The sequence below is a fragment of the Mycobacterium scrofulaceum genome (assembly GCF_002086735.1).
Classification (GTDB): Bacteria; Actinomycetota; Actinomycetes; order Mycobacteriales; family Mycobacteriaceae; genus Mycobacterium; species Mycobacterium scrofulaceum.
In genome coordinates this window covers 55,931-112,163 of the sequence record NZ_MVIJ01000014.1, presented here as the reverse complement: position 1 = coordinate 112,163, position 56,233 = coordinate 55,931, and the positions used below count along the sequence as shown (strand labels likewise).

General features: G+C 70.8%; 56 protein-coding genes and 1 pseudogene (2 of these 57 cut by a window edge). 32 read left to right on the top strand and 25 right to left on the bottom strand.

Annotated elements, in window-relative coordinates; genetic code table 11:
• On the top strand, positions 1-2,239 hold the 3' portion of the coding sequence (locus BST44_RS11910; RefSeq protein ID WP_083177311.1) for a SpoIIE family protein phosphatase. It extends 1,610 nt beyond the left edge of the window; the window shows 2,239 of its 3,849 coding nt (coding positions 1,611-3,849); its start codon lies off the left edge, out of view; its stop codon occupies positions 2,237-2,239.
• An 18-nt stretch (positions 2,240-2,257) separates the two neighbouring features.
• Here the strand turns inward: BST44_RS11910 and BST44_RS11905 are convergent, their stop codons facing one another.
• The gene (locus tag BST44_RS11905; protein ID WP_007167554.1) at positions 2,258-2,533 is read right to left on the bottom strand and encodes a hypothetical protein; all 276 of its coding nucleotides are present in this window, start codon (positions 2,531-2,533) and stop codon (positions 2,258-2,260) included.
• A 63-nt stretch (positions 2,534-2,596) separates the two neighbouring features.
• Here BST44_RS11905 and BST44_RS31465 point away from each other — a divergent pair.
• A pseudogene (locus tag BST44_RS31465) lies at positions 2,597-2,674 on the top strand (hypothetical protein); the annotation flags it as partial.
• On the opposite strand, the gene BST44_RS31460 reads toward BST44_RS31465, so the two are convergent.
• The 5 genes from BST44_RS31460 to BST44_RS11880 form a co-directional block, all read right to left on the bottom strand.
• Complete coding sequence (locus BST44_RS31460; RefSeq protein WP_083177310.1) at positions 2,640-7,076, bottom strand: cation-translocating P-type ATPase; 4,437 nt, start codon at positions 7,074-7,076, stop codon at positions 2,640-2,642. The pseudogene BST44_RS31465 and the gene BST44_RS31460 overlap by 35 nt on opposite strands.
• 20 nt (positions 7,077-7,096) lie before the next feature.
• Positions 7,097-7,537: a hypothetical protein gene (locus tag BST44_RS11895; protein ID WP_083177309.1), complete on the bottom strand. Its 441-nt coding sequence runs from the start codon at positions 7,535-7,537 to the stop codon at positions 7,097-7,099.
• Positions 7,538-7,748: 211 nt separating this feature from the next.
• Positions 7,749-8,555, bottom strand: coding sequence for an exodeoxyribonuclease III (locus BST44_RS11890; RefSeq protein WP_083177333.1), 807 nt, complete (start codon positions 8,553-8,555; stop codon positions 7,749-7,751).
• A gap of 164 nt (positions 8,556-8,719) precedes the next feature.
• The gene (locus BST44_RS11885; RefSeq protein WP_083177308.1) at positions 8,720-9,448 is read right to left on the bottom strand and encodes a GNAT family N-acetyltransferase, cg3035/Rv0428c family; all 729 of its coding nucleotides are present in this window, start codon (positions 9,446-9,448) and stop codon (positions 8,720-8,722) included.
• Complete coding sequence (locus BST44_RS11880) at positions 9,448-10,041, bottom strand: peptide deformylase (protein ID WP_083177307.1); 594 nt, start codon at positions 10,039-10,041, stop codon at positions 9,448-9,450. The genes BST44_RS11885 and BST44_RS11880 overlap by 1 nt, the downstream gene beginning before the upstream one ends.
• Before the next feature lie 202 nt (positions 10,042-10,243).
• Between BST44_RS11880 and napA the strand changes: the two genes are divergently transcribed.
• Genes napA through BST44_RS11845 form a run of 7 tightly spaced genes read left to right on the top strand, consistent with a single transcriptional unit; the run spans position 10,244 to position 15,390 of the window.
• Positions 10,244-10,552 (top strand): nucleoid-associated protein NapA, encoded by a 309-nt coding sequence (napA, locus tag BST44_RS11875; RefSeq protein ID WP_007167558.1) that lies wholly within the window; start codon positions 10,244-10,246, stop codon positions 10,550-10,552.
• 18 nt (positions 10,553-10,570) lie between these two features.
• A complete protein-coding gene (locus tag BST44_RS11870) occupies positions 10,571-11,047 on the top strand; it encodes a LytR C-terminal domain-containing protein (protein ID WP_083177306.1) in 477 nt (158 codons plus the stop codon).
• Positions 11,048-11,071: 24 nt separating this feature from the next.
• On the top strand, positions 11,072-11,791 hold the full coding sequence (gene sodC, locus BST44_RS11865; protein ID WP_083177305.1) for a superoxide dismutase[Cu-Zn]: 720 nt from the start codon (positions 11,072-11,074) through the stop codon (positions 11,789-11,791).
• Positions 11,781-12,911, top strand: coding sequence for a glutamate--cysteine ligase (locus tag BST44_RS11860; protein ID WP_083177304.1), 1,131 nt, complete (start codon positions 11,781-11,783; stop codon positions 12,909-12,911). Before sodC ends, BST44_RS11860 begins: the two co-directional genes overlap by 11 nt.
• Positions 12,911-13,537 (top strand): LON peptidase substrate-binding domain-containing protein, encoded by a 627-nt coding sequence (locus BST44_RS11855; RefSeq protein ID WP_083177303.1) that lies wholly within the window; start codon positions 12,911-12,913, stop codon positions 13,535-13,537. Before BST44_RS11860 ends, BST44_RS11855 begins: the two co-directional genes overlap by 1 nt.
• A gap of 21 nt (positions 13,538-13,558) precedes the next feature.
• Positions 13,559-14,581 carry a TIGR03617 family F420-dependent LLM class oxidoreductase gene (locus tag BST44_RS11850; protein ID WP_083177302.1) on the top strand — a complete coding sequence of 341 codons (1,023 nt, stop codon included), beginning with the start codon at positions 13,559-13,561 and terminating at the stop codon, positions 14,579-14,581.
• Positions 14,578-15,390, top strand: a complete 813-nt coding sequence (locus BST44_RS11845; RefSeq protein ID WP_083177301.1) for an enoyl-CoA hydratase/isomerase family protein — start codon at positions 14,578-14,580, stop codon at positions 15,388-15,390. The genes BST44_RS11850 and BST44_RS11845 overlap by 4 nt, the downstream gene beginning before the upstream one ends.
• A gap of 102 nt (positions 15,391-15,492) precedes the next feature.
• Here the strand turns inward: BST44_RS11845 and BST44_RS11840 are convergent, their stop codons facing one another.
• Complete coding sequence (locus BST44_RS11840) at positions 15,493-16,389, bottom strand: SDR family NAD(P)-dependent oxidoreductase (protein WP_083177300.1); 897 nt, start codon at positions 16,387-16,389, stop codon at positions 15,493-15,495.
• Complete coding sequence (locus BST44_RS11835; RefSeq protein WP_083177299.1) at positions 16,386-17,171, bottom strand: DUF2867 domain-containing protein; 786 nt, start codon at positions 17,169-17,171, stop codon at positions 16,386-16,388. Before BST44_RS11835 ends, BST44_RS11840 begins: the two co-directional genes overlap by 4 nt.
• A gap of 21 nt (positions 17,172-17,192) precedes the next feature.
• Here BST44_RS11835 and BST44_RS11830 point away from each other — a divergent pair, with 21 nt between their 5' ends.
• A complete protein-coding gene (locus BST44_RS11830) occupies positions 17,193-17,789 on the top strand; it encodes a TetR/AcrR family transcriptional regulator (RefSeq protein WP_083177298.1) in 597 nt (198 codons plus the stop codon).
• Here the strand turns inward: BST44_RS11830 and BST44_RS11825 are convergent.
• Genes BST44_RS11825 through BST44_RS11815 form a run of 3 tightly spaced genes read right to left on the bottom strand, consistent with a single transcriptional unit; the run spans position 17,763 to position 21,519 of the window.
• Positions 17,763-19,940 carry an AAA family ATPase gene (locus BST44_RS11825; protein ID WP_083177297.1) on the bottom strand — a complete coding sequence of 726 codons (2,178 nt, stop codon included), beginning with the start codon at positions 19,938-19,940 and terminating at the stop codon, positions 17,763-17,765. The two genes, BST44_RS11830 and BST44_RS11825, sit on opposite strands and share 27 nt — an antisense overlap.
• Complete coding sequence (gene pssA / locus BST44_RS11820) at positions 19,937-20,800, bottom strand: CDP-diacylglycerol--serine O-phosphatidyltransferase (protein ID WP_083177296.1); 864 nt, start codon at positions 20,798-20,800, stop codon at positions 19,937-19,939. The genes BST44_RS11825 and pssA overlap by 4 nt, the downstream gene beginning before the upstream one ends.
• The gene (locus tag BST44_RS11815; protein WP_083177295.1) at positions 20,797-21,519 is read right to left on the bottom strand and encodes a phosphatidylserine decarboxylase; all 723 of its coding nucleotides are present in this window, start codon (positions 21,517-21,519) and stop codon (positions 20,797-20,799) included. The genes pssA and BST44_RS11815 overlap by 4 nt, the downstream gene beginning before the upstream one ends.
• Before the next feature lie 65 nt (positions 21,520-21,584).
• Between BST44_RS11815 and BST44_RS11810 the strand changes: the two genes are divergently transcribed.
• On the top strand, positions 21,585-22,784 hold the full coding sequence (locus BST44_RS11810) for an MFS transporter (protein ID WP_083177294.1): 1,200 nt from the start codon (positions 21,585-21,587) through the stop codon (positions 22,782-22,784).
• Here the strand turns inward: BST44_RS11810 and moeA are convergent.
• Positions 22,781-23,986: a molybdopterin molybdotransferase MoeA gene (gene moeA, locus BST44_RS11805; protein WP_083177293.1), complete on the bottom strand. Its 1,206-nt coding sequence runs from the start codon at positions 23,984-23,986 to the stop codon at positions 22,781-22,783. The genes BST44_RS11810 and moeA overlap by 4 nt on opposite strands.
• Before the next feature lie 73 nt (positions 23,987-24,059).
• Here moeA and BST44_RS11800 point away from each other — a divergent pair, with 73 nt between their 5' ends.
• The 3 genes from BST44_RS11800 to BST44_RS30090 are packed head-to-tail and all read left to right on the top strand — an operon-like array spanning position 24,060 to position 26,134.
• Positions 24,060-24,536 (top strand): VOC family protein, encoded by a 477-nt coding sequence (locus BST44_RS11800; RefSeq protein WP_083177292.1) that lies wholly within the window; start codon positions 24,060-24,062, stop codon positions 24,534-24,536.
• Positions 24,537-25,979, top strand: a complete 1,443-nt coding sequence (locus tag BST44_RS11795) for a flavin-containing monooxygenase (RefSeq protein WP_083177291.1) — start codon at positions 24,537-24,539, stop codon at positions 25,977-25,979.
• Positions 25,976-26,134: a hypothetical protein gene (locus tag BST44_RS30090; RefSeq protein ID WP_158086651.1), complete on the top strand. Its 159-nt coding sequence runs from the start codon at positions 25,976-25,978 to the stop codon at positions 26,132-26,134. The genes BST44_RS11795 and BST44_RS30090 overlap by 4 nt, the downstream gene beginning before the upstream one ends.
• On the opposite strand, the gene BST44_RS11790 is transcribed toward BST44_RS30090, so the two are convergent.
• Positions 26,135-26,629, bottom strand: coding sequence for a cupin domain-containing protein (locus BST44_RS11790; protein ID WP_083177290.1), 495 nt, complete (start codon positions 26,627-26,629; stop codon positions 26,135-26,137).
• 30 nt (positions 26,630-26,659) lie between these two features.
• On the opposite strand from BST44_RS11790, the gene BST44_RS11785 reads away from it, so the two are divergent.
• Positions 26,660-27,355: a M24 family metallopeptidase gene (locus BST44_RS11785; RefSeq protein WP_083177289.1), complete on the top strand. Its 696-nt coding sequence runs from the start codon at positions 26,660-26,662 to the stop codon at positions 27,353-27,355.
• A 54-nt stretch (positions 27,356-27,409) separates the two neighbouring features.
• Here BST44_RS11785 and BST44_RS11780 read toward each other — a convergent pair whose 3' ends face one another.
• Positions 27,410-28,324, bottom strand: a complete 915-nt coding sequence (locus tag BST44_RS11780; RefSeq protein ID WP_083177288.1) for an SDR family NAD(P)-dependent oxidoreductase — start codon at positions 28,322-28,324, stop codon at positions 27,410-27,412.
• A 103-nt stretch (positions 28,325-28,427) separates the two neighbouring features.
• Between BST44_RS11780 and BST44_RS11775 the strand changes: the two genes are divergently transcribed.
• The 3 genes from BST44_RS11775 to BST44_RS11765 all read left to right on the top strand — a co-directional run bounded on the left by BST44_RS11775 (position 28,428) and on the right by BST44_RS11765 (position 31,791).
• The gene (locus tag BST44_RS11775) at positions 28,428-28,994 is read left to right on the top strand and encodes a TetR/AcrR family transcriptional regulator (RefSeq protein ID WP_083177287.1); all 567 of its coding nucleotides are present in this window, start codon (positions 28,428-28,430) and stop codon (positions 28,992-28,994) included.
• Between the two features lie 203 nt (positions 28,995-29,197).
• Positions 29,198-30,823 (top strand): chaperonin GroEL, encoded by a 1,626-nt coding sequence (groL, locus tag BST44_RS11770; RefSeq protein WP_083177286.1) that lies wholly within the window; start codon positions 29,198-29,200, stop codon positions 30,821-30,823.
• Between the two features lie 143 nt (positions 30,824-30,966).
• The gene (locus BST44_RS11765) at positions 30,967-31,791 is read left to right on the top strand and encodes an SDR family NAD(P)-dependent oxidoreductase (RefSeq protein ID WP_083177285.1); all 825 of its coding nucleotides are present in this window, start codon (positions 30,967-30,969) and stop codon (positions 31,789-31,791) included.
• Here BST44_RS11765 and BST44_RS11760 read toward each other — a convergent pair.
• The 4 genes from BST44_RS11760 to BST44_RS11745 are packed head-to-tail and all read right to left on the bottom strand — an operon-like array spanning position 31,780 to position 35,173.
• Positions 31,780-32,355 carry a carboxymuconolactone decarboxylase family protein gene (locus BST44_RS11760; RefSeq protein ID WP_083177284.1) on the bottom strand — a complete coding sequence of 192 codons (576 nt, stop codon included), beginning with the start codon at positions 32,353-32,355 and terminating at the stop codon, positions 31,780-31,782. The genes BST44_RS11765 and BST44_RS11760 overlap by 12 nt on opposite strands.
• Entirely contained in the window at positions 32,352-32,753 is a 402-nt protein-coding gene (locus BST44_RS11755; RefSeq protein ID WP_083177283.1) for a hypothetical protein, read from the bottom strand. Before BST44_RS11755 ends, BST44_RS11760 begins: the two co-directional genes overlap by 4 nt.
• 30 nt (positions 32,754-32,783) lie before the next feature.
• Positions 32,784-33,389 (bottom strand): PPE family protein, encoded by a 606-nt coding sequence (locus BST44_RS11750; protein WP_083177282.1) that lies wholly within the window; start codon positions 33,387-33,389, stop codon positions 32,784-32,786.
• Between the two features lie 38 nt (positions 33,390-33,427).
• Entirely contained in the window at positions 33,428-35,173 is a 1,746-nt protein-coding gene (locus BST44_RS11745; protein ID WP_083177281.1) for an N-acyl-D-amino-acid deacylase family protein, read from the bottom strand.
• A gap of 54 nt (positions 35,174-35,227) precedes the next feature.
• On the opposite strand from BST44_RS11745, the gene BST44_RS11740 reads away from it, so the two are divergent.
• Positions 35,228-35,752, top strand: a complete 525-nt coding sequence (locus tag BST44_RS11740) for a mycothiol transferase (RefSeq protein WP_083177280.1) — start codon at positions 35,228-35,230, stop codon at positions 35,750-35,752.
• An 11-nt stretch (positions 35,753-35,763) separates the two neighbouring features.
• Positions 35,764-36,630, top strand: a complete 867-nt coding sequence (locus BST44_RS11735; protein WP_083177279.1) for a hypothetical protein — start codon at positions 35,764-35,766, stop codon at positions 36,628-36,630.
• Here the strand turns inward: BST44_RS11735 and BST44_RS11730 are convergent.
• Entirely contained in the window at positions 36,617-38,347 is a 1,731-nt protein-coding gene (locus BST44_RS11730; RefSeq protein WP_083177278.1) for a cytochrome c biogenesis protein DipZ, read from the bottom strand. The genes BST44_RS11735 and BST44_RS11730 overlap by 14 nt on opposite strands.
• Before the next feature lie 84 nt (positions 38,348-38,431).
• Here BST44_RS11730 and BST44_RS11725 point away from each other — a divergent pair, with 84 nt between their 5' ends.
• The 3 genes from BST44_RS11725 to BST44_RS11715 all read left to right on the top strand — a co-directional run bounded on the left by BST44_RS11725 (position 38,432) and on the right by BST44_RS11715 (position 42,664).
• Positions 38,432-39,118, top strand: coding sequence for a TetR/AcrR family transcriptional regulator (locus BST44_RS11725; RefSeq protein ID WP_142274467.1), 687 nt, complete (start codon positions 38,432-38,434; stop codon positions 39,116-39,118).
• 70 nt (positions 39,119-39,188) lie between these two features.
• A complete protein-coding gene (locus tag BST44_RS11720) occupies positions 39,189-39,737 on the top strand; it encodes an MmpS family transport accessory protein (protein WP_083177276.1) in 549 nt (182 codons plus the stop codon).
• Positions 39,734-42,664 (top strand): MMPL/RND family transporter, encoded by a 2,931-nt coding sequence (locus tag BST44_RS11715; RefSeq protein ID WP_083177275.1) that lies wholly within the window; start codon positions 39,734-39,736, stop codon positions 42,662-42,664. The genes BST44_RS11720 and BST44_RS11715 overlap by 4 nt, the downstream gene beginning before the upstream one ends.
• 70 nt (positions 42,665-42,734) lie before the next feature.
• Here BST44_RS11715 and BST44_RS11710 read toward each other — a convergent pair whose 3' ends face one another.
• From BST44_RS11710 to BST44_RS11695, 4 genes are read right to left on the bottom strand one after another with little or no spacing between them, the layout of a single operon-like run.
• Positions 42,735-43,181: a DUF5078 domain-containing protein gene (locus tag BST44_RS11710; protein ID WP_083177274.1), complete on the bottom strand. Its 447-nt coding sequence runs from the start codon at positions 43,179-43,181 to the stop codon at positions 42,735-42,737.
• A 52-nt stretch (positions 43,182-43,233) separates the two neighbouring features.
• Positions 43,234-44,151: a crotonase/enoyl-CoA hydratase family protein gene (locus BST44_RS11705; protein WP_083177273.1), complete on the bottom strand. Its 918-nt coding sequence runs from the start codon at positions 44,149-44,151 to the stop codon at positions 43,234-43,236.
• Between the two features lie 7 nt (positions 44,152-44,158).
• The gene (locus BST44_RS11700; protein WP_007167597.1) at positions 44,159-44,470 is read right to left on the bottom strand and encodes a hypothetical protein; all 312 of its coding nucleotides are present in this window, start codon (positions 44,468-44,470) and stop codon (positions 44,159-44,161) included.
• A gap of 10 nt (positions 44,471-44,480) precedes the next feature.
• Positions 44,481-46,526 carry a prolyl oligopeptidase family serine peptidase gene (locus BST44_RS11695; protein WP_083177332.1) on the bottom strand — a complete coding sequence of 682 codons (2,046 nt, stop codon included), beginning with the start codon at positions 46,524-46,526 and terminating at the stop codon, positions 44,481-44,483.
• 66 nt (positions 46,527-46,592) lie between these two features.
• Between BST44_RS11695 and exaC the strand changes: the two genes are divergently transcribed.
• From exaC to BST44_RS11665, 6 genes are read left to right on the top strand one after another with little or no spacing between them, the layout of a single operon-like run.
• Complete coding sequence (gene exaC, locus BST44_RS11690) at positions 46,593-48,116, top strand: acetaldehyde dehydrogenase ExaC (RefSeq protein WP_083177329.1); 1,524 nt, start codon at positions 46,593-46,595, stop codon at positions 48,114-48,116.
• A complete protein-coding gene (locus BST44_RS11685) occupies positions 48,113-48,583 on the top strand; it encodes a DUF779 domain-containing protein (RefSeq protein ID WP_083177330.1) in 471 nt (156 codons plus the stop codon). The genes exaC and BST44_RS11685 overlap by 4 nt, the downstream gene beginning before the upstream one ends.
• 19 nt (positions 48,584-48,602) lie before the next feature.
• Complete coding sequence (locus tag BST44_RS11680; RefSeq protein ID WP_208619778.1) at positions 48,603-48,881, top strand: putative holin; 279 nt, start codon at positions 48,603-48,605, stop codon at positions 48,879-48,881.
• A 2-nt stretch (positions 48,882-48,883) separates the two neighbouring features.
• Positions 48,884-49,459, top strand: coding sequence for a hypothetical protein (locus BST44_RS11675; protein ID WP_083177272.1), 576 nt, complete (start codon positions 48,884-48,886; stop codon positions 49,457-49,459).
• A gap of 33 nt (positions 49,460-49,492) precedes the next feature.
• Positions 49,493-50,887, top strand: coding sequence for a dihydrolipoyl dehydrogenase (lpdA, locus tag BST44_RS11670; protein WP_083177271.1), 1,395 nt, complete (start codon positions 49,493-49,495; stop codon positions 50,885-50,887).
• 6 nt (positions 50,888-50,893) lie between these two features.
• A complete protein-coding gene (locus BST44_RS11665; RefSeq protein WP_083177270.1) occupies positions 50,894-51,166 on the top strand; it encodes a hypothetical protein in 273 nt (90 codons plus the stop codon).
• Here the strand turns inward: BST44_RS11665 and BST44_RS11660 are convergent, their stop codons facing one another.
• A complete protein-coding gene (locus BST44_RS11660; RefSeq protein WP_083177269.1) occupies positions 51,167-51,727 on the bottom strand; it encodes a carboxymuconolactone decarboxylase family protein in 561 nt (186 codons plus the stop codon).
• Positions 51,724-53,139: an acetate metabolism transcriptional regulator RamB gene (gene ramB, locus BST44_RS11655; RefSeq protein WP_065442574.1), complete on the bottom strand. Its 1,416-nt coding sequence runs from the start codon at positions 53,137-53,139 to the stop codon at positions 51,724-51,726. Before ramB ends, BST44_RS11660 begins: the two co-directional genes overlap by 4 nt.
• 163 nt (positions 53,140-53,302) lie before the next feature.
• Between ramB and BST44_RS11650 the strand changes: the two genes are divergently transcribed.
• From BST44_RS11650 to BST44_RS11640, 3 genes are all read left to right on the top strand, one after another.
• Complete coding sequence (locus BST44_RS11650; RefSeq protein WP_083177328.1) at positions 53,303-54,097, top strand: acyl-[acyl-carrier-protein] thioesterase; 795 nt, start codon at positions 53,303-53,305, stop codon at positions 54,095-54,097.
• 268 nt (positions 54,098-54,365) lie between these two features.
• The gene (aceA, locus tag BST44_RS11645; RefSeq protein WP_065497835.1) at positions 54,366-55,652 is read left to right on the top strand and encodes an isocitrate lyase; all 1,287 of its coding nucleotides are present in this window, start codon (positions 54,366-54,368) and stop codon (positions 55,650-55,652) included.
• A 265-nt stretch (positions 55,653-55,917) separates the two neighbouring features.
• A protein-coding gene (locus tag BST44_RS11640; protein WP_142274465.1) for a 3-hydroxybutyryl-CoA dehydrogenase crosses the window boundary here: on the top strand, positions 55,918-56,233 show its 5' portion. Its footprint extends 548 nt past the window's final position; only the first 316 of its 864 coding nucleotides appear in the window; it begins with the start codon at positions 55,918-55,920; the stop codon falls past the right edge of the window.

The window sequence follows — 56,233 nt, the reverse complement described above, 5'->3', positions numbered from 1 at the left end:
GCACAGCGGCACGGTGGAGGTCGACAGCGAGGTGGACCGCGGGACGACGGTGACCATCCGGCTGCCGCGCTCGGCCGCCGGCACGGCGGCCGATCAGGCGCCCGTCGGCGCCCTGGACGAGACCAACCCGTATGTGGCGGAGGCCCGTCAGTGGCTGACGCCCGCGTCGCAACCCCACGGGCCGACGGCCGCGCCCGAGCGGTCGCGCCCTCTGGTGCTGATCGCCGACGACAACGCCGACATGCGCCACCATCTGGACCGGGTGCTCTCGGCGCACTGGGAGACCGTCGTGGCCGCGGACGGCGAGTCGGCGCTGGCGGCGGCCCGAAATCTGCGCCCGGATGCGATCGTCACCGACGTCATGATGCCCGGCATCGACGGCTTCGAGCTGGTGTCGGCCGTCCGCGCGGACCCGGAACTGGCGGCCACACCGGTCCTCATGCTGTCCGCCCGGGCCGGCGCGGAGGCGGTCGACGAGGGCTACGCCGGCGGCGCCGACGACTACCTGCCCAAGCCGTTCCGGTCCCGGGAGCTGGTCGACCGGGTGCGGTCGCGGCTGTCGACGGTCGCCCGCGAGCGCGACCGGCAGCGCCGCGCCGCGGCCTCCGATCTGGTGCAACTCGACTCCGCGCTGCAGGCCACCGATTCGGTCGCCGGGATTTTGGACGCGCTGCTGGAATCCTCGTTCGGCTCGGCCGACGCCGCCACCGTCACCATCGGCGTCCTCGACGGCGACCGGCACATCCGGTTCGACTACGCCGGCCACCTGCCCGGCGAGCTGCGCGACCGCTACCACGTGACCGAACTCGACTCCCCGGTGGTGGGGGCCGACGTCGTGCGCACCGGCGAGTCGATGGTCATCACCGACACGTTCGACCTGCCCCCGCGCTATCGGCACGCGGTGCAGGACACCGCCGGCAGCGTTCGCGCCTGCGTCGCCCATCCGTTGCGGGATCACACGGGCCGCGTCATCGGCGTGCTGGGCCTGCTGTGGTCCGCTCCGCGCCGGTTCGACGCCGCCGAACTGGACACGTTCGCCCGGATGGCCGACCTGACGTCCTCGGCCCTGGACCGCGTCCGGGTCATGGCGCGCGAACACCGGATCGCCGTCGAATTCCAGGAGCAGCTGCTGGACCTGGACCGCGGCTCGACGGCGGCGGTCGTGGCCGCGGTGTACCAACCGGCCGGGGAGGCGATGCGCGTCGGCGGCGACTGGTATTCGGTCACCCCGCTGGGCCGCGGCGGCCGGGTGGCGATCTCGGTGGGCGACGTCGTCGGGCACGGGTTGGCCGCCGCGATCGTGATGAGCCGGCTGCGCGCCGCGGTGGCCGCCTCGGCCCTCACCGCGGGTGAACCCGGCTCGGTGCTGGGGGCGCTCGACCGCTACGGCGCCAGCGTGGCGGGTGCGCGCTGCGCGACCGTGGCCTACGCCCTCGTCGACCCGGAACCGGACACCGGTAGCGCGACCCTCAGCTACAGCTGCGCCGGCCACCCCTACCCGCTGCTGGTCTTCCCGGACCACCGCGCGGCGTTCCTGACCTCCGGCCGCCGCCTGCCGGTCGCCATCAAGGAACACCATGCCGACACTTACCCGGCCGACGCCACCGCGACGGCCAACCTGCCGCCGGGCGGCCTGATCCTGCTCTACACCGACGGGCTCATCGAGCGCGCCGGCGAGACGCTCGACGACGGCCTCGACCGCCTCAAGGCCGCGGCCGCGGAATGCGCCGACCTCCCGGTCGAGTCGGTCTGCGCCGAGCTGCTCTCCCGGCTGGCACCGCCCGCCGGTTACCGCGACGACGTCGTCGTGCTGGCGCTGCGGCCGAGCCACGAAACCCCGCGCAGCTTCGCCACCGTGGTGACGGCCGTGCCCGATCAGATTCCCGTCGCGCGCGAGCGGCTGCGCGACTGGCTGACCGGCGTCGCCGTGGCCCCGAAGCAGGAGCTGGACATCCTGCTGGCGACCGGTGAGGCCGTGACCAACGCGATCGAGCACGGCAGCGACGGCGAGGCGCGCCGAACGGTCTCGGTGGAGGCCTTCCTGCGTCAGCGGACGGTCGCGGTCACCGTCAGCGACACCGGGCGGTGGGTGGGCGATTCGTCGGCCAGCCTGCGCAGCCGGCGCCGCGGCCGCGGCCTGACCCTGATCGGTGGGCTGGCCGACCACGTCGACACGCTGCGCACCCCCGGGGGCACTCGGGTCACGTTGCGGTTCGACCGTGCCCTCGGCGCCGGTTAGGAATCTGCTAGGCGTCCGCTAGGCGTCTTCCATGGCCTCGCCGAGCTCCTCGAGCAGCTTGTTGTGGTGGTTGCTGGCCAGGAAGTGTCCGGCGGCGATCACCACCGCCACCGGCCAGTCGATGAGCTCGAAGGCCGCCAGCGCGGCCAGGCCCCCGAAATAGGCCAACTGCTCGGGCCGGGGAATCTCCATCTGGCCGAGCACCGGGAGGTTCACGTGGAACGTTTCGCCCTCGCGGATCTTTTCCACCGCCTCGCGCTGCGACGTCCCCCTGCGCGACTTCTTTTCCGCCATGATTTGCCTTTCGGTAACGAAGGGTTTGCCGACTCGCCGGGTCGTGCGGCCACCGTCGGACTTATGTCGACGATGACCGACACCGGGGGCGATCCGCTGGTCTCATCTATCGCTCGGGTGCTGAAGGTGCCGTTACTGGAACTCTATGCGCTGCTGTGGCGCGCCGGGGTCGTCGAGGTTCACGCACCTCAAGGCGGTCGTCGGCCGGTTTGTCCCGACCCGTCAGCGCACGATTCGCCACGCCGATCGCGACCGTCGCCGCGGCGGCGGATCCCAGCCCCTGCGCCCAGCCGACCGGACCCAGCGGTGTGCAGCCGAGCAACTGGCTGACCACCGGGATGCTGATCAGCGTCCCCATTGCCACCAGTGAGCCCGCCGCGGTGAACACCACCAGCGGGGCGTGCGAATCCAGCAGCGTCTGACCCAGCTCCGCGCCCACCAGGGCGACCAGCGCGACGGTGGACGCCCGCTGCGGACGGCCGGTGACGCTGCCCATCGCCCACGCCGCCGTCGTGGCCGCCGCGGTCGTGACGCCGCGGATGGCGACCGCGCGCCACAACGCGGGCTGGTCCGGGCCCCGGACGCCCGGGTCGATCGGGCCGCTGGGCTTGCTCACCGCCAGCGCCGCCGCCGGCAGCGCGTCGGTCATCATGTTCACCAGCAGCAACTGCCGCGTGTTCAGCGGTGACGTCCCGGTGATCGCGCTGCCCACGATCGCGAACAACACCTCGCCGGCGTTGCCGCCCAGCAGCACGGACACGGCCGCCTGCACCCGTTGCCAGAGTTGGCGCCCCTCTTCGATGGCGTGCCGCAGACCCTCGATGCGGGCGTCGACCAGCACCACGTCGGCCGCCATGTGCGCCGGGTCGCTGCCGCCGGCGACGACGCCGATGCCGACGGTGGCCGCCCGGATGGCGGCGGCGTCGTTGGCCCCGTCGCCGACCATCGCGGTGCGCACGCCCGCGCTCTCCAGGGTCTGGACGACCTGCACCTTGTTCTCCGGGGTCATCCGGGCGAAGATCACCCGCTCGGTCACGACGCGCTCCTGGTCCTTGCGCGACAACGCATCCCATTCGGCGCCGCTGATCACCTGCCCCGCGGTCACGCTCAGCCCGAGCTCCTCGGCGATGGCCCGGGCGGTGATCGGGTGGTCGCCGGTGATCAGCTTGACGCCCACCGAGAGCCGGCGCAGGTCCGCGAGCAGGCCGGCGGCCTCGGCGCGCGGCGTATCGGACAGGCCCAGGAACCCGGTCAGGGTCAGCCCGTCCCGGGCGAGATCGGCGATGTCGTCGGGTTCCTGCCGGATCGCCCGCGCCTCGGCGGCGCTCAGCTGCCGGCGCGCCACCGCGATCACCCGCAGGCCGCTGCCGGCCATCCGGGCGACCGTCTCCGCCATCGCGCCGCTCACCTGCCCGCAGGCGGCGAGCACCACTTCCGGCGCGCCCTTGACGGCCAGCTCGGTGTCGGTGACGGAGGCGGAGAACGACCGGCCGGAGCGGAACGGCAGGTGCGCGACGGGCGCGGTCGGGTGGTGGCCGTTCGCGGCCGCCGATGTGGCCGAGGCGGCCTCCACGATGGCGACGTCGGTGGCGTGCACGTGCGGGTTGCCGTTGGTGGGCGGCGCGGCGCGCGCGGCGCAGCGCAGCACCTCGTCGCGCGACGTTCCCGGCGCGGCGACGACCTCGGCCACCCGCAGCCGGTTCTGGCTGAGCGTCCCGGTCTTGTCGAAGCAGACGACGTCGATGCGGCCGAGCGCCTCCACCGAACGCGGAACGCGGACCAGCGCGCCGAACTTCGTCAGCCGTCGCGCCGACGCCGCCTGCGCCAGGGTGGCCACCAGGGGCATCCCCTCGGGAACGGCCGCGACGGCGATCGCGATGCCGCTGGCGACCGCCTGGCGCAGGACCGATCCCCGCAGCAGGCCCAGCGCGCTGACCAGCGCGCCGCCGGTCATGCTGACCGGGAAGGCCCGGTTGGTGAGCTGGCTGAGCTGGTGCTGCAGCCCGATGTCCGACGACATCTCGGCCGACACCAGTTCGGCGGCGCGGCGCTCCTGGGTGTCGGCCCCGACCGCGGTCACCACCGCCACCGCGGTGCCGGCCACCACGGTCGTCCCGGCGTACAGCATGCAGCGGCGTTCGGCGAGGGCGGCGCCGGGCGTCGGCTCGACCTGCTTCTCCACCGACAGCGACTCACCGGTCAGCGTCGACTCGTCGACCTCGACGTCGACCTCCTCGACGATCCGCGCGTCGGCAGGCACCACCTCGTGGGTGCGGACCTCGATGACGTCGCCGGGCTGCAGCTGCGCCGCGATGACGTCCGCGTACGCCCGATCCCCGTCCGGGCCGGACACCACCTTGCGGGCAGGCGGGATCTGTTGCGCCAGAAGGTGATTCAGCCGATTCTCGGCTCGCAGCCGCTGGCTGGCCGCGAGCATGGAGTTGCCGGCCAACACCGAGAAGACCAGGACGGCGTCGACCGGCGAGCCCAGCACCGCGCTGGCCGCCGAGCCGAGCGCCAGCACCGGCGTCAGCGGGTCGGTCAACTCGGCGCGGACGGCGGCCAGGAACTGCAGAAACGCGTGCCCAGGCGTCTCGGGCTGGGCGGCGCCGAGCGAGGCCAGCGCGAGCCGGCGCGGGTCACCGGCCGGCTCGGAATCGGGCGGCGGCAACGCCCTGCGGACGTGCTCGACCGCCATCGCGTGCCATTCCCGCACGGGCGCCGCGCGCGGCGCGTCCGCATTGATGACGCCGCGCGCCAACAGGTAGCCCGACATCAGACCGGCCGCCGCGCCGCTGGTCACCGGCCCGCGCCCGATGCCGCGGACACCGGGGATCATCAGTAGCGAGCCCATCGCCGTCGCGCCCGCCGAGATCCCCACGCCGCGCTGCGCCGCGGCCCGGGCCGCCGGCACCGCGTGCAGTACCCGCCAGGCGGCCCCCAGGTCCGGCAGCAGCAGGTCGGCGTACCACGGCGGCGGCCCGGCTTCGGGCCCGGGCAGCATGCCCAGCGCCACGTCGGCCGACCAAATCGCCTGCGCCCCGGGCGATGACAGCACCGCGACAGTGCGGCCCGCCTCCCGCAGATCCGCCACGGCGCCCGCCAGGGCGCCGTCGATGGAACCCCGCGCCAGCGGCCTGATCTCGTCGAAGGCCGGGCGCAGCTCGCCCAGCGAATCGTCCTCGACCGAAACCAACTCCGATCCCGTCCGGTGCGCCTCGGCGACGACGGCCGACGCCAACGGGTCGTGGGTGAAGCAGAGCAGCGCCTCCACTTCGCCATTCGGCTCATTGGCCGATATCCCGGGCACCGGGTGCCAGCCGGGACGCAGACGCTGGTTTTCCAGCATCAGCGTGGCGCGCGACCACGCCGCGGGCAGTTCGGCCTCCCGGGCGCCCCGGATGAGCGACACCCGCAGGCTCGTGCTGCACAGCACCCGGGGATCGATGACGATGGCGTCCACCCGGTCCAGCCGGCGCAGCGCCTCCGGACGCAGCGCCAGCACGGCGTGCCGGTCGGCCAGCCCCCGGCCGAGCGCGGCGGCGAAGGCCTCCGGGGTGGTGCGGTTGGCCGCCGGGGTGGTGACCAGGACCGCCAGCGCCGCCTGGTGCAGGTTGCGGGTGGTGGCGCCGACGACCCCGGCGCTGATCGCCTGGACGAGCGCGAACCGGCCGGCGTGGTGGTCGGCCGGCCGGCCGCGCGGCGGCTTGGCGCCCGCCGACGGGTCGGTGCGCGGGTGATCGGCGTGGGCGGCCAGCCGGGGCTCGTGCTCGACCCAGGCGCGCGCCTCCGCGCGGCATTCGGCGGCCTTCAGCGACTGCATCAGCAGGCCCACCGACAACGACGCGGGGGACAGCGTGACGGTTTCCGCGGCCGTCACCGCCAGCGTCAGCACGGTGTCGGTGGCGGGCCGGCCGATCCGGTCTTCGAGCAGGCGGCGCAGCCACGGCTGGTAGTCGACGGCCACCACGGCCGCCAGGACGCCGACGGGCATGCGCGGCCAGCGCAGCGCCCGGCCGGTCAGCGCGATGCCGAGCCCGGCGGCGCCGGCCGCCGCGGTGGCGGCCCGGGTCGCCAGCACCACGCCGTCGCCGGGCAGACTCGTCGGGGGTGCCGGCCGGATTGCGACGGGTGTTGCAGCACAACGCCTCTCGGCGTCGTCGACGAGGCGGCACAGGTCGCGCAGCGACGTGTCCGCGGCGTCGAGGGTGACGACCACCCGCGACAGCGGGTAGTTCAGGGCGGCCGACGCGACCCCGGGGTAAGACAGCACGGCGTCGAGCACCGAGCGCCCGAGCGCCCCGTCCGGGGCGCCGTCCAGCCCGCGCACCTCGATCCAGGCGCGCTCCGCGCCGCGCCAACAGCGTCGGCTCAGGGGCGCCCGGATGTCCTGGGGCAGCTCGACCGAGATCGCCCGGGCACCCTCGCGCAGCGGAATCGCGGCGATGGTGATGCCGGCCTCGACGAGGGAGGTGGTCGCCTGCACGCCCGCCGCGACGGCGCGCAACGGAGTCGAACGTCGTATCGCGGTCGCAATGCTCAAAGCGTCTTCGGAAAGTCCCGTTAGTTGGTGCTACGCAACTCGGCGGCGCCGGCCCGGCGCCCCGCGGCCTTCTTGGCCGTCGACTTGGCGGCCTTCTGCGGCGCGGCCTTCTGCGGCGCCGGTTCCACGGGCACCGCCTTGAGGTTCGCCTTGGCCGCGTTGGGCGGTTCCTGCTTGCGGCTCAGCCGCTGCAGCAACAGCGCGCTGCCGCCGACCGCCAGCAGCACCGGCCACTCGACCAGTCCCGCGACGCCCAGCGCGCCGAACGCCACCGCGGCGGCCGGCGCCGAGTGGCTGCCGCTGCTCATGCCCTTTTTGATGCCCTCGGCGGCGCCGGTGACGCCGCCGATGACCCCGTTGACCGCCGCGCCACCCACCGCGCCGGCGGCCGCGGTCGTCGTGGTCGCCGCGCGACTCACCGCCTGACCTACGCCCCGGACCGCTCCGCCGATGACACTCATGCTGACTCCCTGGCTTTCTGCCCTTGCCGCGAAACCCGCGTCACCAGCGGGGCGCACCCGCTGAACGCATCGTTAACAGCAAAAAAACATTGTATCTGCTTCTAACAATCAAAGCCTGCCACCTCGCAAACGCGCAGACAACGAGCAGCCGCATTTAATTTGCGTGAGCTTAACCTGGTCGCCTGCGCCGCGTCGGGGCGATAAGCGCGATTCAGCCCCGCCTTATGTCGATCTGCACCGGCGCGTGATCGCTGGCGGCCTTGCCCTTGCGCTCCTCGCGGACGATCTGGGCGTCGGTCACGCGGTCGGCCAACGCGGGCGAGGCGAGGATGAAGTCGATGCGCATGCCCTGCCGTTTCGGGAACCGCAGCTGGGTGTAGTCCCAGTACGTGTACACGCCCGGGCCTGGCGCGAAAGGCCTTACCACGTCGGTGAATTGGGCGTCGACGATGGCGGCGAACGCGCGGCGCTCGGGCTCGGAGACGTGGGTGGCACCGGCATAGAAGTCGGTGCTCCAGACGTCGTCGTCGGTGGGCGCGATGTTCCAGTCACCGGCCAGCGCGATCTGCGCCGCCGGATCGTCGCGCAACCAGCCGGCCGCCGTATCACGGAGCGCGGCAAGCCATTCCAGCTTGTAGGTGTAGTGCGGATCGCCCAGCGCCCGGCCGTTGGGCACGTAGAGGCTCCAGACCCGGACGCCGGCGCAGGTGGCGCCGAGCGCGCGGGCCTCGGCCGTCGCGGCCACCTCCGGCTTGCTGCTCCAGCTGGGCTGGCCGTCGAAACCGACCTGCACGTCGTCGAGGCCGACCCGCGAGGCGATCGCCACGCCGTTCCACTGGTTGAACCCCACATGCGCCACCTCGTAGCCGAGTTCGAAGAAGGGCAGGGTGGGGAATTGGCCGTCGGAGCATTTGGTCTCCTGCATGGCCAGCACGTCGACGTCGGCGCGCGCCAGCCAGTCGACGACGCGCGGCAGGCGGCTGCGGATCGAATTCACGTTCCAGGTGGCCAGCCGCAGCGGCGATCGCGAGCGCGGCGAAGCCGGGCGTTGCGGGTCGCCGCCGTCGGTCAGCGGCGATCGCGAGCGCGGCGAAGCCGGGCGTTGCGGGTCGCCGCCGTCGGTCAGCGGGGATCGCGAGCGCGGCGAAGCCGGGCTTTGCGGGTCGCCGCCAACAGTCATGGCTAGACCGTATCCCAGCCGGGGGAGCGGGCCGGAAAATAGCGGCGGCGGTGGTGTTCCCGGAAGCCGAGCGCGCCGGCGACCGCCGTCGCGGTGTCGCCCGGAACGACCAGATAGGCGCGGTTCGCGCCGCACGCCGCGGCGCGGTCCAGCAGCTCTTCGCAGGCCGCCGTGACGGTTTCGTCGTCGCCGGTGGCCGAGCGGCCCACCCAGCGCGCGCCGTCGGGACCGGGTTCGCCCGATGCCGAAGCGGAGACGCCGCGCACCAGCACGCGCTCGGTGTATTGCGCGTCGCGCCCGGGCGGCAGCGCCAGCAGTCGATCCGGAACGCACAGCCGCGCCTGCAGGCCGCGCCGCTCGTACCACGCCGCGATCGCGGGGCCAGCGCCAGGGCTGGCCGAAACATCCAGCGGCACAGCGATATCCACGCCGTTTCCCGCGCGCAGCAGCCAGCCCTCGAGCCAGGCCTCTTCGGCGCCGGGCGACGCCGCGGCGGCCGCACGCTCGAGCGCCCGGATGTCGGAGGTGCGCACCGGAGCGTCGGTCAGCACCCGCAGCGCGACCACGTCGTCGGGGCCGACCTCGACGACCGCGCCGGACTTGGTCCGGACGCGCACCACCGGATCGACCGACAACAGGTGTCCCACCGCGTCGGTCAGCGGCGGGACCGAGCCTTCCGGGCGCCGGTACCGAAGCGTCACCCGGGTGCCCGGGTCCGGCCACGAGAACATCAGTGCCCGAAGGGGTCCGGCCCCTCACCGGGCAGCCATGACAGGCCGGGCACTCCCCAGCCGTGCGCCTTGACGGCGCGCTTCGCGCTGCGGGCGTGCCGGCCGATCAGACGGTCCAGGTACAGGAAGCCGTCCAGGTGGCCGGTCTCGTGCTGCAGCATGCGCGCGAACAGGCCGCTGCCCTCGATCTCGACCGGCTTGCCTTCGGCGTCCAGGCCGGTGACCCGCGCCCAGGTGGCGCGGCCGGTCGGGAACGACTCGCCGGGGACCGACAGGCACCCCTCGTCGTCGTTGTCGGGATCCGGCATGGTCTCCGGGATCTGGGAGGTTTCCAGCACCGGGTTGACCACCACGCCGCGGCGCCGGTCGGTCCGGCCGCGGTCGTCGGCGCAGTCGTAGACGAAGACCCGCACGCCGACACCGATCTGGTTGGCGGCCAGGCCGACTCCGTGCGCGGCGTCCATGGTGTCGTACATGTCGGCGATCAACGCCGCCAGGTCCGCCGGCAGCGACCCGTCGGCGCCGACGGGCACCGGATGCGTCGGGGTGTGCAAGACCGGATCGCCGACGATCCGGATCGGTACGACTGCCATGGTCGGCTAAGCTACCGCACGCCCGGGCGCGTCGGAGCCGGCGATCTTTCCGCGGGCGATCTGAGCCAATCGGCCGACTCGCGGGTCTGGATCACGGCTTGAGGGTTTGCGCCGTGGTTCAATATTCGCCGAAACACGCCCTCAGGTAAGTCAAGTCATTAGAGCAGCCGAGAATTCGCCGGAAGGGTCCAGGGGAAGCTATATGGACAGCGCCATGGCGCGGGCAAATCGATCGGGGGACGATGCCGAGATCGCAGATGGCCTCACCCGCCGCGAACACGACATCCTCGCCTTCGAACGTCAGTGGTGGAAATTCGCGGGCGTAAAAGAAGAAGCAATCAAAGAGTTGTTCTCCATGTCGGCGACGCGCTACTACCAGGTGCTCAACGCGCTCGTCGACCGGCCCGAGGCGCTGGCCGCCGACCCGATGCTGGTGAAGCGGTTGCGGCGGCTGCGTGCCAGCCGCCAGAAGGCGCGGGCGGCGCGGCGCCTCGGCTTCGAGGTGACCTGACTCGCTACAGTGGGCTCGATGAAAGAGCGAGTCCCCGACTCCACGGGGCTTCCCCTACGGGCGATGGTGATGGTGCTGTTGTTCCTGGGGGTCATTTTCCTGCTGCTCGGCTGGCAGGCGCTGGGGTCGTCCGGCAGCTCGGATGACGACTCGGCGTCGGCCGCCTCCACGGCGACGGCCACCAGCTCGTCGGCCACGCCGACGAGCGCCAAGCCCGCGGCGAACCAGTCCGAGGTGCAGGTCTACAACATCTCCTCGAAAGAGGGCGTGGCCGCCAAGACCAAGGATCAGCTGACGTCCGCCGGTTTCAAGGTCACCAAGGTCGACAACCTGACCGTGCCGGAGGTGTCGGCGACGACGGTGTACTACACCGATGCCGACGACGAGCACGCGACCGCCGACGCGGTGGGCAAGAACCTGGGCGCGCCGGTCGAACCCCGCATCCCCGCGCTGGCCGGCCAGCCACCCGGGGTCATCGTCCTCGTTACGGGCTGACCCCGCAGCGACTAGGCTTCCGCTATGCCTCAGCTCGCCGGTCACCGCACTGCCGCCGTCACCGTTTCCGCGCTTTCCGCCGCCGCTTGCGTCGCAGTGCTGGGCGCGTGTTCGTCGCCCCAGCACGCCTCGTCCTCGCCGGGCACCACGCCGGCGGTGTGGACCGGTTCGCCGGCGCCGGCGGAGGCCGGCACCCCGGAGGGCGGGCCCGTCGCCGCACCGTCGGGGCCGAGCGTCGTCACGCATTTGAAGGCGCCCGACGGCACCCAGGTCGCGACCGCCACGTTCCAGTTCAACAACGGCTACGCCACCGTCACCATCGAGACGACCGCCAACGGGGTGCTGACGCCCGGCTTCCACGGGGTGCACATCCACAAGGTCGGCAAGTGCGAGCCCAACTCGGTCGCCCCGACCGGCGGCGCGCCGGGCGACTTCCTGTCCGCCGGCGGGCACTTCCAGGCGCCCGGGCACGCCGCCGAGCCCGCCAGCGGTGACCTGACCTCGCTGCAGGTGCGCAAGGACGGGTCGGGGATGCTGATGACCACCACGGACGCCTTCGCCATGGACGACCTGCTCACCGGCGAGAAGACCGCGATCATCATCCACGCCGGCGCCGACAACTTCGCCAACATCCCGCCGGAGCGCTACAGCCAGAGCAACGGAACGCCGGGGCCCGACCAGACGACGATGAGCACGGGTGACGCCGGCAAGCGGGTGGCGTGCGGTGTGATCGGTGCCGGCTAACAGGCATAACGCGCGCATCGATTTCGCCCGTTCGCCGCGGCCGACCCTCGGCGTGGAGTGGGAGTTCGCGCTCGTGGACGCGCAGACGCGCGACCTGAGCAACGAGGCCACGGCGGTGATCGCCGAGATCGGCGAGAACCCGCGCGTGCACAAGGAGTTGCTGCGCAACACCGTCGAGGTCGTCAGCGGCGTGTGCAGATCCGCCGGGGAGGCGATGGGAGATCTGCGCGAGACCCTGGGCCCCACCCACCGGATCGTCCGCGACCGGGGAATGGAGCTGTTCAGCGCCGGCGCCCACCCGTTCGCGCAGTGGTCCACCCAGAAACTCACCGACGCACCGCGGTACGCCGAACTGATCAAGCGCACCCAGTGGTGGGGGCGGCAGATGCTGATCTGGGGCGTGCACGTGCACGTCGGGATCTCCTCGGCGCACAAGGTGATGCCGATCATGACGTCGTTGTTGAAGTACTACCCGCACCTGTTGGCGCTGTCGGCGTCCTCGCCGTGGTGGACGGGCGTGGACACCGGCTACGCCAGCAACCGCGCGATGATGTTCCAGCAGTTGCCTACCGCCGGCCTGCCGTTCCAGTTCCAGACCTGGGCGGAGTTCGAGGGGTTCGTCTACGACCAGAAGAAGACCGGGATCATCGACCATGTCGACGAAGTCCGTTGGGACATCCGGCCTTCGCCGCACCTGGGCACCATCGAGGTGCGGGTCTGCGACGGCGTCTCCAACCTGCGCGAGCTGGGCGCGTTGGTGGCCCTCACGCACTGCCTGGTGGTCGACCTGGACCGCCGGCTGGAGGCCGACGAGACGTTGCCGACCATGCCGCCGTGGCACAACCAGGAGAACAAGTGGCGCGCCGCCCGGTACGGGCTGGACGCGATCATCATCCAGGACGCCGACAGCAACGAGCGCCTCGTCACCGAGGACCTCGACGAGGTGCTGAACCGGCTCGAGCCCGTCGCCGAATCGCTGCATTGCGCCGACGAGCTGGCCGCGGTGGCCGAGATCCCCCGGCGCGGCGCCTCGTATCAGCGGCAGCGCCGCGTCGCCGAGGAACACGACGGCGACCTGCGGGCCGTCGTCGACGCGCTGGTGGGCGAGTTGGAGATCTGATGGAGCTGGCGATGTTTCCGCTGGAGTCGGCGCTGCTGCCCGACCAGGACCTGCCGCTGCGGATCTTCGAGCCCCGCTACGCCGCGCTGGTGCGGCACTGCCTGGACACCGGCGATCCGTTCGGCGTGGTGCTGATCTCGCGCGGACGCGAGGTCGGCGGCGGCGACTCCCGTTGCGAGGTCGGCGTTCTGGCCGCCGTCACCGAATGCGTCGACCACGGTGCGGGCCGGTACTCCGTCCTCTGCCGGACCGGGGAGCGGATCCGGGTGTCGGCGTGGCTGCCCGACGACCCCTACCCGCGGGCGGCGGTGACGCCGTGGCCCGACGAGCCGGGCGAGCCGGTCACCGCGGCCCAGCTGCTCGACGTCGAGGACCGGGCGATGGCCCTGTTCGCGCGGATCGCCGAGGCGCGGGGCGTGCCGCTGCCCGACCGCGCGGCGCTGCTGGGCGAGGACACCGCCGGCGACCCCGGACGGCGCCTGTACGCACTGGCCGTCCGCATCCCGATCGGCACGGCCGACCGGTACACGGTGCTCTCGGCGGCCTCGGCCGCCGAGCGGGCGGCGGCGCTGCGCGAGGCCGTCGACGCGGTCGCCGAGGTGGTGGAGTTCCAGCTCTCCGAATAAAACTGTCCGACAGGGGATTCGATGAAGGTACAGCTGCAGGTCGACGGCTCGCCGGTGCGCGCGGCTGCCAGCGCCGCCGAGATCGCGGCGACGGGCGCCGACGGCCTGTTCACCTTCGAGGGCCAGCACGACGTGTTCTTCCCGCTGGTACTCGCGGCCGGCGCGACCGGGCTCGACCTGATGACCAACGTGGCGATCGCCCCGCCGCGCAGCCCGCTGCACCTGGCCCACGCCGCCTATGACCTGCAGCTCTACAGCGCAGGCCGGTTCCGGCTGGGCCTGGGCTCGCAGGTTAAGGCGCACATCGAAAAGCGTTACGGCAGTAGGTGGGAGAGCCCGGCCGCACTGATGGCCGAAACCGTGGGCGCGATCAAGGCGATCTTCGCGGCCTGGGAAGGGCGGGGCCGCCTGGACTTTCGCGGCGAATTCTTCACCCACACCATCATGGCGCCTAACTTCAACCCGGGCCCCAACCCGTTCGGGCCGCCGCCGGTGCTGCTGGGCGCGCTGGGGCCGGTGATGACGCGCACGGCCGCGGAGGTGGCCGACGGCCTGCTGGTGATGCCGTTCAACAGCGCCCGCCACTTCGCCGAGCGCACCGTCCCCGCGATCGCCGAGGGGCTGCGCCGCGCGGGGCGGACGGCCGACGGTTTCCAGATCATCGCCCAGGCCATGGTCGCCGTCGGCCGCGACGACGCCGACCTGTCCGCCGCGATCGACGGTGTGGCGGCGCTGATTTCGTTCTACGGCTCGACGCCCGCCTATCTGCCCGTCCTCGAGGCCGAGGGGTGGGCCGACGCGCAGCCCGAGCTCAACGCGCTGTCCAAACAGGGCCGGTTCGCCGAGATGCGCCGCCTCATCGGCGACGAGGTGGTGGCCCGGATCGGGATCGTCGGCACCCCGGAGGAATGCGCGCGCCAGATCGCCGACCGGTTCTCCGGACACGCCGGCGAGGTGTGCTGCTACTTCCCTGGTTACACGCCGGCGGCCGCGGACCTCGCCGACCTGATCGGCGCCCTGCACCGCACCCCGGCCCTGCGATGAGCCCGGATCTGACGGTCGCCGTCGAGGCGGGCGTGGCGGTACTCACGCTGAACAGACCCGAGCGGCTCAACGCCTACACCGCCGAGATGGGCGCGCTGCTCAGCCGGGCGTACGCCGACTGCGACGGCGACGACGACGTCCGGGCCATCGTCGTCACCGGCGCGGGCGGCGCCTTCTGCGCCGGGGCCGACTTCTCCGGCGGCACAAGCCCGTTCGACGCCGCCGGCGACGGGTTCTCGGCCTCGCCGATCACCCCGGCGGCGTTCGAACTGCGCAAGCCGGTGATCGCCGCCGTCAACGGCCACGCGATCGGCATCGGACTGACCATCGCCCTGCAGGCCGACCTGCGCGTCGTCGCCGACGACGCCAAATACGCGGTGGTGCAGGTCCGCCGGGGCGTGATCCCCGACTGCATGGCGCACTGGACGCTGGCCCAGCTGACCACGCTGGGCGTCGCGGCGGACATCCTGCTCACCGGGCGAACCTTCGGCGGGGCCGAGGCCGTGCGGCTCGGCATCGCCAGCCGGGCCCTGCCCGCCGGCCAGGTGCTCGACCACGCGGTCGCGGTGGCCCGCGACATCGCCGTCAACGTGGCGCCGATGTCGGCGGCCCTGACCAAGCGGCTGCTGTGGGACACCGCGATCAACGGCTACCCCCCGCGCCAGGTCGCCGCGCTGGAATCGCAGCTGCACCACCGGGTGATGGGCACCGCCGACGCGCGTGAAGGGGTCGCCGCGTTCCTGGAGCACCGGCCGCCGTCGTTCACCTCCCGGCTGTCCCGCGAGTGGACGCCGTTGCCGGGGACGTAAGTTTCGAGCGTGCGCTGGCGCACTCGAGTGTGCGTCCAGAGCGGGAATCCGCCGCCAACACCGCCCCACGCTCACCCGCGAATTCGTGGCCGCACACTCGTTTCACGTGCTGTCGCAACACCGCTCGGAGAGCTCCCACCACCGGGCCGCGCGCGCCGCGTCGCGGGCGTAGGGCGCGGGTTCGCCGACCCGGCAGTCTTCGAGATACAAGCCGCCCCGGCCGGCCAGCTCCGGGCCGACAGCCGCCCACACCTGGGTGGCCGCGCCGCGATCGGGCGCGACGACGTCCAGGGGCCCGGCGGCCAACTCGCGCAGCCGCGCGAAGTCGGCCCTGGACATGTGGCGCGCCAACGAAGTGCCGACGGTGCCGGGATGGACGGCGTAGGCGCGGATGCCGCGGTCGCGCAGGCGGCGGTCGGCCTCCACGGCGTGCAGGATGTTCGCCGTCTTCGACGCGCCGTAGGCGACGAACTTGTCGTAGTCGCGCCGCTCCCAATGCGGATCGTCGAAGTCGACGTCGCCCAGGGCGTGACCGCCCGACGACAGGTTGACGATCCGGGCCTCACCGGCGGCGGCGAGCTGCGGGACGAGCAGCCGGGTGAGCTCGAAATGCCCGAAATGATTGGTGCCCGTCTGCATCTCGAAGCCGTCGCGCGTCCTGCCGAACGGCGTGAACATCACGCCGGCGTTGTTCATCAGCACGTCGACGGCCGGGGCGATGTCGTGGATCGCGCGAGCCGCCGCCCGCACGCCGGCCAGCGCGGTGAGGTCGAGCTCGACGGTCGAGGTGCGCGCGCCCGGCACCTCGGCGGCGATCCACCCGGCCGTCTCGGCCAGGGCCGCGAGGTTGCGCGCGGCCAGGACGACGCGCGCGCCAGCGGCGGCCAGCGCCCGGGCCGACTCGCGCCCCAGCCCGGAGGACGCGCCGGTGACCACACAGACCCTGCCGGACAGGTCGATTCCGTCGACGACATCGCGCGCGGTCGGGTGCCCGGTCATGCCGCTATAGGCTGCCATACCGCGGCGCGGGCCATCAGCCGCGGCGCCACGGCCCGATGCAGCGGGCCGACGACGGCCCAGACGGTTCGGGCGGTGAGCTTGCGGCGGTAATGCACGCGGGTGGTGAGGCCGGCGCGCCGGTCGTCGCGGCGCCGCAGTGTCAGCTCGCCGGCCATCAGCGGCCCGCTCGCGGTCAGCACGAGCTCGTCGGGATCCGAGCGGGCGATCGTCCAGCCGATCAGGTGATCGGGCGACGAAGGTGGCCCGAGGGCGAACCGCAGGACGTGGCGGTGGATCCACAAGACGGCGCCCCCACCGGATCCACGCCCCACCGCATCGCGGAACGTCTCCTCGGCGGTGCGCGAATCACCTTGGGGGAGAGGGACTTCGAAGATGTCGGTGTAGTCGGCCCGCTCGGCGGCACGCGCGATCCGGTTCAGCGTCCACCGGACGGCGACGCGGTGCCCACCCGTGCCGATGACGAGTGCCCGGTAGGCCCTGCCGTGCGGGCCGGGAAAGGCCGCCCAGGTGGCCGCGCGCACCAGGGTGCGCGTGCCCGTCAGGGGCTCCAATTCGAACACCCATCGGTACACCGCGAACGGGTGCCGGCCCTTCAGCGCGAACCGCGCGGGCGGTCGCGCCTCGTCCAGCACGAAGCCGGCCGGCACGGTCGCCGGGTCGCCCGGGTCCCGGCACAGCACCCGCAGCAGCGCGGCCCACGTGTCCGCGCGCCCGGCGGCGACGGTTATGGCATGCTCATCGATATAGGGTAATCGTTCCATATAGAAGGAATGTACTAGATCGTGGCGCCTCCGCGGAAGCACGAAACCGATGTGATCCTCGACGCCGCGCGGGCGCTGGTGCTCGACGGCGGACCCCGGGCGGCCAGCGTCGCCGCCATCGCCAAGGCCAGCGGCGCCCCCGCCGGCACCCTGTATCACCGGTTCGGCAACCGCGACGGCATCCTGACGGCGGCGTGGCTGCGGGCGCTCGAACGCTTCCAGGCGCGGGCGCTGGCCGCGCACGGCGAGACACCCACGGACACCGCCGTCGCGATGGCCGTGGCCGCCGTCAGCTTCGCGCGCGAGCTGCCCGGGGACGCCCGGCTGTTGTTGACGATCCGGCCCGGCGACCTGCTCGACGAGGAACCCGACGCGGCGTTCCGGGAGACGCTGGCCGCGATGAACGCGCCGCTGACCGAGCGGATCGCGGTGCTGGCCCGCCGGCTGTACGGGAACGACAAGCCGCGCTCGGTCGACGCGGTCGCGCGGGCGGTGGCGGACCTGCCCTACGCGGTGGTGCGCCGGCACGCCCACGACGACCCGATGCCCGCCTGGCTGGAAGACGACGTCGCGGCGTCGGCGCTGGCCGTGCTACGGAGCTTCGGCGAAGGCCCGTAGCGCCTCCAGCTGCGCGGGATCCAGTGAGGGGCGCACGACCTGGCGCGCGGCCGCGATGTCGGCGGCCGTCACGTCGGTGGCGTCGATGGAGCGCCGCATCGCGGTCAGCGCCGCCTCGCGCAGCAGCGCCACGCAGTCGGCGGCGCTGTAGCCGGCCAGCCCGGCGGCGACCTCGTCGAGGTCGACGTCGTCGCTGAGCGGGACGGATTTGCCCGCGGTGCGCAGGATTTCGCGGCGGGCGGCGGCGTCGGGCGGTTCGACGAACACCCGGCGCTCCAGCCGGCCCGGGCGCAGCAGCGCCGGGTCGATCAGGTCCGGCCGGTTGGTGGCGCCCAGCACGACGACGTCGCGCAGCGGGTTGACGCCGTCGAGCTCGGTGAGCAGCGCAGCGACCACCCGGTCGCTCACGCCCGAGTCGAAGCTCTGCCCGCGCCGGGGCGCCAGCGCGTCGATCTCGTCGAGGAACACCAGCGACGGGGCGGAGTCGCGGGCGCGCCGAAACAGTTCGCGGACGGCCTTTTCCGAGCTGCCCACCCACTTGTCCATCAGCTCGGAACCCTTGACGGCGTGCACCGACAGCTGCCCGGTGCTGGCCAGCGCGCGCACCACGAAGGTCTTGCCGCAGCCTGGCGGCCCGTACAGCAGCACCCCGCGCGGCGGTTCGACGCCCAGCCGGGCGAAGGTGTCGGGGTGCTGCAGCGGCCACAGCACGGCCTCGGTCAGCGCCTGCCTGGCCTCGGCCATGTCGCCGACGTCGTCGAGGGTCACGTTGCCGACGGTCACCTCCTCGCTGGCCGAGCGGGACAGCGGCCGGATGACCGTCAGCGCGCCGAGCAGGTCCTCCTGGCTCAGCTCGGGCGGCCGGCCGTCGGTGCTGGCCCGCGACGCCGCCCGCAGCGCCGCCTCCCGCAGCAGCGCGGCCAGGTCGGCGACCACGAAACCCGGTGTGCGCGCGGCGATCTCGTTCAGGTCGAGCGCACCGGCCGGCACCTGTTTGAGCAGCGACTCCAGCAGCGCCTTGCGGGTGCCGGCGTCGGGTAGCGGCAGGCTCAGCTCCCGGTCGCACAGGTCCGGCGCGCGCAGCCGGGCGTCGAGCTGGTCGGGCCGGGCGGAGGTGGCGATCAGCGCGACGCCCTCGGTGGCCACCGCGGTGCGCAGCTCGCCCAGGATCAGGGCGGCCACCGGCTCGGGGGTGGCCGGCAGCAGCGCGTCGACGTCGGTGATCAACAGCACGCCGCCGCCGTCGCGGACGGCCCGCACCGCCGAACCGACGGTCTTGAGCCGGTCGTCGGGCGCCAGCGCCCCCACCTCCGGGCCGTCCAGTTTGACCAGCCTGCGGCCGTCGCACACCGCGCGCACCAGCGTCACCTTGCCGACCCCGGCCGGGCCAGACACCAGCACGCCGAGGTTGGCGCCGGCGCCCAGCGTCTTGAGCAGGTGCGGCTCGTCGAGCGCGAGCTTGAGCCATTCGGCGAGCTTGGCCGCCTGCGGCTGCGATCCCTTCAGCTCCTCGACGACGGTCTCCGGGCTGGCGACGTCGACGAACTCCCGCGACAGCGCGGCCCCGGACGGCACCGCGCTGCCCCAGGTGACCAGCGAGTTGGGCTGCACGCTGACCGGCCCCCGCGGGTCGACCCCGGTGACGGTCAGCAGCTCCGAGGTCCAGCTGATGCCGACCGAGGCGGCCAGCGCGCGGGTGGCGGCCGACGTTGAGGTTCCCGGGCCGAGATCGCGGGGCAGCAGCGACACGGCGTCGCCGACGGTCAGCACCTTGCCCAGCAGCGCCTGCCGCAGGGTGACCGGCGAGATCGACTGGCTGGCCAGCGACGAGCCGGACAGCGTCACCGAGCGGGCGCCGTAGACGGTGACCGCGCCGACGATCACCGCGGTGCCCTCGCGCAGCCCGGCGTTGGACAACGTCACGTCGTCGAGCAGCGCCGTGCCGACCGGGGTATCCGGCCCGGCCAGCCCCACCACCGCCGCGGTGGTCCGCGAGCCCGTCAGCGCCACCGCGTCCCACTCCCGGATGCCCAGCGCGGCGACCGCGCTCGGATGCAAGCGGACGACGCCGCGCCGCGAGTCGACGGCGGAGGTGTTCAACCGCGCGGTGAGCGTGAGCTGACGGGCCGCTTCGTCGCCCGGCAGGCTCATGGCAGGCGCCCACCCGGCTTGCGCAGCCCCAGCCGCGCCATCGACCGGCGGTGCGGCTGCGCCCGGCGGATCGCCCGGCGGGCGGCGCGCCGCTGCCTGGGTTCGTCGGCCCACGCCTCGGGGTGCGCCGCCAGCCAGCGCTGGTTGCGCACGGCGAACGGCACGTGGCACAGGTAGGCGACGATGATGACCCAGATCAACAGGTAGGGCGCCAGCACCGCGGCGGCCGCGCAGATCGCCAGCAGCGCCAGCAGCGGGGCGGCCCAGCTGGGCGGCACGGCGGCGGCGTGCATCTTGCGCATCGGGATCTTGCTGATCATCAGCATCGACGTCCCCGTGATCCAGATGCACAGGAACGCCGTCGACGTCCACCAGCCCTCGCCGAACTGCAGCTTGAGCCCGACCAGGCCGATCATCGAGATCGCGCCCGCCGGCGCCGGCATGCCGACGAAGAACTCGTGGGTGTACGCCGGCTGGCTGCCGTCGGCCTGCAGCGCGTTGTAGCGGGCCAGCCGCAACACGACGCACACCGCGTACAGCAGGATCACCACCCAGCCGGCCGGGGACCTGCCGAGCAGGGTCACGTAGAGCACGATCGCCGGGGTCACCCCGAAGTTCACCGCGTCGGCCAGCGAGTCGATCTCCTCGCCCATTCGCGACTGGGCGTCCAGGATGCGGGCCACCCGGCCGTCCAGCCCGTCCAGGATGGCGGCCGCCGCGATCAGCGCCATCGCCGCCTTGGGCTGGTGTTCGAGGGCGAACCTGATCGCGGTCAGCCCCGCGCAGATCGACAGCACGGTCATCGCGCTGGGCAGGATCTGCAGGTTGACCGACCGCCTGCCGCGCGGCTTGCTGATCATGGCAGCTCGGCCAGCACGGTCTCGCCGGCGATCGCGCGCTGGCCCTCCCGGACCAACGGTTCGGCGCCCGCCGGCAGGTAGGTGTCGAGCCGGGAGCCGAACCGGATCAGGCCGTAGGTGTCGCCGACCGTCAGCTTGTCCCCGACCCGCGCGTCGCAGATGATGCGCCGCGCCAACAGCCCGGCCACCTGCACCGCCACCACCTCGGCGCCGGTGGGGGTGCGGATCCGCAGGCTGGTGCGTTCGTTCTCGGTGCTGGCGGCGGCCAGGTCGGCCGACCCGAAACGCCCGGGCCGGTGCTGCATGGCGACCACCTCACCGCTCACCGGCGCGCGCTGGACGTGGGCGTCCAGCAGCGAAAGGAAGATGCTGACCCGCGGCAGCGGCGCGTCGCCCATGCCGAGTTCGGCGGGCGGGGCGGCGGCGTCGATCACGCACACCACCCCGTCGGCCGGCGCGACGATCGCGCCGGGGCGGGTCGGCGGCACCCGCGGCGGATGGCGGAAGAACCCCGCGCAGGCGCCCGCCGCCAGCAGGCCGGTCCGCCGTATCCACCGGTGTTTGCGGCCGGCCAGCGCCACCGCCAGGCCGGCGGCGATGAACGGGCGGCCGGCCGGATGCACCGGCGGGACGGTCGAGCGCACCAACTCCAACGCGTGCTGGGGGCTGAACGTCGGATCCTCGGCCGTGGGGCCGATAGGGCGGGGGCGTCGTGCCACGCGGCCATCTTACGAAAGGAGCGGCCGGTTGGTTCCCGCCCGCACGGGGAACGCCCACCTTCGATATGGATCCGATCGATCAGGTGTCGCCGCGGCTGCGCCGCGCCAAGATCGCCGTCACCGCGGTGTTCGTGGCCCACGCCATGGCGTTCTCCTCGTGGGCCGCCCACATCCCCCAGGTCAAGGCCGACCTCGGCCTGTCCGACGCGGCGTTGGGGACGGCGCTGTTCGGGGCGCCGCTCGGGTCGGTGATCGCCACGCTGGGCAGCCACTGGGCGCTGCCGCGCTGGGGCAGCCACCGGCTGGTTCCCGTGACGGCCGCCGGCTACGCGCTGGCGGGGACCAGCGTGGGGCTGGCCCGGTCCGGGGCGTGGCTGTTCGCGGCGCTGGCGGTGTGGGGGATGTTCCAGGGCGGGCTGGACGTCGCGATGAACACCCAGGCGGGCACGGTCGAGCGCCGGGCGCACGCGCCCATCATGGCCCGCTTCCACGGCATGTGGAGCCTGGGCGCGTTGCTGGGCGCGCTGATCGGCGCCGGGTGCGTCGGCGCGGGCGTCGGCCTGACACCGCAGTTGGCGGGGGTCGGGCTGCTGGTGCTGATCGTGGTGGCGGCGACGGCGCGCGGGCTGATCCCGGACCCCGCGGCCGCGGCGCCGCCCCCGCCGGGGTCCGGGCGGGCCTGGCTGACGTCGGCCGTCGCGATCCTCGCCGCGGTCGCCTTCGTGTCGTTCCTGTGCGAGGGCGCCGCCACCGACTGGTCGGCCAATTACCTGCGCAACGTCGTCGGCGCCGGTTCCGGGGTCGCCGCGTTGAGCTACGCGGCCTACACGTTGACGATGGTCGTCACCCGGTTGGGCGCGGTTCGCCTGCACGCGCGGCTGTCGGCCCGCCGGTTGCTGCCGGCGCTCGCGCTGTTCGCCGCGGCGGGCATGAGCGTGACGCTGGCGACGGCGAATCCCGCTGTCAGCGTTGCCGGTTTCGCGTGCCTGGGGGTCGGGGTGGCGCTGCTGGTGCCGACCGCGTTCAGCGCCGCCTACGGCGCGGGCGGGGCGGGCTCGGCGATCGCGCTCGTCGCCGCGACGGGCTGGCTGGGCTACCTGCTCGGGCCGCCGCTGATCGGCCATCTGGCCGACCGGGTCGGGCTGTCGGCGGCCCTGGCGACGATCCCGGTGCTGATGACGGTCGTCGCCGTCGCGATCCGATGCGCCGCCGCGTTCGACCGGGCGGACGAATTCCACCGGCAGGTGGCCACCCCCGCGGGTTAGGTCAGGTCCCAGACCTGCAGCTCGGTTCCCTCCGACACCTCCACCACGTCCTCGGGGATGTCGAGCAGCGCGTTCGCCGACGCCAGCCAGCGCAGGTGATGCGAGGCCGGCGGGCCGTAACTGATCACGGTGCCCGCGTCGCGGTCCAGCACCGCCCGGCGGAATTGCCGCTTGCCGCGCGGCGAGGTGAGCGACTCGGTGAGCACGGCGGCCCGGTGCGGCCGGTCCGGGTCGGGCAGGCCCATCGCGGTGCGCAGCGCGGGCCGGATGAACACCTCGAAGGACACCAGCGCGCTGACCGGGTTGCCGGGCAGGGTGACGATCGTCGTGCCACGTACCCGGCCGATGCCTTGCGGCATGCCCGGCTGCATCGCCACCTTGACGAACTCCACACCCTGGTCGCCGTCGCGGCCGAACGCGTCCTTGACCACCTCGTAGGCGCCGGCGCTGACCCCGCCGCTGGTGATGATCAGGTCGGCCTGGCCGGCATGCCGGTCGATGAGCGAGCCGAACTGCGCGACATCGTCTTCGGCGGTCGCCACCTCGATCACGTCGGCGCCGGCGTCGCGGACGGCCGCGGCCAGCATGATCGAGTTGGACTCGTAGATCTGCCCCGGCCGCAGCGAGCCGCCCGGCGGCACCAGCTCGGAGCCGGTCGATATCACCAGCACCCGCTGGCGCGGCAGCACCGGCAGCCCGGCCATACCCAGCGCCGCGGCCAGGCCGAGCACGGCGGGGGTGACCACCTGGCCGCGCCGCAGCACCGTGGTGCCGGGAGCGACGTCCTCGCCCGCGCGCCGGATGTGCTTGCCGGGCTCGCGCGGCGCGCGGATGGACACGACGTCCACGCCGCCGTCGGTGTCCTCGACCGGCACGACGGCCGTCGCGCCGGCGGGCAGCGGCGCGCCGGTCATGATGCGGTGCGCGGTACCGGGTCGCAGCGTCAGCTCGTCGGTGCGCCCGGCGGGGATGTCCTCGGCGACCTCGAGCACCACCGGGTGCTCGGGGGAGGCGCCCGAGGTGTCCTCGGCGCGCACCGCGTACCCGTCCATCGCGGAGTTGTCGAAGACCGGCAGCGCCAGCGTCGCGACCACGTCGTCGGCCAGCACCAGCCCCTGCGCCTCGGCGAGCGCGGCGGTGGCCGCCGGCCGGGGACGGATCAGTTCGGATACGACGCGCTGATGTTCTTCGACCGACCGCACCCGCCCATTATCGGCGGCCGGAATCCGCGAGCTGACCCCGGTGACGCCGGGCGGCCGACGTAAGGTTGAGAACGTGATTACCGGGTTGGCCCACACCGGGGTGTGCGTTCCCGACTGCGAGGCCGCGGTGGCGTTCTACCGCGATGTATTGGGCCTGCGTGTGCTCTCGCCGCCCTACGTCATGACCGGTAATGCCATTCGCGACGACATGGGCGAGCTGGTCTCCGACCCGAGCATGAAGGCGGCCATCGTCGGGTTCGGCGACGACGGTGACCGGGTGCTCGAGGTGATCGAATACCTCGACGTCGACGGCGCCGGGGGCGCCGCACGGGCCCTCACCGATCATGGGCTGTCCCACGTCGGGCTGATGTGTGCCGACCTCGACGCCACCCGGGCGGAACTCGAGAGCAAGGGCGTGCGCTTCCTGGTCAGCGGGATCGCGGAGGTCGCGCGGGTCCGCACCGCCTGGTTCGCCGACCCGTGGGGCGTGGTGTTCATCCTGGTGGAGAAGAGCCGCCCGCAGCGACCGTACTTCGCGCAATGGGACTAGATGGGTAGGCAGCCGCGAGTCGGGATCATCGGCGCGGGCGCCGGCGGCATCGCCATGGGCATCCAGCTGGCCCAGGGCGGCTACGAGTTCGCCATCTTCGACCGGGCCCACGGATTCGGCGGGACCTGGCGCCACAACACTTTTCCGGGGGCGGCCTGCGACGTCCCGTCGCACCTGTACTCGTATTCCTTTGCGCCCAACCCGCGGTGGAGCAAGACCTACGCCAACCAGCCCGAGATCCTGGCCTACCTGGAGAAGGTCGCCGCCGACCATCGGCTGGGGCCGCGCCTGCGGGCGAACACCGCGGTGGCTTCCGCGCGCTGGTCGGACACCGGGCGGTGCTGGACGCTGACCGACACCGACGGCCGTGAGCACCGGTTCGACGTGGTGGTCAGCGCCGTCGGGATGCTCGACGTGCCCCACGTCCCGGACATCCCGGGGGCGCAGCGCTTCCGAGGCCGCCGATTCCATTCGGCGCGGTGGGACCACAGCAGGTCGACGGCCGGGGAGCGGGTGGCCTCCATCGGCACCGGCGCCAGCGCCATCCAGTACGTGCCCGCGATCGCGCGGGAGACCGCGCACCTGACCGTGTTTCAGCGGACCCCGATCTGGATCGCGCCCCGCTTCGACTTCCCGTTCACGCCCGAGCAGCACGAGCTGTTCGAGCGCGACCCGGCCCTGGCGCGCAAGCTGCGCGACGAGGCCTTCGACGCCTACGAGTCGGCCACCTTCGACGTCGACGCCGCGCAGACCCGCGAGGCGACCGAGCTGGCCCGCAGTTACCTGATGCGCAAGGTCGCCGACCCCGCGCTGCGCGCCAAGCTGACACCGGACTACCCCGCCGGCTGCAAGCGGCCGCTGATGTCACGCGACTGGTACCCCACGTTCGCGTTGCCCAACGTCAGCCTGGAGACCACCGCGATCGCCGAGCTGACCGAACGCGGGGTGCGCACGGTCGACGGCATGGAGCACCGGGTGGACACCATCATCTACGGCACGGGGTTCAAGGCCGCCGATTATCTCGCCAGCATCGACGTGTACGGGACCGGCGGCCGCCGCCTCGCCGACGACTGGAGCGACGGCGCCGAGGCGTACCTGGGCACGCTGGTGGCGGGCTACCCGAACTTCTTCACGCTGTACGGCCCCAACACCAACGGGGTCAACTCGATCATCTACATCCACGAGGCGCAGACGACGTTCGTCCGCCACATCCTCGACGCGATGACGGGGCGCGGCGCGCGCACCGTGGAGGTGACGCCCGGCGCGCAGCGCCGCTACAACGACGAGATCCAGGCCGCCATGACCGGCAAGGTATGGCTGGCGTGCAGCAACTACTTCCGGCATCCCAGCGGCAAGGTGGTCACCCAATTGCCGTACAGCGGGCGCACTTTCTTCGAGCGCACCCGCGAGCTGGTCGACGCGGATTACCGCTGGGGCGGGTGACCCCCCCGACCCGCGAGGTGATCCGCAGCGGCGACCGCGACCGCTTGATCCGGGCCGCGGCCCGCACCGGCGCGCTCATCGCCGCATCGAGTTTCTGCCGCGCCGATGCCGCCGCCCGGTTCGACGGCTTCTTTGCCCGCACAGCGACACCCTAGCTACTGCACCCAGTAGTTGTCGTGGCGAACGAACCACTCCCTGCGCTCGTCGTCGGTCATGTCGGCCAGCGCCCCGAAGCCCTCGAAATAGGCCTCCCGCGGCGCGCCCGGGGCGAAGAGCATGAGGATGGACGCCGGTTCGTCGGCCTGGTTGCGGAAGCCGTGCACCCCGCCGGGCGGGACATAGAGGAAGTCGCCCTGGTGGCCGTCGGCCCACCGGGTGCCGTCGTAGAGCGTCATCGTCCCGGACAGCACGAAGAAGGCCTCCGACATCGCCCGGTGAAAGTGCGGGCCGGGGCCCCCGCCGGCCGGCGGGAGGTCGACCCGGTACAGCCCGTAGTCGCCGTCGGTCGCCCGCTGGTCGGCCAGGTAGTGGTACTTGACGCCCCCGGTCTCGTAGTCGGGTGGCGAGTCGGCGCGCTTGAGCCAGGCGCTGACCTCCGGCTCGTCTGCGGTGTAGCGGGGCGGGGGATAGGGCGGCACGACGAGGGACATCTGCCCAGCGTGCCAGCTAGCATCGCCGGGGTGCAGGGGGCAGACGAACAGCTACGGGCGGACCGGCTGCTGGACGCCCAGGCCAGGGCCGCGCGGCTGTTCGACGAGATCGAGCGGCGCGCCATGATCCGCCCCGGCGTCACCGAGAAGCAGTTGTCCGACGAGATTAACCGGCTCGCCGCGCAAATGCTCGGGGTCACCCGGCATTGGCATCGGCGGATCGTGCGGGCCGGCGAGAACACGCTGCAGCCCTTCAGCGAGCGCCCGCCGGACCGGGTGGTGGCCGACGGCGACATCGTCTTCCTGGATCTCGGGCCGATCTTCGCGGAGTGGGAGGCCGACTTCGGGCGAACGTTCGTGCTGAGCGACGACCCGCACAAGGCCGCCGTCCGCGATGCCCTGCCCCGGGTGTGGCAGGCCGGGCGCGAGTATTTCGACGGGCACCCGGACGTCACCGGCGCCGAGCTCTACGACTTCGTCGTCGGGGTGGCGCACGCCGAGGGCTTCGCGTTCGCCAGTCCGATCGCCGGGCACCTGGTCGGGGAGTTTCCGCACCGCAAGATCGCCGGGCCCGGCGTCGAGTGGTACATCATGCCCGGGTCGAACAAGCCGATGCGGCGCACCGACCCGGCCGGCCGCGCCTGCCACTGGATCCTGGAGATCCATCTGGCCGACCGGGCCCGCGGCTTCGGCGGCTTCTACGAGCAGCTGCTCGACCTGCCTTAGTGCCGATCGCAAGCGCGGCGCATGCGCCGGGCGCCGCGGGTCGGCACCGTGGGCTTAACCCAGGGGATACCGGACGCCGGTGAGCTCCTCCGAGACCGCCCACAGCCGGCGCTGCCGCTCCGGGTCGTGGGACTTGGCGCTCGACGAGACGACCTTCGGGTAGCCCCGGGTCTCGGCGAAGCCGTCGGGCCCGTAGTACTGCCCGCCGAGCACGGCGGGGTCGGTGGCGGCGCGCAGCGTCGGCAGGGCGCCCATCGCGGCGTCCTGTGCGATCACCGAGAAGAACACATTGACGAGCGGCCGGACCGCCCTCGGCGTGTAGCGGCCCAGCTCGGTGTTCGACCCGCCGGGGTGGGCGGCGACCGCGGCCGTGGTGCCGTGCGGTGCGAGCCTGCGCTGCAGTTCGTAGGTGAACAACAGGTTGGCCAGCTTGGCCTGGCCGTACGCCGCGACCCGGTTGTAGCGGCGTTCCCACTGCAGGTCGTCGAAGTGGATGTCGGCGAGGATGCGGTGGCCCATGCTGCTCACCGTCACCACCCGTGAGCCCGTGACCGGCAGCAGCCGGTCCAGCAGCAGCCCGGTCAGGGCGAAGTGGCCGAGGTGGTTCGTCCCGAACTGCATCTCGAAGCCGTCTTTGGTGGTTTCCTTCGGCGTGTACATGACGCCGGCGTTGTTGATCAGCAGGTCGATGCGGTCGTGGTCGGACCGCAGCTGGTCGGCCGCGGTGCGGACGGAGTCCAGCGACGTCAGGTCGAGCTCTTGCAGCGCGACGTCGGCGTGCGGGCTCTTGGCGCTGATCCGGGCGGCGGCGTCCTTGCCCTTGTCCAGGTTGCGCACCGCCAGCACGACGCGCGCGCCGTGGTCGGCGAGCGCGGCCGCGGTCTGGTAGCCGAGGCCGGTGTTGGCCCCGGTGATGACGGCGACCCGCCCGGTCTGGTCGGGAATGTCCGCGGCGGTCCAGTTGGCCATGGGTTTCTCCTCTAACGCCTAGACTAAACGGGGCGAGCGCTCCGGTTGATCTGAACTATACGGAACGCACGCCCCGCTTTGTCAACCTGAAGGTGGTGAACACATGGCGCAGCCCGCACGGCCGTTGCGTGCCGACGCGGCGCGAAACCGGGCGCGCGTGCTGGACGTCGCCTACGCGACCTTCGCCGCCGAGGGCCTGTCGGTGCCGATCGACGAGGTCGCCCGGCGCGCCGGCGTCGGCGCCGGCACCGTCTACCGGCACTTTCCGACCAAGGAGGCGCTGTTCGCGGCGGTCATCGAGAACCGCATGCAGCGGCTCGTCGACGACGGCCACGCCCTGCTGGAAACCGAGGGCCCCGGCGAGGCGCTGTTCGCCTTTCTGCGCTCGATGGTGCTGCAGTGGGGGGCCGCGGACCGCGGCCTGGTCGACGCGCTGGCCGGATATGGCATCGACATCGAATGCGCCGCGCCCGAGGCCGAGGACGCCTTCAAGGCCATGATGGGCGAGCTGCTGCGCGCGGCCCAGCGGGCGGGCACCGCGCGGCGCGACATCGACATGCGGGACCTGAAGGCGATCCTCGTCGGCTGCCAGGCGATGCAGGCCTACGACTCGGGGCTGGCCGAGCGGGCGACCGACGTCGTCATCGACGGTTTACGCCCGCCGCGATAAGCGCGGACTGTTCTTGCACTCGGCATAGGCGAGTGCTAAGAATGACGTTGGCACTCGCGACTGGCGAGTGCTAGGTCGGGACGGTGAGACCAGCAGACACCTGGGGTCGTCCGTCGCGGGCACTGCACCCGGCCAGCGTAAGTAATGGGGTGGCCACACGTGGTCACCCGGTGTCATTCCCGATCCGGAGGAATCACTTCGCAATGGCCAAGACAATTGCGTACGACGAAGAGGCCCGTCGCGGCCTCGAGCGGGGGCTCAACGCCCTCGCCGACGCGGTAAAGGTGACGCTGGGCCCCAAGGGCCGCAACGTCGTCCTGGAGAAGAAGTGGGGCGCCCCCACGATCACCAACGATGGTGTGTCCATCGCCAAGGAGATCGAGCTGGAGGACCCGTACGAGAAGATCGGCGCCGAGCTGGTCAAGGAAGTCGCCAAGAAGACCGACGACGTCGCCGGTGACGGCACGACGACGGCCACGGTGCTGGCCCAGGCGCTGGTCAAGGAGGGCCTGCGCAACGTCGCGGCGGGCGCCAACCCGCTGAGCCTCAAGCGCGGCATCGAGAAGGCGGTCGAGAAGGTCACCGAGACCCTGCTCAAGTCGGCCAAGGAGGTCGAGACCAAGGACCAGATCGCCGCCACCGCGGCGATTTCGGCGGGCGACCAGTCGATCGGCGACCTGATCGCCGAGGCGATGGACAAGGTCGGCAACGAGGGCGTCATCACCGTCGAGGAGTCCAACACCTTCGGCCTGCAGCTCGAGCTCACCGAGGGCATGCGGTTCGACAAGGGCTACATCTCGGGCTACTTCGTCACCGACGCCGAGCGGCAGGAAGCGGTCCTGGAGGACCCCTACATCCTGCTGGTCAGCTCGAAGGTGTCGACGGTCAAGGACCTGCTGCCGCTGTTGGAGAAGGTCATCCAGGCCGGCAAGCCGCTGCTGATCATCGCCGAGGACGTCGAGGGCGAGGCGCTTTCCACCCTGGTCGTCAACAAGATCCGCGGCACCTTCAAGTCGGTGGCGGTCAAGGCCCCCGGCTTCGGTGACCGCCGCAAGGCGATGCTGCAGGACATGGCGATCCTCACCGGTGGCCAGGTCATCAGCGAGGAGGTCGGCCTGTCGCTGGAGAGCGCCGACGTCGCGCTGCTCGGCAAGGCCCGCAAGGTCGTCGTCACCAAGGACGAGACCACCATCGTCGAGGGCGCCGGTGACACCGACGCCATCGCCGGGCGCGTGGCCCAGATCCGCCAGGAGATCGAGAACAGCGACTCCGACTATGACCGCGAGAAGCTGCAGGAGCGCCTGGCCAAGCTGGCCGGCGGTGTTGCGGTGATCAAGGCCGGCGCCGCCACCGAGGTGGAGCTCAAGGAGCGCAAGCACCGCATCGAGGACGCGGTCCGCAACGCCAAGGCGGCCGTCGAGGAGGGCATCGTCGCCGGTGGTGGCGTGGCCCTGCTGCACGCGGCCCCGGCACTGGACGAGCTGAAGCTGTCCGGCGACGAGGCGACCGGCGTCAACATCGTGCGCGTGGCGCTCGAGGCTCCGCTGAAGCAGATCGCCTTCAATGGTGGCCTGGAACCCGGAGTGGTGGCCGAGAAGGTCCGCAACTCGCCCGCCGGCACCGGCCTGAACGCCGCCACCGGTGAGTACGAGGACCTGCTCAAGGCCGGCGTTGCCGACCCGGTGAAGGTGACCCGCTCGGCGCTGCAGAACGCGGCGTCCATCGCGGCGCTGTTCCTGACCACCGAGGCCGTCGTCGCCGACAAGCCGGAGAAGGCGGCCGCTCCCGCGGGCGACCCGACCGGCGGCATGGGCGGCATGGACTTCTAGTCCCCAGCACGAAAAAGCCCGGTCCCCTTGGGGGCCGGGCTTTTTCGTGTGCCGAGCGCCCCGCCGGCCGGGCGCGCGCCGCCCGGCGCCCGGCCGGCCGGGCCCGCGGCGAGCATTCGGGGGCGACCGGTAGGTTCGACGGCGTGGCCCTTCCGACTCCCGCACCCACCGGCACCGCCGTCGTGACCGGCGCGTCGAGCGGCATCGGCGCCGACATCGCGCGCGAACTGGCCGACCGGGGACACGGCGTCACACTCGTCGCCCGCCGCGAGGACCGGCTGCGCGAGCTGGCCGACCAACTCTCGAAAAGCGTGCGCGTCGAGGTGATCACCTGCGACGTCGCCGACGCGACGGCCCGTGCCGGCCTGCTGGACGAGGTGGATCGCCGCGGGCTGACCACGGACATCCTGGTGAACAACGCCGGCGTCGGCACCATCGGGTCGGTGACGAAGACGCGTGTCGCCGACGAGATCGCCCAGGTACGCGTCAACGTCGAGGCGGTCATCGACCTGACCACCCGCGCGGTCCAGCAGATGGTGCCGCGGGGGCGCGGCGCCATCCTCAACGTCGGATCCACGGCCGGCTACCACCCGTTCCCGGGGCAGGCCGGCTACGCCGCCACCAAGGCGTTCGTGAAGACCTACACCGAGGGCGTGCGCGGCGAACTCGCCGGCACCGGCGTCACCGTCGCGCTGCTGTGCCCGGGGCCGGTGCGCACCGAATTCCTGAAGAACGCGGGCATGGACGAGCGCACATTCGCCAACGCCTTCCCGAAGTTCATGTGGATGCCGTCCCGGCAGGTGGCGCGCGCCGGGGTCGACGCGCTCGAGCACGACCGCGGCACCGTGATCGCGGGGCTGCCGAGCCGACTGTCCACCCGGCTGTTCCAGTTCATGCCGCGACGGCTGCTGCTGCCGCTGCTGAAGAACCAGCATCCCGGCCTGAAAAGGGACCGGTCAGCCCGCTGAGCGGCCACCGGAGTCGGGCCAGGGCCGCATCCAGCCCTCCACCGGGAGCGCGAGCGCGTTGCACAGCGTGCAGATGGTCCGGTACCAGCCGACGGCCGTGAGCAATTCGATCCGCTGCTCGTCGGAAAGGAAGCGCCCCAGCGCCGTCCAGGTGGCTTCCGACCACGAGCCGGCGTGCTCCAATTCGTCCACCGCCGCGACCAGCGTCCGCTCCGCCGGGCTCCACCGCGGGTCGTCGGGGCCGCCGGTCACCAGCGCGTCGCACTCGTCGTCGCTGACACCCGCGATCGGGCCCCAGAACGCCGCCTGCCCGCCCCACTCGTACGCGCAGCCGACCAGCGCGCAGGTGCGCAGGATCGCGATCGTCCGGGTCCGGGCCGGCAAAAGGGCTGCCACATAAAGGGATTCGCCGAGCTTGCGCAGCCGGGTGGCCAGCGCCGGATGGCGCTGCAGGCAGCGCACCAGCAGCAGCGGTTCATAGGTGCGGTCCGGGTGGCCCCAGCTATTGATGCCCGCGGCGTCCTCCTCGCTCCACGGCGGGGCGAGCGGGGCGACGCGGCTCACCGGGAGAACACCACGCAGTCGTGCAGACAGCCCTTGGCCGCGCCGGGGGAGTCGGGGTCGGCCTCGCGATGCAACAGCGCGCGGGTGGGCAGCACGCTCAGGCGGACGGCATCCCCGGCTTGGCTTTCCGGGGTCACCTCCGCCGTGCCGTCGACGATCAGCGAATAGCCGCCGGGCTCGGTCGGGGGCCACAGCAGGGTGACGTCGCGGCGCCGGGCCAGATTCTGCCGGGTGCGGCCGCCGATCAGGCCGACGTCGAGGGTCGCCTTGCGCAGCCGCGGCTCGACCGTGACGGTGTGCGCGCGGTAGTCGTCGTCGACGGTGATCAGGTACGCGTACGGGTAGTCGCCAAGGGCGGCGGCGAGCCGCTCGATGTCCACCTGCTTCTTGGTGCGCATGACGCTCCAGGATAGGCGCGGGCCGGGCCGTTACAGCGTGCGCGGAACCCGCGCCGCCGGCAGGCCGAACGTCAGCTGACCGCTGCTGCTGAAGTGGAAGCCCAGGTTCTGCAGGACCTGCTGCCAGGGCGCCAGCTTCTCCACGGCCGCCGACGCGTCGGCGTGGTAGCCGTACATCGCTTCCACGTCCGACGCCCACATCTGGTCGTAGGCGGCCTCGATGTCGGCGATCGCGGGGGTGTTCTGGGCCAGCGAGTTGTTGGCCGACAACGCGTGCGCCAGCGCGCGGTTGGCCGCCACCACCGCCGGCTGCACCGTGGCCGCCAGGGCCCCCTCGAACGCGGCCGCGACGGCCGAGGCCTGGCTGGACACGGCCTGGGCCTGGGCCGCCGCCGCGCTCAGCCAGCTCACGTAGTGCGTGGCAAGGGCCATCATCGCCGCCGAGGATGGCCCCTGCCAGGAGCCGCTGGCGAGGTTTGACGTGACCGAAGAAAACGACGAGGCCGACGATGCCAAGTCCTCGGCCAGCCCATCCCAGGCTTCCGCGGCAGCAAGCAGCGGCCCGGCTCCGGGACCCGAGAAGATTCGTGCCGAGTTGACTTCTGGCGGCAACCACGCAAAATGCGGGCTCGTCACCGGCTTAACTTACCCGGGATTCGGCGGCTTTGGTGGCGTTATTGCGCGGGTACCGGGCGGCGTTGCCGCCCGCGGACCAACTTGCCCGGGCGCGCGTCGGTGGGCACGCCGTTCTCCGCGATCACCTCGCCGGCCACGATCGTCGCGACGTACCCGTCGGCGGTCTGATCCAGGCGCCGGCCCCCGGCCGGCAGATCGTAGGTGATCACCGGCTTGTGCAGCCGCAACGCCGCGTGGTCGATGACGTTGAGGTCGGCCTTGTACCCGACCGCGATGCGCCCGCGGTCGCCCAGCCCGGCGACGCGGGCCGGCACCGACGTGAGCTCGCGGACGGCCTCCGGCACGGTGAACCGCCCCGACTCGCGGTCGCGCGCCCAGTGCGCCAGGAAGTAGGTCGAGTAGCTGGCGTCGCAGATCATCCCGTAGTGCGCCCCCCCGTCGCCGAGGCCCAGCACCACGTCGTCGCGGTGCAGCAACTCCCCGACGGTGTCCAGCGAGTTCCCCTGCAGGTTGCTGGTCGCCACCAGCAGCATGGCGCGGCCGTCGTCGTCGAGCAGCCGGTCGTAGGCCTCCTCCATGGGGTCCACGCCGCGGGCCCTGGCCCGGGCCCCGATGCTGGTCGACGGGTCGGGCTCGTAGTCCGGGGTGTCGGTCAGCGGGAAGATCCAGTCCCACATCTGCGCCACGTACAGGATCGGGTGGCCGACGCCGGGCTTGTCGGCCAGGATGCGGGCGCGCACCTCCGGCTTGCGCATCTCGGCGACCCGCTCGGCCAGTGGCAGGTGCGCGATCTCCCGGTAGCTGGGGTAGAGCACGAACGGGTTGGCGGACAGCTGCAGCCCGATGATCAACCCGATCGGGCGCGGCAGCAGCTGCGCGGTGATCTGGGGGTCGCCGGCGCCGGCCCGGGAATTCGCCTTCTCGATCATCGTGATGGCGTCGGGCCAGGTGGGGTCGCCGGCGTTCGCGACGACCAACGTGAACGTGAGCGGCAGGCCCACCTCCTCGGCCACGTCGAACACCGTCTGCAGCACCGGCTCGTAGCCGCCGGCCGGGATGTCCGGCACGAACTGCAGCAGCCCGCCGCCGCCGTCGACGACACCGCGGGCGATCTCCTCGATCTCCTCGCGGGCGGCGTCGTAGCTCGGGATGGGCGAACCGCTCTCGGTCTTGTGGATGGTCAGCCGTGACGACGCGAAACCCAGCGCTCCCGCCTCGACCGCCTCCTTGGCCAGCGCCCGCATCTTGGCCAGGTCCTCTGCGGTCGCCGGTTCGCGGTCGGCGCCGCGCTGGCCCATCACATAGACGCGCAGCGGGGAGTGCGGCAGATAGGCGGCCACGTCGATGTCGCGGCGGCCGGCCTCCAAGGCGTCCATGTACTCGGGGAACGTCTCCCACGTCCACGGCAGCCCGTCGGTCATGACGACGCCGGGGATGTCCTCGACCCCGGCCATCACGTCGACGAGCACGTCGTGGTCTTCCTGGCGGCACGGCGCGAAGCCGACGCCGCAGTTGCCCATCACCACCGTGGTCACCCCGTGCGCCGACGACGGCGTCAGGCGTTCCGACCAGATGGACTGCCCGTCGTAGTGGGTGTGCAGGTCGACGAAGCCCGGGGTGACCAACAGCCCGGTGGCGTCGATCTCCCGCGCGGCGGCCTTCCCGTTGACGTGACCCACCGCCGCGATCACGCCACCCGCCGCCACCGCGACGTCGCCGACATACGGCTCACCCCCCAGCCCGTCGACGATCGTGCCGTTGCGGATGATCAGGTCGTAAGTCATCCAAACAATCTACGACCGTGCCGGCGGGTCGTGCCAGGCTCTAGTGTCGCTGGTATGGCCAACAACTCCAGCCCCGACGCCGCCGTCCAGGAACTGCTCCGCGACGCCTTCACCCGGTTGATCGAACACGTCGACGAGATCGCCGACGGCTTGACCGACGCGGTCGCCGACTATCGCGTGACCCCGGACGCCAACAGCATCGCCTGGTTGATCTGGCACAGCGCGCGGGTGCAGGACATCCAGCTGGCCGACGTGGCCGGCGTCGAGCAGGTGTGGTTGCGCGACGGCTGGGTGGACCGCTTCGGGCTGGACCTGCCGCGCAACGACACCGGCTACGGGCACGGCCCCGAGCAGGTCGCGAAGGTCAAGGCCCCCGCGGACCTGCTGTCCGGTTACTACCACGCGGTGCACAAGCTGACGCTCTCCTACGTCGCCGGCGTGACCGCCGCCGAGCTGGAGCGGGTGGTGGACACCAACTGGGACCCGCCGGTGACGGCCAGCGCGCGGCTGGTGAGCATCATCGATGACTGCGCCCAGCACCTCGGGCAGGCCGCCTACGTGCGCGGAATCGCGCCGTAGGTTCTCCGGCCGTGCGATTCGCGGCCGCGGTCCTGCGGGCGGTGCTGTGGCTGGCCACGACCGTCGCGCTGGCCGTGGCGATCCCGGCGGCCTGGCTGCAGTGCAACGTCGTCAGCGAGGGCGGCTACGCCGCGCTGGCCCGGCGCGCCGCGGCCGACCCGGCGCTGCAGTCCGCCGCCGCCGACGAGCTGACCAACCGCGCGGCGGCGCTCGTCGCGGCCCACAACGGGGGGCAACCGGTCGACAGCGCGGAGCTGCACGAGGCGGCGAGCGCCTTCACGGCCGGGCCGGCGTTTCCGGCGTCGTTCGCCGAGGCGAACCGCGCCGCGCACCGCTGGCTGTTCACCGCGGCCGGTGCCGGCGGATCCTGGGCGGTCGACGTGGCGCCGATGCTCAGGGACGCCTCGATGCAACCGATACTGCGCCGCCACAACGTGAAAGTCCCTGCGGCGCTGACCGTTCCGCTGACGGCATCGGCGCCCAAGACGCTGCGGCGGGGCCGGCTCCGCCCGCTGGCCACCTGGGGGCCGTGGGTCAGCGCCGGCGCGGCCGCCCTCAGCGCCGTCTGCGCCGTGCTGACGCTGGCCGCCGCCCGCCGGCGCGGCAAGGCGCTCACCAGCCTCGGAGTCTGCGCGCTGCTGGTCGGCGCCGGCGGCTGGGCGGGCATCGAGATCGCCGGCCGCTACGTCAACGACGCGCTCAACCACACCACCGGCGACATCCGCCGCATCGCCGAGGTGATGGTCGGCCACGCCGAGGCGGGCATGCACCGATGGCTCGACGCGACGCTGCTCGCCGGCGCCGGGTTGGTGCTCGCGGGCGTGCTGTTGGCGCTTCTGGGTGGGCTCCGGAATCGGCCGCAACTCAGCCGAAGGTGAACGAGAACACCTGCAGCCCAGGGCTTACCCTCATGTCGAGCTGATCGGCGTGTGCGTCGGTGTCGGCGACGATCTGGTGCAGCGTGGGGGGGCCACCGATCGGCGTCGTGGTCGTCTTGCCGCCGCGGGTCACGGTGAGGGCGCCCGTGCCGCCGACCACGACGTAGACGTCCTTGGCCGTGTAATTCAGCCGAACGGCGGCGTCTTCGCTGTCGGCGGTGGCGCCTTGGTCGTCGAGCTTCCACCGCCCGTGCAGCGCGAACTTGTCACCGGGCAACGACGCCGGGTAGTCGAACGTCGCGGTGCCCGCCTTGTACTCGCCTGTGCCACCGTAGTTTCCGGCCCGCTCGACGCCCAGATAGGTCTCGGGGGTGAGGCGGGTCTGCGGGGTGGTGTCGGCGGCCCTCGTCGCCGCGGGCAGTTCGCTGCCGGGGCGGGCGTCGACCAACAGGTCGCGGATGAGCTTTTCGGTCCCGTCATAGTCGCCCTCCCCGAACTTGGTGTGCCGGACCGTTCCGCTGGCGTCGATCAGGTACTCGGCCGGCCAGTACAGGTTCGAAAAGTTGTTCCAGGTCGTGTAGTCGTTGTCGAGGGCGACGGGGTAGGTGATGTGCAGCGCGGCGGCGCCGCTGGCCACGTTGGCCGGTACCCGTTCGAACGCGTACTCCGGGGTGTGCACCCCGATCACCAGCAACCCGGCGTCGCGGTACCGGTCGTACCAATCGACGACGTGCGGGATGGCGCGTTGGCAGTTGATGCACGAGTACGCCCAGAAGTCGACGAGGACCACCTTGCCGCGCACCGCCGCCCGGTCGAGCGGTTTGCCGTCCGGGGTGTTGAGCCACTCGGAGATACCGGCGATGGCTGGGGCCGGGCCGCACTGCTGCAACCGGGTGGCGCCGTCCATGCAGTCGGCCAGCGCGCCGGCGCCGCTCGCCCCGGCCGGGCTCAGCCGCAAGCCGCCGGATCCCGGCGGCGGCGTCGCCGGGGCGGGGTTGAGCGTGCGCCGGAGGTCGTCGGCGCCGATTTCGTGCTGCATGGCCGTGGTGTAGTCGGGGATGGCGCGCTGCAGCATCGCCGGCAGGTTGAAGACCAGCGCCACGGCCAGCACCACCATCGTGATGCCGCCGGCGACCTGGATCGCGCGCTGGTGGCGGCGGAACGCGGCGACGCGTTCGGCGACGCGCCGCCCGGCGAGCGCGAACGCCAGCAGCGGCAGCGCATTGCCCAGCGCGAACGTCGCAGTCAACACCAGCGCGCCGGGCCCGATCGATTGCGTGCCACCGGCGACCACGATCGCCGCGAGCACCGGGCCCGCGCACGGCACATAGAGCGCGCCCAGCGCCAGGCCGAGACCGAAACCGTCTGCGTTGGCGCCGATTTGACGCTGCGGCAGGTATGCGAACGGTCGCTCGATGAGGTGCTGCAGCGGCGGGAAGATCAACCCCGCACCGATCAACACCAACACCACCAGGGCCGCCCACCGGATCGCGTCCTGCGGCAGATGCAACGCCGTCAGCAGGCCGGAGCCGACCAGCGTGGCCACGGAGAAGCTGCACACCAGGCCGGCGATCACCAGGTAGGGCCGTGCGGCGCCACTGATCCCCCGGGAGCTGCCCGCACCCGATAGCAGCAGCACCGGCAGCACCGGCAGGATGCACGGCGAGATCCCGGTGAGGAGGCCGCCGAGGAACCCGATGAGCGCGATGGTGTGCATAGTTACTTACACCTTTACCGCCCCCGGAAGGTTCAACGTGACGCGGCGCAAATCACGCTCCGTGCGTTATACAAATCACACGACGTGCGTTACGCTCGGCCAGTGGCGCAACTCACCTTCCAGCGCGCCCGCACCGAGGAGAAGAAACGCCAACGTGCGGAGGCACTCGTGGAGGCCGCGCGTTCACTGGCGCTCGAGGCCGGCGTCGCGTCGGTCACGCTGACCGCCGTCGCCAGCCGGGCCGGCATTCACTACTCCGCCGTCCGCCGCTACTTCAGCTCCCACAAAGAGGTTTTGCTGCACCTTTCCGCCGAAGGGTGGGTGCGGTGGTCGACCACCGTGTCCGAGAAGCTCGCCGAGCCCGGCGCCAAGTCGCCGTCGCGAATCGCCGAGACGCTGGCCGACGCCCTGGCCGACGACCCGCTGTTCTGCGACCTGCTGGCCAACCTGCACCTGCACCTCGAGCACGAGGTGGACGCGGAGCGGGTGGTCGAGGTCAAGCGGATCAGCACCGCCGCCACCTTGTCGCTCGCCGAATCCATCGAGAGCGCGCTGCCGGAGCTCGGCCGCTCCGGGTCGCTGGACATCCTGTTGGCGGCGTACTCGCTGGCGGCCACGCTGTGGCAGGTCGCCAACCCGCCGGAGCGCCTCACCGACGCCTACGCTGAGGAGCCGGAAGTGATTCCCCCCGAATGGAATCTGGACTTCACTTCCGCCCTCACCCGCCTGCTGACTGCGACGTGCGTCGGCCTCATCGCGGAGAAGCCATGACCATGGAGGCCGGGGAGTTATGGCTTGGCGAACGAGAACTGGTGCAAACGGGGAAGGACTTGCAGTGCCCATGACGACGACTGAGCCAAGGACCGAGCCGCTGGAGAAGCAGGGCCCCGCCGGCGGGGAGGGCCAAGCTGTCACTCCGCGGCGCGAGAAGAAGCAGGGCCTGCTGGGGCGTTTCTGGTTGGTGCTCACGATCGCGGCGGTCGTCGCGGTGTCGGGATTCGTCGTGTACCGATTGCACGGCATCTTCGGCGTTCACAAGGGCTCGTTCGGTGGTGGCACCTCGGGCGAGGTCCTCGACCAGTTCAACGCCAAGACGATCACGCTCGAGGTCTGGGGTTCACCGGGGAGCACGGCAACCGTCAACTACCTCGACGAGAACTCCCATCCGAAACAGGCCCTCAACGTGCCCCTGCCCTGGCACGTCGTCTTGAGTTCGACGAAGCCCGGCATCCCGGCGAACCTGATCGCGCAGGGAGACGGTAGTTGGATCGCCTGCCAGTTCGTCGTGAACAACCACGACGGGCACGGTGACGTCATCAAGGCCCCGAATCGCTCGGATGCCAACGAGACCGTGAACCCCTTCGTCTACTGCCTGGACAAGTCCGCATGAGCGAGCCGGGCGAGGCTCCGCCGCGCGTCGAACAGCCGCTGATCCCACCGTTCCTGCCGCGGATGATCCACCGGCTCGCCCTGCCGATCGTCCTGGTGTGGTTGGGCATCGTGTTCGTCACCAACACCGCGGCCCCGCAGCTGGAGGCCGTCGCCAAAAACCACTCGGTGTCGATGAGTCCGACTGACGCGGCGTCCTTTCAGTCGACGATGAAGGTCGGATCGACGTTCAAGGAGTTCAACTCGGACAACTCGGCCATGATCTTGCTGGAGGGTGACAAGCCGCTCGGGGCCGACGCGCACCGCTACTACGACGAGATCGTCAGGCGCGTCGAGCAAGACAAGCAACACGTTCAGCACGTCCAGGATTTTTGGAGCGATCCGCTGACGGCGGCGGGTTCCCAGAGCCACGACCAGAAGGCCGCCTACGTGCAGGTCTACCTCGCCGGCAACATGGGTGGCGGGCTGGCCAGCGAGTCTGCCCTGGCCCTCCGCAAGATCGTGGACTCGGTGCCCGCGCCGCCGGGAATCAAGGCATACGTCACCGGCCCGGGTCCGCTGTTCGCCGACCAGTCCCACGCGGGCGAGAAGGGCGTCGCACTCGTCACTCTTGTCACTTTTGTGGTGATCGTGGTGATGCTGCTGTTCGTCTACCGCTCGGTCACCACCATGCTGATCATGCTGGTGATGGTGTTCATCGAGTTGGCCGCGGCTCGAGGCGTCGTCGCCTTGCTGGCCAACAACGAGATCATCGGACTCTCCACGTTCGCCAACAATTTGTTGGTGTTGATGGCGATCGCCGCCGGAACGGACTACGCGATCTTTGTGGTCGGCCGCTACCACGAGGCGCGCGGTCTGGGCGAGACCCGCGAACAAGCCTTCTACACGATGTTCCACAGCACCGCGCATGTCGTGCTGGGGTCGGGACTGACCATCGCCGGCGCGATGTACTGCCTGAGCTTCTGCCGGTTGCCGTATTTCCAGTCATTGGGCGCACCGTGCGCCGTGGGCATGCTGGTCGCGGTGCTCGCGGCGTTGACTCTGGGCCCCGCGGTGCTGACCGTGGCGTCGTTCTTCAAGCTCATGGATCCGAAGCGCAAGCTGGCGACCCGGGGCTGGCGTCGCGTCGGCACCGCTGTCGTCCGCTGGCCCGCGCCGGTTCTCGCGGTGACCATCGGGGTCGCATTGGTCGGTCTGCTCGCCCTGCCCGGTTACAAGACGGACTACGACAACCGCCACTTCCTGCCTGCGGACACCCCGGCCAATGTCGGTTACGCCGCCGCGGACCGGCACTTCGACCAGGCCCGGCTCAATCCCGAGCTGTTGATGATCCAGACCGATCACGACCTGCGTAACCCGGCCGATTTCCTGGTGCTGGACAAGGTCGCCAAGGCGGTCTTCCACATCCCCGGCATCGGCCGGGTGCAGACCATCACCCGGCCGTTGGGCACGCCGCTCGACCACAGCACGCTCGGTTTTCAGATGAGTGCACAGGCCGCGGGGCGCATCCAGACCCAGCACTATCAGGACGAGCAGGCGGCGAACCTGCTCAAGCAGGCGAACGAGTTGCGCAAGACGATGGCGACGCTGCACGAGCAGATGCAGGTGACTCAGGACCTCAGTAACACGACGCACGAAACCACCAGGCTCACCAAGGAAACCGTGAGGATCACGGAGGCTTTGCGCGACGACATCGCCAACTTCGACGACTTCTTCCGGCCGATCCGCAGCTTCTTCTACTGGGAGAGGCACTGCTACGACATTCCGGCCTGCTGGGCGCTGCGGTCGGTGTTCAACGCGCTCGACGGCATCGACCAGGTGGCTCAGAACATCGTGGAGCTCAGCGCGAATCTGGACAAGTTGGATCAGATCCAGCCGAAGCTGGTGGCGCTGATTCCGCCGCAGATCGAGAGTCAGCAGCGCAACCTCGACACCACCATGTCGAACTACGCGACCATGATGGGCCTCAACGAACAGGCGAAAGCGCAGTCCGACAACGCCACCGCCGAAGGCGATGCCTTCGACAAGGCCAAAAACGACGACACGTTCTACCTTCCGCCGGAGGCATTCAAGAGTCCGGATTTCGCACGGGGTCTCAAACAGTTCATCTCGCCGGATGGGCATGCCGTCCGGTTGATCATCTCCCACGAAGGCGATCCGGCGACTCCTGAAGGCATCAGCCACATCGATCCGATCAAGCAGGCCGTGCACGAGGCGATCAAGGGCACGCCCTGGGAGGGTGCCAAGGTCTACCTCGGCGGTACCGCCGCGACTTACAAGGACATGCACGACGGCTCGAACATCGACCTGATGATCGCCGGAATCGCCGCAGCCACACTGATTTTCATCATCATGCTGGTGATCACCCGCAGCGCCGTGGCGGCCGTGGTGATCGTCGGGACGGTGTTGCTGTCCCTGGGCGCCTCGTTCGGGCTCTCCGTCCTGCTATGGCAGTACATCCTGGGCTTGAAGTTGCACTGGATGGTGCTGGCGATGGCGATCATCCTGCTGCTGGCGGTCGGCTCGGACTACAACCTGCTGTTGATATCCCGGTTCAAGGAGGAAATCCACGCCGGGCTCAAGACGGGGACGATCCGCGCGATGGCCGGTTCGGGCTCGGTGGTGACCTCCGCCGGTCTGGTGTTCGCCGCGACCATGGCCACGTTCATGTTCAGCCCGCTGCTGGTGATGGCCCAGGTGGGAACGACGATCGCGCTGGGTTTGTTGTTCGACACCTTGATCGTGCGGTCGTTCATGACGCCGTCGCTGGCTACCCTGCTCGGGCGCTGGTTCTGGTGGCCGCAGCACGTGCGTCCACGGCCGGCCAGCACGATGCTGCGACCGTACGGACCGCGTCCCGTCGTGCGCGATCTGCTCCTCAAGAACGTCGACGAGCGGCCGGCGGGGGGAGTGGTACAGCCGCGCTGAGCGCTCGCGCGCCGGACAAAAAAATCCGCGCGTCCTTCCTCACGGGGACGCGCGGATTTTTTGTTGAGCGTCAGGCCCAGTTCCACACCGACATGTCGCCGGGCGGGTATTGGGCGCACACGTCGGTCGCCTTGGCGACGACGCCCTTGTTGTTGAAGAAGAGCTTCATGTGGTTCGGCCACGCGTACCACAGCGGGTCGTTGTTGTAGAAGTTCTCGGAGTAGGTCCGGCGGTCCTCCGGCGACAACGAGTAGAACCAGTGCACCTTGTCGATCGTCGCCTGCTGGACGTTCGGGTGGTTGTTGAAGTCGATCATGTAGCGCTGGTAGTACACCGGGCTGGTGTCCCGGGTGGCCGCCATGATCTGCTCGGCGTCGCAGGTGGTGTTGATCATCCTGCGCGGGATCGGGAAGTCCTCCGTGGAGTCGGCGACGGCGGCCTTCGGGAAGACGGCGGCGGCGATGCCGAGGGCGAGGAAGGCGGCGCCTGCGCGCAAGCCGGTGTTCAGCCGAGACATAGCTGTTACGGTAGCACTTTTCCGGCGGCGGCGGCCAGATTCCTAGTTCAGCTCAGCATTGGCCGCGATCAGGCACGATGACGTGTGTGGGGTCGGGCCGCAGCTCCGGCGGGGCCTGGCTGTAGTCGCCGAACGGACCGTCGCGCCGCTCGACCGCCGCCCGCACGCCCTGGGTTTCGGCGGCCTTGATGAACTCGAGGGCGTCGGGGGTGTTGCGCATCAGCCCGTCGAGGATGCCGCCCAGGGTCTGGGTGGAGGCCAGCCCCATGTTCTCGTAGGCCTGGTTGACGATCAGCTTCTGCGCCTGAAGCTGCGACAGCGGGATCCGGGCCAGCTCGGCGGCGACCTCGGCGACCCGGGCCTCGAGGCGCTCGAACGGCACCGCCTCGTTGATCAGCTCGATCTCGGCGGCCTGCACGCCGGTCAGCGGCCGCCCGGTCAGCGAATGCCACTTGACCTTGGCGAAACTGAGCCGGTAGAGCCACATCCCGCTCAGGTAGGCGCCCCACATGCGGCTGTAGGGGGTGCCGATCACCGCATCTTCGCTGGCGATGACCAGGTCCGCGCACAGCGCGTAGTCGCTGGCCCCGCCGACGCACCAGCCGTGCACCTGGGCGATGACCGGCTTGGACGCCCGCCAGATGGCCATGAACTTTTGCGTCGGGCCGGTCTCGCGGGCGGTCACCATCGCGAAGTCCTTGCCGGGGTCCCACCGGCCGCCGGTCATCATCGCCTCGCCCCAGTGCGCGAAGCCGCCGCCGAAGTCGTAACCGCCGGAGAAGGCCCGGCCGGCGCCGCGCAGCACGATGACCTTGACGGCCGGGTCGCGCTCCGCCAGGCCGACGGCCGCCTCGATCTCGTCGGGCATGGGCGGCACGATGGTGTTGAGCTGCTCCGGGCGGTTCAGCGTGATGGTGGCAACGGGACCGGCCGTCGTGTACAGGAGCGTCTCGAAGTCCCTGGTTGGCATGGCTTCCTTACGGGTCGGGCTGACGGTTTTCCGGTGATGACGCGTAGATGCGGTCGCCGATCTTGAGGTACGGCGTCGTCAGGTAGGCCGACAGGGCGAGGAGGCCGGAGAAGATCACCGCCACGGCGACGGCGTTGGGCCAGATTTTGCCGGTGCCGAGCGCGAAACAGACGGTGCCGATGACCGCCGTCGCCCAGTAGAACCGCCGGCCGGCCCGGCGGTCGCGGATGAAGCGGTAGCGTGCCTGCGCCGCCGATACCAGGATGAAGATCAGCCCGGTCGCCAGCAGGGTGAGTTCGATGCGTTGGGTCGCTGACACGTCGACGATCCTAAGACCCGGCCAGCATCCGCCACAGGAACGAATAGGTCAGCGCCGCCTTGAACGCGACCTGTTGGTTGTCGGCCGCGCCGGCGTGCCCGCCCTCGATGTTCTCGTAGTAGAAGACCCGGTGCCCGGCGGCCAGCAGCGCCGCCGTCATCTTGCGGGCGTGGCCGGGATGCACCCGATCGTCGCGGGTGGACGTGGTCATCAGCACCGGCGGGTAGTGCCGGGTGGCCGAAATATTCTGGTAGGGCGAGTATTCGGAGATGAACGCCCAGTCGTCCGGGTTGTCCGGGTCACCGTATTCGGCCATCCACGAGGCGCCCGCGAGCAGCAGGTGGTAGCGCTTCATGTCCAGCAGCGGCACGCTGCAGACCAGCGCGCCGAAGCGTTCCGGGTACTGGGTCAGCATGATGCCCATGAGCAGGCCGCCGTTGCTGCCGCCCTGCGCGCCGAGCTGGTCGACGGTCGTGATGCCGCGGTTCACCAGATCGGTCGCCACCGCGGCGAAGTCCTCGGCGACCTTGTGCCGGCCCTCGCGCATCGCCTGGGTGTGCCAGCCGGGCCCGTACTCGCCGCCGCCGCGGATGTTGGCCAGCACGTAGGTGCCGCCGCGGGCCAGCCACAACCGGCCGAGCACGCCACTGTAGGCGGGGGTGTTGGAAGACTCGAAACCGCCGTAGCCGTACAGCATGGTCGGGCCGGGGCCCCGCGCGCCGGCCGGCCGCACCACGAAGTACGGGATCGGCGTGCCGTCCTGGGAGGGCACGAAATACTGTGCCACCGTCATGTTTTCGGCGTCGAAGAAGGCCGGCGCGGACTTGACCTGGTCCAGCGCGCCGGTGCCGGTGCCGCGCATCAGCCGCGACGGGGTGACGAAGCCGCTGGAGTCGAGGAAGAACTCGTCGCCGGTGTCGTCGGCGGCGACGACGACCGTGTTGGTCGCCTCCGGGATGCCGGGGACGGGTTCGCGGCGCCACTCACCGGGCGTGACGATCTCCACCCGGCTGGCCACGTCGGCGAGGGTGACCATCAGCAGGCGGTCACGCGTCCACGCGTAGTGATTCAGCGCGGTGTGCTCGTCGGGTGAGAACACCACGCTCAATTCTGTTGTGCCGGAGAGGAATTCTTCGTAGTCGACCGCCAGTAGGGAACCGGCGGGATAGCTGTTCGCGCCGTAGAACCAATCGGTGCGCAGCTCGATCAACAGCCATTCGCGGTGTATCGACAGGCTCGCGTCGGTGGGCGCGTCGATCCGGACCAGCTCGGGGTTCTCGGGGAGGCCCCGCAGTTCGTAGACCTCTTCGTTCCAGAAGTCCAGGGCCCGCCCGAGCAGGGTGCGCTCGAACCCGGGGGTGCGGTCCACGGAGGCGGACACCCTGACGTCGGTGCGGGCGCCGGAGAACACGGTCTGCGCCTCGGTCAGCGGGGTGCCCCGGCGCCACCGCTTGATCACCCGCGGGTAGCCCGAGTCGGTCAGCGAACCGTCGCCGAAGTCCGTGCCGACCAGGACGGTGTCGGTGTCCACCCAGGCCAGCTGCGACTTGGCCTCCGGCAAGGTAAACCCGTCGTCGACGAATTCCCTTGTCAACATGTCGAATTCGCGCACGACGGAGGCGTCCGAGCCGCCCCTGGACAGCGCGACCAGGGCGCGCGTGTACTCCGGTTCGATGACGCCGGCGCCGGCCCAGACCCAGTTCTGGTCGTCAGCTCGCCCTAGTTCATCTATGTCGATCAGCACGTCCCAGTCGGGGGAACTGCTGCGATAGCTGTCCAGCGTGGTGCGCCGCCACAGGCCGCGCGGGTTGGCGGCGTCGCGCCAGAAGTTGTACAGGTACTCGCCGCGGCGGACCACGTACGGGATCCGGGCGTCGGTGTCGAGGACCTCGAGCGCCTCGGCGCGCATCCGTTCGAACTCCTCGTCGCGCAACGCGGCCAGCGTGGGCTCGTTCTGCGCCCGCACCCAGTCCAGCGCCTCGTCGCCGGTGACGTCCTCGAGCCACAGGTAGGGGTCGGGGGCATCTTCGGGGGCGGCGGCGGCTTGTGACGTCATGGAAGCCATTGTGGCCTCCGGCGGTAGTGTGAGGTGTATTACACCGACGAGCGAGGGGCCGAGCTGATGACTGTTTTCGCACGTCCGGGTTCCGCTGGGGCCTTGATGTCGTACGAATCCCGCTACGACAACTTCATCGGCGGCCAGTGGGTCCCGCCGGCGCAGGGCCGTTACTTCGAGAATCCGACACCGGTGACCGGGCAGCCGTTCTGCGAGGTGGCCCGGTCCGACGCGGCCGACGTCGACCGGGCGCTCGACGCCGCGCACGGCGCGGCCCGGGCGTGGGGCAAGACCCCGCCCGCGGAGCGCGCGGCGATCCTGAACAAGGTCGCCGACCGGATCGAGCAGAACAAGGCCGCGCTGGCCGTCGCCGAGGTGTGGGACAACGGCAAGCCGATCCGCGAGGCGCTGGGCGCCGACATCACGCTGGCGGTCGACCACTTCCGCTACTTCGCCGGGGCGATCCGCGCCCAGGAGGGCTCGCTGTCCCAGATCGACGACGACACCGTCGCCTATCACTTCCACGAGCCGCTGGGCGTGGTCGGCCAGATCATCCCGTGGAATTTCCCGATCCTGATGGCCACCTGGAAGCTGGCGCCCGCGCTGGCGGCCGGCAACGCGGTGGTGCTCAAACCCGCCGAGCAGACGCCGGTCTCGGTGCTCTACCTGATGTCTTTGATCGGCGACCTGTTGCCCGCCGGGGTGGTCAACGTGGTCAACGGGTTCGGCGCCGAGGCGGGCAAGCCGCTGGCGTCGAGCAACCGGATCGCCAAGATCGCCTTCACCGGCGAGACCACGACCGGGCGGCTGATCATGCAGTACGCGTCGCAGAACCTGATCCCGGTCACGCTGGAGCTGGGCGGCAAGAGCCCCAACATCTTCTTCTCCGACGTGCTGGCGGCGCACGACGACTTCCAGGACAAGGCGCTCGAGGGTTTCACCATGTTCGCGCTCAACCAGGGCGAGGTGTGCACCTGCCCGTCGCGCAGCCTGATCCAGTCGGACATCTACGACGAGTTCCTGGAGCTGGCCGCGATCCGGACCAAGGCGGTGCGCCAGGGCGACCCGCTGGACACCGAGACCATGCTGGGGTCGCAGGCGTCCAACGACCAGCTGGAAAAGGTGTTGTCCTACATCGAGATCGGCAAAGAGGAAGGTGCGAGGGTCCTTTGCGGCGGCGAGCGTGCCGAGCTGGGCGGCGACCTGTCCGGCGGCTATTACATGCAGCCGACGATCTTCGCCGGCAACAACAAGATGCGGATCTTCCAGGAGGAGATCTTCGGCCCGGTGGTGGCGGTGACGTCGTTCTCGGACTACGACGACGCGATCTCGATCGCCAACGACACCCTCTACGGCCTGGGCGCGGGGGTGTGGAGCCGCGACGGCAACACCGCCTACCGGGCCGGGCGCGACATCCAGGCCGGCCGGGTGTGGGTCAACTGCTACCACGCCTATCCCGCGCACGCCGCCTTCGGCGGCTACAAGCAGTCGGGCATCGGCCGGGAGAACCACAAGATGATGCTCGACCACTACCAGCAGACCAAGAACCTGCTGGTGTCCTACTCCGAGAAGGCGCAGGGGTTCTTCTGACAGTCCCCGGTGCGGTCATCACCGCAGGCGCGGCCGAACTCCTGGCGCGCCTGCAGGACAGGCACGGCCCGGTGATGTTCCACCAGTCCGGCGGCTGCTGCGACGGGTCGTCGCCGATGTGCTACCCGCACGGGGACTTCATCGTCGGCGACCGCGACGTGCTGCTCGGTGTGCTCGACGTCGGGGACGGGGTGCCGGTGTGGATCTCGGGCCCGCAGTACGAGACCTGGAAGCACACCCAGTTGGTCATCGACGTGGTCCCGGGCCGCGGCGGCGGCTTCAGCCTGGAGGCGCCCGAAGGCCTGCGGTTCCTGTCCCGCGGCCGCGTCTTCACCGACGACGAACAGGCCGAGCTGCGCCGGACGCCGGTGATCACCGGCGCCGATTACGAACGCGGCGAACGCCCTTGCGTGCGCGGGCAGGTGGTGACCGGCGCGGCGCTGCGAACGTGCCCTCCGGGTCGGTGACCGCAGTAATGTCGAAGGCGTGATCCCCCTCCCGCGTCCGCGGTTGTTGGCCGGCGCCATGCTGATCGGCGCGGCGGTCGGGGTGCTGGCGGGGGTGGGCTTCGCCGTGGTGGCCCACGGCGGCGTCCGCCCGGCCTTCGCCATCGCGTCGGTGGTGGGGATCCCCAGTGTCGCCGGGCTGGTGACGATCCTGTTCTCCGGGCGCCGGTGGGTGACGACGCTGGGCGCGTTCGTCCTGTCGCTGGCGCCGGGCTGGTTCGGTGTGCTCGTCGCCCTGCGGGTGACCTCCGGTGGCTGACCGTGGCTGACGACGACACCCCGTCGAACCCGGGCACCCAGGCGTGGAAGCCCGACTTCTCCGACTCCGACGACGACCCGGGCACCCAGTCGTGGCAGCCGGATTTCTCCGACGACACCGGCGAGCGGCCCGCCGCGACGGACGAGCCGCAGGCCCCAGAGCCGGCCGCCGGCGAGCCCGGCGCCGACGACGCGCGGGGCGCCGACGACGAATCCGCCGCCGCGCCGGTGCAACCCGTCACGGTTCCCGGGCGCTACTTCTACCTGAAGTGGTGGAAGCTGCTGCTGGTCCTTTTCGGCGTGTGGGCCGCGGCGGCGGTCGCCGGGTTCGGCCTGTTCTATTGGTGGTACCACTCGGCCGACCAGACCGCGGCGCTGTTCGCCGTCCTGGTGTACGTCGTGGCCTGCACGGTCGGTGGCGTGCTGCTCGCGATGGCCGAGGGCAGGCCGGTGGTCTCGGCGCTGTCGCTGGCGGTGATGTCGGCGCCGTTCGCCTCGCTGGCCGCCGCGGCGCCCGTGCACGGCTACTACCACTGCGCCCGGGTGGGCCACTGCCTCGTCGGCCTCATTCCGTATTAACGCCCGGCCCGGGCGGCCACTAGGGTAGGGGCCGTGACCCATTTTGACGTCGTCGTCCTCGGGGCCGGTCCCGGCGGATATGTCGCAGCCATCCGCGCCGCACAGCTCGGCCTGAACACCGCAATCGTCGAGCCGAAGTACTGGGGCGGAGTCTGCCTCAACGTCGGCTGCATCCCGTCCAAGGCGCTGCTGCGCAACGCCGAGCTGGTGCACATCTTCAGCAAAGAGGCCAAGACGTTCGGGATGAGCGGCGAGGCGACCTTCGACTACGGCGTCGCCTTCGACCGCAGCCGCAAGGTGGCCGAGGGCCGGGTCGCGGGCGTGCACTTCCTGATGAAGAAGAACAAGATCACCGAGATCCACGGCTACGGCAGGTTCACCGACGCGAACACGTTGTCCGTCGAGCTCAACGACGGTGGCACCGAAACCGTCACGTTCGACAACGCCATCATCGCCACCGGCAGCAGCACCCGGCTGGTGCCCGGAACGTCGCTGTCGGCCAACGTGGTCACCTACGAAGAGCAGATCCTGTCCCGCGAGCTGCCCGAGTCGATCGTCATCGCCGGCGCCGGCGCCATCGGCATGGAGTTCGGCTACGTGCTGAGCAACTACGGCGTCGACGTGACCATCGTGGAGTTCCTGCCGCGCGCGCTGCCCAACGAGGACGCCGACGTCTCCAAGGAGATCGAGAAGCAGTTCAAGAAGCTGGGCATCAAGATCCGCACCGGGACCAAGGTCGAATCGATCAACGACAACGGCTCCGAAGTGACCGTGGTGGTCAGCAAGGACGGCAATTCCGAGGAGCTCAAGGCCGCAAAGGTGTTGCAGGCCATCGGTTTTGCACCCAACGTCGAGGGCTTCGGGCTGGAGAAGGCCGGCGTCGCGCTGACCGACCGCAAGGCCATCGGGATCAACGACTACATGATCACCAGCGTGCCGCACATCTACGCCATCGGTGACGTCACCGGGAAGCTGATGCTGGCGCACGTCGCTGAGGCCATGGGCGTCGTGGCGGCCGAAACCATCGCCGGCGCAGAGACTTTGGCGCTGGGTGACTACCGGATGCTGCCGCGGGCGACGTTCTGCCAGCCGCAGGTGGCCAGCTTCGGGCTGACCGAGCAGCAGGCCCGCGACGAGGGCCACGACGTGGTGGTGGCGAAGTTCCCGTTCACCGCCAACGGCAAGGCCCACGGCCTGGGCGACCCCAGCGGCTTCGTCAAGCTGATCGCCGACGCCAAGCACCTCGAGCTGCTGGGCGGGCACCTGATCGGCCACGACGTGTCCGAGCTGTTGCCCGAGCTGACGCTGGCGCAGAAGTGGGACCTGACCGCCACGGAACTGGCCCGCAACGTGCACACCCACCCGACTCTGTCCGAGGCGCTGCAGGAGTGCTTCCACGGCCTGGTCGGCCACATGATCAACTTCTAGATCCCGATGCGCAGCGACGTCGTTCTGGGGGCCGCCGGCGGTCTCGCCGCGGGCTATGTCCTGTGGCTGGCCGCCTTTTCGATCGCCGACGACAACGCGGCGGTGGGGCAGTGGGCCCCGACCGTGCTGCTGCTGTCGCTGGCGCTGGCGGTGTGCGCCACGGCGTGGGCGTCCCTGTTGCGCCGGCGCCGCAAATACGCGTGGTCGGGGTTCGGGTTCGCGCTGTCGCTGCCGCCGCTGTTGCTGACGCTGGCCGTGTTCGCCAACGTCTACCTCTGACTAGCGCGGGTTGTCCAGCGGGATGTCCAATGCCGCCATGGTCGCGGCGAGCCCGTCGTATTGGCTTGCCAGCAAGCAGAATTCGATCAGCTGACGCCGGTCGAGGTGTTCGGCGAGCGCCCGCCAGGTGGCATCGGTGAGGGTGCGGTCCTTGACGAACTCGTCCGTCGCCGTCAGCAGCGCCTGCTGGCGCACGGTCAGGCGCGCCTCGACCCGGTCCAGCCGCTCGGGCCACGCGAAGATCGCGGCCTGCAGGTCGGCGTTCAGGCCCTGCTTGGCGGCCATCCGCCGATGATGCTGCAGCTCGTATTCGCACCCGCGCACATGCGCGACGCGCAGGATCACCAGCTCGGTGTCGATCGCCGGCAGCCGGCCCCGCAGCACCCGGCCGCTGTAGACGCTCCACGCCAGGAACAGCAGACGGTGCTGGCCGAGCGTGGTGAACAGGTGCATCTCGGGCGCCCGCACCGTGCGCGCGGCCGCCTTCGCCAGCACCCAGTTGATCGGGCCCAGCTCGCGGAACCGCCCCGACGGGATGCGGCCGCCGGCAGCCCCGCTCACGGTTGCTTCACCAGATACGGGGAGACCGTGCTGCGGTGCTCGTCGAGGTCCAGGGCGCGCCCGAGGGCCGGGAACGCCCGCTGCGGGCAGTTGTCGCGTTCGCAGACCCGGCAACCCGCACCGATCGGTGTTGCGATGTCACCCGACAAGTCGAGTCCTTCCGAGTAGACGAGCCGGTGCGCGTGGCGAAGCTCGCAGCCCAGCCCGATCGCGAAGGTTTTACCCGGCTGACCATACCGCGCGGCGCGGCGCTCCACCGTGCGTGCCACCCACATGTAGTTGCGGCCGTCGGGCATCTGGGCGATCTGGACCAAAATCTTGCCCGGGTTGGCGAACGTCTCGTACACGTTCCACAGCGGGCAGGTGCCGCCGCTGGAGGAGAAGTGAAACCCGGTGGCGGACTGGCGTTTTGACATGTTGCCGGCCCGATCCACCCGGACGAAGGAGAACGGCACGCCGCGCATCGACGGCCGCTGCAGCGTCGAAAGCCGGTGCGCGATGGTCTCATAGCTCACCGAGTAGAACGAGGACAGCCGCTCGACGTCGTAGCGGAAGTTCTCGGCGACGTCGTGGAATTGGCGATACGGCAGCACCGCCGCCGCGGCGAAGTAGTTGGCCAGCCCCAGCCGGGCCAGCGTGTGCGACTCGTCGCTGGTGAACTTCCCCTCCTCCACCAGGGTGTCGATCAGGTCGCCGTATTCGAGGTAGGCCAGCTCGGCCGCCATCTTGAAGACCTGCTGGCCGAGCGAGAGGTGGTTGCTGATCTCCAGCGTCTTGGTCTGCGGGTCATAGCGGTGCAGCACGGTGTCGCCGAGGTCGATCCGCCGGTTGATGTGCACGCCGTGCACCTCGGTCAGCCGGCGGTTCAGCTCGCGGGCCAGGTCGCCGTGGTGCAGCCGCATCTGGATCGTGAGGTCTTCGGCGGCCGTGTCCAGCTCGTGCAGGTAGTTCTGCCGTTGGTAGAAGTAGTCGCGCACCTCCTCGTGCGGCATGGTGATCGAGCCGCTGCCGCTGCCGTCGGTGAAGCGCTCCTCGGTGGCGGCGGCCAGTTGCGCCGTGGTGATCCGGTAACGCCGGTGCAGGTTGACCACCGCGCGGGCCAGGGCGGGATGGGAGCCGACCATCTCGGCGACCTCGGCGGGGTCCACGTCGATGTCCAGGTCGCGGTCCATGGTGACCTCGCGCAGCTCGGCGACCAGCCGGGTGTCGTCCTGGGAGGCGAAGAAGGTGGCGTCCACGCCGAACACCTCGGTGATCCGCAGCAGCACCGCCACCGTCAGCGGGCGGACGTCGTGCTCGATCTGGTTCAGGTAGCTCGGCGAGATCTCCAGCATCTGGGCCAGGGCGGCCTGGGAGAACCCGCGCTCGTTACGCAGCTGACGGACCCGGGAGCCGACGAAGGTTTTGGACACTTCTCCCAGGGTACAAGGCTTGCTAAGCGAAGGTTGGCAGAGTTCGCAGGCCCGGGTATCGCGTCGCGATTGGTTTTTGGTACAGCACGTTGGCATGATTCGCAACAAAGGCTTCCCAGGGCTGGCCTGGGGTGCCCATGAGGAGGAAACGGGGAGCGACGCCGTGAGCCTGGACAAAGAAATGATGCCGGTTCCCGACGGCCACCCCGATGTCTTCGATCGCGAATGGCCGCTGCGGGTGGCCGACATCGACCGCACGGGCCGGCTGCGGCTGGACGCGGCGTGCCGGCACATCCAGGACATCGGGCAGGACCAGCTGCGCGAGATGGGCTTCGAGGAGACCCATCCGCTGTGGATCGTCCGCCGCACCATGCTCGACCTGATCCGGCCGATCGAGTTCCAGGACATGCTGCGCTGCCGCCGGTGGTGTTCGGGCACCTCGAACCGCTGGTGCGAGATGCGGGTCCGGGTCGACGGGCGCAAGGGCGGCCTGATCGAATCCGAGGCCTTCTGGATCAACATCAACCGGGACACCCAGATGCCGTCGCGCATCTCCGACGACTTCCTCGCGGGCCTGCACAAGACCACGTCCGTCGACCGGCTGCGGTGGAAGGGCTACCTGAAGCCGGGTAGCCGCGACGACGCCGCGGAGATCCACGAGTTTCCCGTCCGGGTGACCGACATCGACCTGTTCGACCACATGAACAACTCCGTGTACTGGAGCGTGATCGAGGACTACCTGGCGTCCCACCTGGCGCTGATGGCGCGGCCGCTGCGCGTCACCATCGAGCACGAAGCCCCGGTGGCCCTCGGCGACAAACTGGAGATCATCTCGCACCTCCATCCGGCCGGCTCGACCGACCAATTCGGTCCGGGGCTCGTCGATCGGCCTGTTACAACGCTCACATATGCGGTCGGCGACGAGGTCAAGGCGGTCGCCGCGCTCTTCAACCGCTAACCGGACAAGCGTCCCGTTAAATGGCCGGCTGACCTGCGGATTCCGGTTACTGGCCGGTAGTTTCTGAAACGGTTAAGCTACCGTTCATCTTCGCAATATTTGCTAATCCGCGCGGGGTCGTTGCGGAAATTGGCAAATGAAACGGCTGGACCTGCGCCAATGGCTGTGCCATCGTCGAGTTAGCACACCAGCGAAGTTGAGCCCTTAGCTACCGCCGGTGAAGCGTTCACCAAGTCCAGTAGTGAAGATTCGTTAAGGAGCATGCCCAATGTCTGTCGTTGGCACCCCCAAGAGCGCCGAACAGATCCAGAAGGACTGGGACACCAACCCGCGGTGGAAGGACGTCAGCCGGACCTACACCGCCCAGGACGTCGTCGCCCTGCAGGGCAGCGTCGTCGAGGAGCACACGCTGGCCCGCCGCGGCGCCGAGGTGCTCTGGGAGCAGCTGCACGACCTGGAGTACATCAACGCGCTGGGCGCGCTGACCGGCAACATGGCCGTCCAGCAGGTGCGCGCCGGCCTGAAGGCCATCTACCTGTCGGGTTGGCAGGTGGCCGGTGACGCCAACCTGTCCGGCCACACCTACCCCGACCAGAGCCTCTACCCGGCCAACTCGGTGCCGCAGGTGGTGCGCCGCATCAACAACGCGCTGCTGCGCGCCGACGAGATCGCCCGCGTGGAGGGCGACACCTCGGTGGAGAACTGGCTGGCGCCGATCGTCGCCGACGGCGAGGCCGGCTTCGGCGGCGCGCTGAACGTCTACGAGCTGCAGAAGGCGATGATCGCCGCGGGCGTCGCGGGGTCGCACTGGGAGGACCAGCTGGCGTCGGAGAAGAAGTGCGGCCACCTCGGTGGCAAGGTGCTGATCCCCACCCAGCAGCACATCCGGACGCTGACCTCGGCCCGCCTGGCGGCCGACGTCGCCGACGTCCCGACCGTGGTGATCGCCCGCACCGACGCCGAGGCGGCCACCCTGATCACCTCCGACGTCGACGAGCGCGACCAGCCGTTCATCACCGGTGAGCGGACCAAGGAAGGCTTCTACCGGGTCAAGAACGGCCTCGAGCCGTGCATCGCGCGTGCCAAGGCCTACGCGCCGTACTCGGACCTGATCTGGATGGAGACCGGGACCCCGGACCTCGAGCTGGCGGCGAAGTTCGCCGAGGGCGTCAAGTCCGAGTTCCCCGACCAGATGCTGGCCTACAACTGCTCGCCGTCGTTCAACTGGCGCAAGCACCTGGACGACTCCACCATCGCGAAGTTCCAAAAGGAGCTCGGCGCAATGGGATTCAAGTTCCAGTTCATCACGCTGGCGGGCTTCCACGCGCTGAACTACTCGATGTTCGATCTGGCCTACGGCTACGCCCGCAACCAGATGACCGCGTACGTGGAGCTTCAGGAGCGCGAGTTCGCCGCCGAGGAGCGCGGTTACACCGCGACCAAGCACCAGCGCGAGGTCGGTGCGGGTTACTTCGACCGCATCGCCACCACGGTCGACCCCACCTCGTCGACCACCGCGCTGACCGGCTCCACCGAAGAGGGTCAGTTTCACTGAGGACGAGCGGGCTTGCCCGCGAGGACGAAGTGAAACCGATGGCTTGAGTCACTGAGGACGAGCGGGCTTGCCCGCGAGGACGAAGTGAAACCGATGGCTTGAGTCACTGATCCCTTCCGGGGCCGAGCAGACGCGAACTCGCACCGCTGCGATCCAGATCGTGCGAGTTTCCGGCTGCTCACCGTGAAGTAGCATTGGCCCCGCCCAGCGAACCTGGGCGGGGCCTATTGCGGTGCAAGACGATACGAAACCGAAAGAGATGACAGTGAGCGACGCAGCGATACAGCGGGTAGGGGTCGTCGGGGCCGGGCAGATGGGATCCGGGATCGCCGAAGTCTCGGTCCGCGCCGGCGTCGACGTGACGGTGTTCGAGACCACCGAGGCCCTGATCGCGGCCGGGCGCAACCGCATCGTGAAGTCGCTGGAGCGCGGTGTCAGCGCGGGCAAGGTCACCGAGCGGGAGCGCGACCGCGCGCTGAGCAAGCTGACCTTCACCACCGACCTGAAGGACCTCGCCGACCGTCAGCTGGTCATCGAGGCGATCATCGAGGACGAGGCCGTCAAGGCGGACATCTTCGCCG

Bases quoted from the DNA above. Each gene is read 5' to 3' on its own strand.
- BST44_RS11720 (WP_083177276.1), top strand. From the start codon at position 39,189: ATGACGACGACTGAGCCAAGGACCGAGCCGCTGGAGAAGCAGGGCCCC.
- BST44_RS11795 (WP_083177291.1), top strand. From the start codon at position 24,537: ATGGGTAGGCAGCCGCGAGTCGGGATCATCGGCGCGGGCGCCGGCGGC.
- BST44_RS11775 (WP_083177287.1), top strand. From the start codon at position 28,428: ATGGCGCAGCCCGCACGGCCGTTGCGTGCCGACGCGGCGCGAAACCGG.
- BST44_RS11730 (WP_083177278.1), bottom strand. From the start codon at position 38,347: ATGCACACCATCGCGCTCATCGGGTTCCTCGGCGGCCTCCTCACCGGG.
- BST44_RS11710 (WP_083177274.1), bottom strand. From the start codon at position 43,181: ATGTCTCGGCTGAACACCGGCTTGCGCGCAGGCGCCGCCTTCCTCGCC.
- BST44_RS11745 (WP_083177281.1), bottom strand. From the start codon at position 35,173: ATGACTTACGACCTGATCATCCGCAACGGCACGATCGTCGACGGGCTG.
- groL (WP_083177286.1), top strand. From the start codon at position 29,198: ATGGCCAAGACAATTGCGTACGACGAAGAGGCCCGTCGCGGCCTCGAG.
- BST44_RS11740 (WP_083177280.1), top strand. From the start codon at position 35,228: ATGGCCAACAACTCCAGCCCCGACGCCGCCGTCCAGGAACTGCTCCGC.
- BST44_RS11880 (WP_083177307.1), bottom strand. From the start codon at position 10,041: ATGGCAGTCGTACCGATCCGGATCGTCGGCGATCCGGTCTTGCACACC.
- BST44_RS11870 (WP_083177306.1), top strand. From the start codon at position 10,571: ATGAAAGAGCGAGTCCCCGACTCCACGGGGCTTCCCCTACGGGCGATG.
- BST44_RS11855 (WP_083177303.1), top strand. From the start codon at position 12,911: ATGGAGCTGGCGATGTTTCCGCTGGAGTCGGCGCTGCTGCCCGACCAG.
- BST44_RS11780 (WP_083177288.1), bottom strand. From the start codon at position 28,324: ATGGCCAACTGGACCGCCGCGGACATTCCCGACCAGACCGGGCGGGTC.
- sodC (WP_083177305.1), top strand. From the start codon at position 11,072: ATGCCTCAGCTCGCCGGTCACCGCACTGCCGCCGTCACCGTTTCCGCG.
- BST44_RS11845 (WP_083177301.1), top strand. From the start codon at position 14,578: ATGAGCCCGGATCTGACGGTCGCCGTCGAGGCGGGCGTGGCGGTACTC.
- pssA (WP_083177296.1), bottom strand. From the start codon at position 20,800: ATGATCAGCAAGCCGCGCGGCAGGCGGTCGGTCAACCTGCAGATCCTG.
- BST44_RS11715 (WP_083177275.1), top strand. From the start codon at position 39,734: ATGAGCGAGCCGGGCGAGGCTCCGCCGCGCGTCGAACAGCCGCTGATC.
- BST44_RS11835 (WP_083177299.1), bottom strand. From the start codon at position 17,171: ATGGAACGATTACCCTATATCGATGAGCATGCCATAACCGTCGCCGCC.
- BST44_RS11840 (WP_083177300.1), bottom strand. From the start codon at position 16,389: ATGACCGGGCACCCGACCGCGCGCGATGTCGTCGACGGAATCGACCTG.
- BST44_RS11695 (WP_083177332.1), bottom strand. From the start codon at position 46,526: ATGACGTCACAAGCCGCCGCCGCCCCCGAAGATGCCCCCGACCCCTAC.
- BST44_RS11905 (WP_007167554.1), bottom strand. From the start codon at position 2,533: ATGGCGGAAAAGAAGTCGCGCAGGGGGACGTCGCAGCGCGAGGCGGTG.
- exaC (WP_083177329.1), top strand. From the start codon at position 46,593: ATGACTGTTTTCGCACGTCCGGGTTCCGCTGGGGCCTTGATGTCGTAC.
- BST44_RS11705 (WP_083177273.1), bottom strand. From the start codon at position 44,151: ATGCCAACCAGGGACTTCGAGACGCTCCTGTACACGACGGCCGGTCCC.
- BST44_RS11755 (WP_083177283.1), bottom strand. From the start codon at position 32,753: ATGCGCACCAAGAAGCAGGTGGACATCGAGCGGCTCGCCGCCGCCCTT.
- BST44_RS11790 (WP_083177290.1), bottom strand. From the start codon at position 26,629: ATGTCCCTCGTCGTGCCGCCCTATCCCCCGCCCCGCTACACCGCAGAC.
- BST44_RS11825 (WP_083177297.1), bottom strand. From the start codon at position 19,940: ATGAGCCTGCCGGGCGACGAAGCGGCCCGTCAGCTCACGCTCACCGCG.
- BST44_RS11665 (WP_083177270.1), top strand. From the start codon at position 50,894: ATGCGCAGCGACGTCGTTCTGGGGGCCGCCGGCGGTCTCGCCGCGGGC.
- BST44_RS11885 (WP_083177308.1), bottom strand. From the start codon at position 9,448: ATGTTCTCGTGGCCGGACCCGGGCACCCGGGTGACGCTTCGGTACCGG.
- BST44_RS11850 (WP_083177302.1), top strand. From the start codon at position 13,559: ATGAAGGTACAGCTGCAGGTCGACGGCTCGCCGGTGCGCGCGGCTGCC.
- aceA (WP_065497835.1), top strand. From the start codon at position 54,366: ATGTCTGTCGTTGGCACCCCCAAGAGCGCCGAACAGATCCAGAAGGAC.
- napA (WP_007167558.1), top strand. From the start codon at position 10,244: ATGGACAGCGCCATGGCGCGGGCAAATCGATCGGGGGACGATGCCGAG.
- BST44_RS11810 (WP_083177294.1), top strand. From the start codon at position 21,585: ATGGATCCGATCGATCAGGTGTCGCCGCGGCTGCGCCGCGCCAAGATC.
- BST44_RS11895 (WP_083177309.1), bottom strand. From the start codon at position 7,537: ATGAGTGTCATCGGCGGAGCGGTCCGGGGCGTAGGTCAGGCGGTGAGT.